At 42.2% G+C, this 57671-nt stretch carries 57 protein-coding genes and 2 pseudogenes (2 of these 59 running past the window's edge); 10 read left to right on the forward strand and 49 right to left on the reverse strand.

From position 1 onward, the window contains the following. The 5 genes from CSV64_RS02750 to mce all read right to left on the reverse strand — a co-directional run. Nucleotides 1-405: the start of a DNA polymerase IV gene (locus CSV64_RS02750; protein WP_099633519.1), read on the reverse strand. It extends 786 nt beyond the left edge of the window; only the first 405 of its 1191 coding nucleotides appear in the window; its start codon is at nucleotides 403-405; the stop codon falls past the left edge of the window. A gap of 108 nt (nucleotides 406-513) precedes the next feature. Next, complete coding sequence (locus CSV64_RS02755; RefSeq protein WP_099633520.1) at nucleotides 514-978, reverse strand: chemotaxis protein CheW; 465 nt, start codon at nucleotides 976-978, stop codon at nucleotides 514-516. A gap of 35 nt (nucleotides 979-1013) precedes the next feature. Further along, nucleotides 1014-2138: a M20/M25/M40 family metallo-hydrolase gene (locus tag CSV64_RS02760; protein WP_099633521.1), complete on the reverse strand. Its 1125-nt coding sequence runs from the start codon at nucleotides 2136-2138 to the stop codon at nucleotides 1014-1016. Between the two features lie 18 nt (nucleotides 2139-2156). Beyond that, complete coding sequence (locus CSV64_RS02765) at nucleotides 2157-3704, reverse strand: acyl-CoA carboxylase subunit beta (RefSeq protein ID WP_099633522.1); 1548 nt, start codon at nucleotides 3702-3704, stop codon at nucleotides 2157-2159. A 3-nt stretch (nucleotides 3705-3707) separates the two neighbouring features. Then, nucleotides 3708-4115 carry a methylmalonyl-CoA epimerase gene (mce, locus tag CSV64_RS02770; protein WP_099633523.1) on the reverse strand — a complete coding sequence of 136 codons (408 nt, stop codon included), beginning with the start codon at nucleotides 4113-4115 and terminating at the stop codon, nucleotides 3708-3710. A 123-nt stretch (nucleotides 4116-4238) separates the two neighbouring features. Between mce and prli42 the strand changes: the two genes are divergently transcribed. After that, complete coding sequence (gene prli42 / locus CSV64_RS16580; RefSeq protein ID WP_157129905.1) at nucleotides 4239-4334, forward strand: stressosome-associated protein Prli42; 96 nt, start codon at nucleotides 4239-4241, stop codon at nucleotides 4332-4334. Nucleotides 4335-4628: 294 nt separating this feature from the next. Here the strand turns inward: prli42 and CSV64_RS02775 are convergent, their stop codons facing one another. The 9 genes from CSV64_RS02775 to CSV64_RS02815 all read right to left on the reverse strand — a co-directional run bounded on the left by CSV64_RS02775 (nucleotide 4629) and on the right by CSV64_RS02815 (nucleotide 16591). After that, nucleotides 4629-5069 (reverse strand): BrxA/BrxB family bacilliredoxin, encoded by a 441-nt coding sequence (locus tag CSV64_RS02775; RefSeq protein WP_099633524.1) that lies wholly within the window; start codon nucleotides 5067-5069, stop codon nucleotides 4629-4631. 117 nt (nucleotides 5070-5186) lie between these two features. Beyond that, nucleotides 5187-6236, reverse strand: coding sequence for a methylmalonyl Co-A mutase-associated GTPase MeaB (gene meaB / locus CSV64_RS02780; protein WP_099633607.1), 1050 nt, complete (start codon nucleotides 6234-6236; stop codon nucleotides 5187-5189). Between the two features lie 32 nt (nucleotides 6237-6268). Next, a complete protein-coding gene (gene scpA / locus CSV64_RS02785; protein WP_099633525.1) occupies nucleotides 6269-8425 on the reverse strand; it encodes a methylmalonyl-CoA mutase in 2157 nt (718 codons plus the stop codon). Next, nucleotides 8418-10091 carry a methylmalonyl-CoA mutase family protein gene (locus CSV64_RS02790; protein WP_158233000.1) on the reverse strand — a complete coding sequence of 558 codons (1674 nt, stop codon included), beginning with the start codon at nucleotides 10089-10091 and terminating at the stop codon, nucleotides 8418-8420. The genes scpA and CSV64_RS02790 overlap by 8 nt, the downstream gene beginning before the upstream one ends. Before the next feature lie 533 nt (nucleotides 10092-10624). After that, a complete protein-coding gene (locus CSV64_RS02795; RefSeq protein ID WP_099633527.1) occupies nucleotides 10625-11947 on the reverse strand; it encodes a dihydrolipoamide acetyltransferase family protein in 1323 nt (440 codons plus the stop codon). Nucleotides 11948-11965: 18 nt separating this feature from the next. Further along, complete coding sequence (locus CSV64_RS02800) at nucleotides 11966-12949, reverse strand: alpha-ketoacid dehydrogenase subunit beta (RefSeq protein WP_099633528.1); 984 nt, start codon at nucleotides 12947-12949, stop codon at nucleotides 11966-11968. Next, a complete protein-coding gene (locus tag CSV64_RS02805) occupies nucleotides 12949-13953 on the reverse strand; it encodes a thiamine pyrophosphate-dependent dehydrogenase E1 component subunit alpha (RefSeq protein WP_099633529.1) in 1005 nt (334 codons plus the stop codon). The genes CSV64_RS02800 and CSV64_RS02805 overlap by 1 nt, the downstream gene beginning before the upstream one ends. Before the next feature lie 13 nt (nucleotides 13954-13966). Beyond that, nucleotides 13967-15394 carry a dihydrolipoyl dehydrogenase gene (gene lpdA / locus CSV64_RS02810; protein WP_099633530.1) on the reverse strand — a complete coding sequence of 476 codons (1428 nt, stop codon included), beginning with the start codon at nucleotides 15392-15394 and terminating at the stop codon, nucleotides 13967-13969. A 102-nt stretch (nucleotides 15395-15496) separates the two neighbouring features. After that, nucleotides 15497-16591, reverse strand: a complete 1095-nt coding sequence (locus CSV64_RS02815; RefSeq protein WP_099633531.1) for a Leu/Phe/Val dehydrogenase — start codon at nucleotides 16589-16591, stop codon at nucleotides 15497-15499. Between the two features lie 211 nt (nucleotides 16592-16802). Between CSV64_RS02815 and CSV64_RS02820 the strand changes: the two genes are divergently transcribed. Beyond that, nucleotides 16803-17045 (forward strand): DUF2627 domain-containing protein, encoded by a 243-nt coding sequence (locus CSV64_RS02820; RefSeq protein ID WP_099633532.1) that lies wholly within the window; start codon nucleotides 16803-16805, stop codon nucleotides 17043-17045. A gap of 15 nt (nucleotides 17046-17060) precedes the next feature. On the opposite strand, the gene CSV64_RS02825 is transcribed toward CSV64_RS02820, so the two are convergent. The 26 genes from CSV64_RS02825 to CSV64_RS02945 all read right to left on the reverse strand — a co-directional run bounded on the left by CSV64_RS02825 (nucleotide 17061) and on the right by CSV64_RS02945 (nucleotide 39625). Beyond that, nucleotides 17061-17780: a glycerophosphodiester phosphodiesterase gene (locus CSV64_RS02825; protein ID WP_099633533.1), complete on the reverse strand. Its 720-nt coding sequence runs from the start codon at nucleotides 17778-17780 to the stop codon at nucleotides 17061-17063. Next, nucleotides 17773-19326, reverse strand: a complete 1554-nt coding sequence (locus tag CSV64_RS02830; protein ID WP_099633534.1) for a flagellar assembly protein A — start codon at nucleotides 19324-19326, stop codon at nucleotides 17773-17775. The genes CSV64_RS02825 and CSV64_RS02830 overlap by 8 nt, the downstream gene beginning before the upstream one ends. 604 nt (nucleotides 19327-19930) lie before the next feature. Further along, nucleotides 19931-20725 carry a sporulation transcription factor Spo0A gene (gene spo0A / locus CSV64_RS02835; RefSeq protein ID WP_099633535.1) on the reverse strand — a complete coding sequence of 265 codons (795 nt, stop codon included), beginning with the start codon at nucleotides 20723-20725 and terminating at the stop codon, nucleotides 19931-19933. Nucleotides 20726-20953: 228 nt separating this feature from the next. Beyond that, nucleotides 20954-21907, reverse strand: coding sequence for a SpoIVB peptidase S55 domain-containing protein (locus tag CSV64_RS02840; protein WP_099633536.1), 954 nt, complete (start codon nucleotides 21905-21907; stop codon nucleotides 20954-20956). 110 nt (nucleotides 21908-22017) lie between these two features. Further along, entirely contained in the window at nucleotides 22018-23718 is a 1701-nt protein-coding gene (gene recN / locus CSV64_RS02845; RefSeq protein ID WP_099633537.1) for a DNA repair protein RecN, read from the reverse strand. A 17-nt stretch (nucleotides 23719-23735) separates the two neighbouring features. Further along, entirely contained in the window at nucleotides 23736-24185 is a 450-nt protein-coding gene (gene ahrC, locus CSV64_RS02850; RefSeq protein ID WP_099633538.1) for a transcriptional regulator AhrC/ArgR, read from the reverse strand. Nucleotides 24186-24262: 77 nt separating this feature from the next. Further along, complete coding sequence (locus CSV64_RS02855; protein ID WP_099633539.1) at nucleotides 24263-25084, reverse strand: TlyA family RNA methyltransferase; 822 nt, start codon at nucleotides 25082-25084, stop codon at nucleotides 24263-24265. After that, complete coding sequence (gene dxs / locus CSV64_RS02860) at nucleotides 25081-26979, reverse strand: 1-deoxy-D-xylulose-5-phosphate synthase (RefSeq protein ID WP_099633608.1); 1899 nt, start codon at nucleotides 26977-26979, stop codon at nucleotides 25081-25083. Before dxs ends, CSV64_RS02855 begins: the two co-directional genes overlap by 4 nt. 142 nt (nucleotides 26980-27121) lie before the next feature. Then, nucleotides 27122-28006 carry a polyprenyl synthetase family protein gene (locus CSV64_RS02865; RefSeq protein ID WP_099633540.1) on the reverse strand — a complete coding sequence of 295 codons (885 nt, stop codon included), beginning with the start codon at nucleotides 28004-28006 and terminating at the stop codon, nucleotides 27122-27124. Beyond that, complete coding sequence (locus CSV64_RS02870; RefSeq protein ID WP_099633541.1) at nucleotides 27999-28241, reverse strand: exodeoxyribonuclease VII small subunit; 243 nt, start codon at nucleotides 28239-28241, stop codon at nucleotides 27999-28001. The genes CSV64_RS02865 and CSV64_RS02870 overlap by 8 nt, the downstream gene beginning before the upstream one ends. Nucleotides 28242-28243: 2 nt before the next feature. Continuing rightward, complete coding sequence (gene xseA / locus CSV64_RS02875; RefSeq protein WP_099633542.1) at nucleotides 28244-29593, reverse strand: exodeoxyribonuclease VII large subunit; 1350 nt, start codon at nucleotides 29591-29593, stop codon at nucleotides 28244-28246. 63 nt (nucleotides 29594-29656) lie between these two features. After that, nucleotides 29657-30526, reverse strand: a complete 870-nt coding sequence (gene folD, locus CSV64_RS02880; RefSeq protein WP_099633543.1) for a bifunctional methylenetetrahydrofolate dehydrogenase/methenyltetrahydrofolate cyclohydrolase FolD — start codon at nucleotides 30524-30526, stop codon at nucleotides 29657-29659. A gap of 77 nt (nucleotides 30527-30603) precedes the next feature. Next, nucleotides 30604-30978 (reverse strand): transcription antitermination factor NusB, encoded by a 375-nt coding sequence (gene nusB, locus CSV64_RS02885; RefSeq protein ID WP_099633544.1) that lies wholly within the window; start codon nucleotides 30976-30978, stop codon nucleotides 30604-30606. Between the two features lie 525 nt (nucleotides 30979-31503). Further along, nucleotides 31504-31890, reverse strand: coding sequence for an Asp23/Gls24 family envelope stress response protein (locus tag CSV64_RS02890; protein WP_099633545.1), 387 nt, complete (start codon nucleotides 31888-31890; stop codon nucleotides 31504-31506). Nucleotides 31891-31906: 16 nt separating this feature from the next. Continuing rightward, nucleotides 31907-33253 carry an acetyl-CoA carboxylase biotin carboxylase subunit gene (accC, locus tag CSV64_RS02895; RefSeq protein ID WP_099633546.1) on the reverse strand — a complete coding sequence of 449 codons (1347 nt, stop codon included), beginning with the start codon at nucleotides 33251-33253 and terminating at the stop codon, nucleotides 31907-31909. Between the two features lie 13 nt (nucleotides 33254-33266). Beyond that, nucleotides 33267-33770: an acetyl-CoA carboxylase biotin carboxyl carrier protein gene (gene accB, locus CSV64_RS02900; protein ID WP_099633547.1), complete on the reverse strand. Its 504-nt coding sequence runs from the start codon at nucleotides 33768-33770 to the stop codon at nucleotides 33267-33269. 279 nt (nucleotides 33771-34049) lie between these two features. Further along, nucleotides 34050-34601, reverse strand: coding sequence for a SpoIIIAH-like family protein (locus tag CSV64_RS02905; RefSeq protein WP_099633548.1), 552 nt, complete (start codon nucleotides 34599-34601; stop codon nucleotides 34050-34052). Further along, nucleotides 34588-34983, reverse strand: a complete 396-nt coding sequence (locus CSV64_RS02910; RefSeq protein WP_099633549.1) for a hypothetical protein — start codon at nucleotides 34981-34983, stop codon at nucleotides 34588-34590. The genes CSV64_RS02905 and CSV64_RS02910 overlap by 14 nt, the downstream gene beginning before the upstream one ends. Nucleotides 34984-35073: 90 nt before the next feature. Beyond that, nucleotides 35074-35241 carry a hypothetical protein gene (locus tag CSV64_RS16585; RefSeq protein WP_158232130.1) on the reverse strand — a complete coding sequence of 56 codons (168 nt, stop codon included), beginning with the start codon at nucleotides 35239-35241 and terminating at the stop codon, nucleotides 35074-35076. A 9-nt stretch (nucleotides 35242-35250) separates the two neighbouring features. Further along, on the reverse strand, nucleotides 35251-36150 hold the full coding sequence (locus CSV64_RS02915; protein WP_158232129.1) for a stage III sporulation protein AE: 900 nt from the start codon (nucleotides 36148-36150) through the stop codon (nucleotides 35251-35253). Nucleotides 36151-36185: 35 nt separating this feature from the next. Continuing rightward, a complete protein-coding gene (locus CSV64_RS02920; RefSeq protein ID WP_099633551.1) occupies nucleotides 36186-36563 on the reverse strand; it encodes a stage III sporulation AC/AD family protein in 378 nt (125 codons plus the stop codon). Continuing rightward, entirely contained in the window at nucleotides 36564-36773 is a 210-nt protein-coding gene (locus CSV64_RS02925; RefSeq protein WP_099633552.1) for a stage III sporulation protein AC, read from the reverse strand. Nucleotides 36774-37045: 272 nt separating this feature from the next. Beyond that, entirely contained in the window at nucleotides 37046-37603 is a 558-nt protein-coding gene (gene efp, locus CSV64_RS02930) for an elongation factor P (RefSeq protein WP_099633553.1), read from the reverse strand. A 24-nt stretch (nucleotides 37604-37627) separates the two neighbouring features. Further along, entirely contained in the window at nucleotides 37628-38689 is a 1062-nt protein-coding gene (locus tag CSV64_RS02935) for a M24 family metallopeptidase (protein ID WP_199168403.1), read from the reverse strand. Beyond that, nucleotides 38683-39129 carry a type II 3-dehydroquinate dehydratase gene (gene aroQ, locus CSV64_RS02940; protein WP_099633555.1) on the reverse strand — a complete coding sequence of 149 codons (447 nt, stop codon included), beginning with the start codon at nucleotides 39127-39129 and terminating at the stop codon, nucleotides 38683-38685. Before aroQ ends, CSV64_RS02935 begins: the two co-directional genes overlap by 7 nt. A gap of 70 nt (nucleotides 39130-39199) precedes the next feature. Then, entirely contained in the window at nucleotides 39200-39625 is a 426-nt protein-coding gene (locus CSV64_RS02945; protein ID WP_099633556.1) for a hypothetical protein, read from the reverse strand. 122 nt (nucleotides 39626-39747) lie between these two features. On the opposite strand from CSV64_RS02945, the gene CSV64_RS02950 reads away from it, so the two are divergent. Continuing rightward, nucleotides 39748-40737, forward strand: coding sequence for a DUF1385 domain-containing protein (locus CSV64_RS02950; protein ID WP_099633557.1), 990 nt, complete (start codon nucleotides 39748-39750; stop codon nucleotides 40735-40737). Nucleotides 40738-40856: 119 nt separating this feature from the next. On the opposite strand, the gene CSV64_RS02955 is transcribed toward CSV64_RS02950, so the two are convergent. The 5 genes and pseudogenes from CSV64_RS02955 to CSV64_RS02975 form a co-directional block, all read right to left on the reverse strand. Further along, nucleotides 40857-42284, reverse strand: coding sequence for a carbon starvation CstA family protein (locus CSV64_RS02955; RefSeq protein WP_099633558.1), 1428 nt, complete (start codon nucleotides 42282-42284; stop codon nucleotides 40857-40859). Nucleotides 42285-42523: 239 nt separating this feature from the next. Next, nucleotides 42524-43642 (reverse strand): annotated as a pseudogene (locus CSV64_RS02960) (vitamin B12-dependent ribonucleotide reductase); the annotation flags it as partial. A gap of 58 nt (nucleotides 43643-43700) precedes the next feature. Then, entirely contained in the window at nucleotides 43701-44636 is a 936-nt protein-coding gene (locus CSV64_RS02965) for a restriction endonuclease (RefSeq protein WP_099633560.1), read from the reverse strand. A gap of 191 nt (nucleotides 44637-44827) precedes the next feature. Beyond that, a pseudogene (locus tag CSV64_RS02970) lies at nucleotides 44828-46273 on the reverse strand (vitamin B12-dependent ribonucleotide reductase); the annotation flags it as partial. A 164-nt stretch (nucleotides 46274-46437) separates the two neighbouring features. Continuing rightward, nucleotides 46438-47271 carry a lipoate--protein ligase family protein gene (locus tag CSV64_RS02975; RefSeq protein WP_099633562.1) on the reverse strand — a complete coding sequence of 278 codons (834 nt, stop codon included), beginning with the start codon at nucleotides 47269-47271 and terminating at the stop codon, nucleotides 46438-46440. Between the two features lie 130 nt (nucleotides 47272-47401). Between CSV64_RS02975 and CSV64_RS02980 the strand changes: the two genes are divergently transcribed. From CSV64_RS02980 to CSV64_RS02990, 3 genes are all read left to right on the forward strand, one after another. Next, entirely contained in the window at nucleotides 47402-47797 is a 396-nt protein-coding gene (locus CSV64_RS02980; RefSeq protein WP_099633563.1) for a rhodanese-like domain-containing protein, read from the forward strand. Nucleotides 47798-47857: 60 nt separating this feature from the next. Beyond that, nucleotides 47858-49123 carry an ATP-binding protein gene (locus CSV64_RS02985; RefSeq protein ID WP_099633564.1) on the forward strand — a complete coding sequence of 422 codons (1266 nt, stop codon included), beginning with the start codon at nucleotides 47858-47860 and terminating at the stop codon, nucleotides 49121-49123. A 398-nt stretch (nucleotides 49124-49521) separates the two neighbouring features. Beyond that, on the forward strand, nucleotides 49522-49689 hold the full coding sequence (locus CSV64_RS02990) for an aspartyl-phosphate phosphatase Spo0E family protein (protein ID WP_099633565.1): 168 nt from the start codon (nucleotides 49522-49524) through the stop codon (nucleotides 49687-49689). A gap of 158 nt (nucleotides 49690-49847) precedes the next feature. On the opposite strand, the gene CSV64_RS02995 is transcribed toward CSV64_RS02990, so the two are convergent. Beyond that, nucleotides 49848-50396 (reverse strand): DUF7010 family protein, encoded by a 549-nt coding sequence (locus CSV64_RS02995; RefSeq protein WP_099633566.1) that lies wholly within the window; start codon nucleotides 50394-50396, stop codon nucleotides 49848-49850. A 23-nt stretch (nucleotides 50397-50419) separates the two neighbouring features. Beyond that, a complete protein-coding gene (locus CSV64_RS03000; protein ID WP_099633567.1) occupies nucleotides 50420-50845 on the reverse strand; it encodes a DUF1801 domain-containing protein in 426 nt (141 codons plus the stop codon). 444 nt (nucleotides 50846-51289) lie between these two features. Here CSV64_RS03000 and queC point away from each other — a divergent pair, with 444 nt between their 5' ends. The 4 genes from queC (at nucleotide 51290) to CSV64_RS03020 (ending at nucleotide 55312) form a co-directional block, all read left to right on the forward strand. Beyond that, nucleotides 51290-51955: a 7-cyano-7-deazaguanine synthase QueC gene (gene queC, locus CSV64_RS03005; protein ID WP_099633568.1), complete on the forward strand. Its 666-nt coding sequence runs from the start codon at nucleotides 51290-51292 to the stop codon at nucleotides 51953-51955. Next, nucleotides 51955-52506, forward strand: coding sequence for a VUT family protein (locus CSV64_RS03010; RefSeq protein WP_099633609.1), 552 nt, complete (start codon nucleotides 51955-51957; stop codon nucleotides 52504-52506). Before queC ends, CSV64_RS03010 begins: the two co-directional genes overlap by 1 nt. 14 nt (nucleotides 52507-52520) lie before the next feature. Further along, nucleotides 52521-53009: a preQ(1) synthase gene (gene queF, locus CSV64_RS03015; RefSeq protein ID WP_099633569.1), complete on the forward strand. Its 489-nt coding sequence runs from the start codon at nucleotides 52521-52523 to the stop codon at nucleotides 53007-53009. A gap of 182 nt (nucleotides 53010-53191) precedes the next feature. Continuing rightward, nucleotides 53192-55312 (forward strand): catalase, encoded by a 2121-nt coding sequence (locus CSV64_RS03020; protein ID WP_099633570.1) that lies wholly within the window; start codon nucleotides 53192-53194, stop codon nucleotides 55310-55312. Between the two features lie 210 nt (nucleotides 55313-55522). Here CSV64_RS03020 and CSV64_RS03025 read toward each other — a convergent pair whose 3' ends face one another. Both CSV64_RS03025 and hisD read right to left on the reverse strand, forming a co-directional pair. After that, nucleotides 55523-56839: a GntP family permease gene (locus tag CSV64_RS03025; RefSeq protein ID WP_099633571.1), complete on the reverse strand. Its 1317-nt coding sequence runs from the start codon at nucleotides 56837-56839 to the stop codon at nucleotides 55523-55525. Nucleotides 56840-56880: 41 nt separating this feature from the next. Then, nucleotides 56881-57671, reverse strand: the 3' portion of a protein-coding gene (gene hisD / locus CSV64_RS03030; protein WP_099633572.1) for a histidinol dehydrogenase. 490 nt of this gene lie beyond the right edge of the window; only the last 791 of its 1281 coding nucleotides appear in the window; its start codon lies off the right edge, out of view — the gene reads right to left on this strand; the stop codon is at nucleotides 56881-56883.

Genomic DNA, 57671 nt, shown 5'->3' on the forward strand with positions numbered 1-57671 from the left:
CTGGATTTCCCGGGCTAAATCGTACGCACGTGTCAACCCGCCAATATCGGTCGTATCGATATACGCTTCATCAATTGAAACAGGTTCGACCCATTCCGTATAACTTCGCAAAATATCAAAAACAGAATCAGACATTTGCCGATATAGTTCATGCCGTGGTGGAACAATCGTTAATTTCGGACATAGTCGTTTAGCTTCTCCTACCGTCATAGTCGTGTAGACACCGAATGCCCTTGCCTCATATGAACAGGTTACGAGAATTCCTCTTCGTTCTTTCGGGTTGCCTGCGACTGCAAGAGGGATTCCTTTTAATTCAGGATTCGCAGCCTGTTCAACCGAGGCAAAGAAGCTGTTCATATCAAGATGCATAATGACCCGTGGATTAGCGATGATCAGATCCGTCATGTAAACACCTTTCTTTCCTCGGAAATAATTATGTAATAGGAAAAAGCGGCAAACCGACTTCAGTCTGCCACTCTTTCCATTTTATCAAATGTATGTTCTTTTTGCCTACTAATTTGATTGATGCTGTTCTTTCATATAACTGGATATTTCATCCATGCCATGGAGTGAATCCGCCATGATATTTGGATCGATGACAGTCACTACTCGGTCAACAAGATTCGCTACTGTTACGAAGTAAGGCGTTTTAGAATACGCTTTTAGTGCCGTAGACGTTAAGCGATCTTCTGGCAATTCGAGAATCTCCCTTGCGTCTAACACTAATAAACCGACTTCCAACTGATCTGTTTTCACAACCACTACATGGGATTCAATATCCCGAGGTGTTGCCTGATGATACAAAATCTGACTTAAATCCAGAATAGGCACGAGTTCGCCACGCGATTTCATCAGTCCGAGTAAGTATTTAGGAAGATGAGGAATTGGTGTGACGTACTCGAGTTTCTCGATGGATATCACCGATTCTACTGGTAGTGCATATTCTTCGTTGCCCGTCTGCACAATCACAGTTTGCATAGTTATACCTTCTTTCAGGCTCTTTGTTAAGACTGTTACACCGTGCGGATTGCTTGACCGACAATCTCAAGTATTAATTCCGTCAGCTTTTCCAACTCTTTCACCGGCATACGTTCGTTCTTCGTATGAATCTCTTCATAACCAACAGACAACGTCACAGTAGGAACTCCCATGCCGTTGAAGACGTTGCCGTCACTTCCTCCGCCACTCGTCATGATCTTCGGTTCACGTCCTACGTTGCGGATTGACTTCATCGCAACTTGCACGACTTCTTCGTCATCTCCGATTGAGAAACCAGGATACATAAGTTGTGTTGTAGTTTCGGCTTTACCACCTAAAGATTCAGAAGTCGTTGCAAATTTTTCTACCATCAAGTCTATTTGTTTTTTCATTTTATCCGGATTGATCGAACGAACTTCCGATAAAATGAAAGCCTCTTCACAAACGATATTCGTTGCTTTTCCACCTTCAAAACGACCAATATTTGCAGTCGTTTCTTCATCTATGCGGCCAAGTTTCATGCCTGCAATAGATTTAGCAGCGAGAGAAATAGCAGAAATTCCTTTTTCAGGAGCGACGCCAGCATGAGCTGTTTTTCCGTAGATCGTCGTCCATAATTTTGACTGATAAGGAGCCGCTGTAACAATACCGCCTACTTCTCCGTCGCTATCGATCGCAAAGCCATATTTCGCTTGTAAATAATCCGGATTCATCGCTTTTGCGCCTACTAATCCGCTTTCTTCACCAGCAGTAATTATAAACTGAATCGGACCGTGTGGCTTGTCTGACTCTTGGATCACTTTCGCCATCTCGAGTAGAGCAGCAATTCCCGCTTTATCGTCAGCACCTAAAATTGTTGTACCGTCACTGTAGACATAGCCGTCTTCTTTGACGATTGGCTGAATCGATTGTCCTGGAACGACCGTATCCATATGACATGTAAAGAAGATCGGATCCGCGTCAGCCACTGTACTCGGCAAGTTGGCAATTAAATTACCTGCACCGTGTCCTGTCTTTTCCGCTGTGTCGTCTTCCGTCACATCAAAGCCCAATTCCTGCAATTTCTTCGTAAGAATATCTGCAATATTTCGTTCGTTTTTAGTTTCAGAATCAATTTTTACTAACTCCAAGAATTCTTGAAGTAATCGTTGTGTATTCAAGATGTAAGACTCCTTTATTTATAGAGGTATGTTGCCGTGCTTTTTCTTCGGACGATCTTCGTGCTTATTGCGCATCATTTCAAGTCCTTGAAGCAACTTGATACGAGTTTCGCGTGGATCAATTACGTCATCTATCATGCCGTGTGAAGCTGCAACATATGGATTCGCAAACTTTTCACGGTATTCTTCGATTTTCGCTGCACGAGTTGCTTCCGGATCTTCACTTTTCGCAATATCGCGTGCGAAAATGATGTTCGCTGCACCTTCAGCACCCATAACAGCCACTTCTGCGTTTGGCCAAGCGAAGACTAAGTCTGCACCGATTGATTTAGAGTTCAGAGCAACATATGCGCCACCGAAAGCTTTACGCAAGATCAATGTGATTTTTGGTACAGTTGCTTCCGAATATGCATAGAGGATCTTCGCCCCGTGACGAATGATGCCACCATGCTCTTGCTTGATTCCAGGGAAGAAGCCTGTAACGTCTTCAAATGTAATCAATGGAATATTGAATGAGTCACATGTACGGATGAAACGTGCGATTTTATCAGATGAGTTAATGTCTAGTCCACCCGCCATTACTTTCGGCTGGTTACATACAAATCCTACTGTTTCACCTTTCATGCGCGCATAACCAACTACTGCGTTCTTTGCGAATTCAGGTTGGATTTCGAAGAATGAACCTTCATCCACTACTTGCTCCAACACTTTTCGTACGTCATATGGACGAATTGTTTCGTAAGGTACCGTATCCGCCAAATCTTCACGATAATCATCTTGCTCGTCGTATGGCTGAATCGGTGTTTTTTCTGTGTTGTTCTGTGGTAGATATGTTAAGAGATCGCGAGTTTTTTGCAATACTTCCTCTTCACTTGCGCCACGAAGATGTGCGTTACCACTGATCGTGTTATGAACTTTTGCTCCCCCCAAGTCTTCGGAAGTAATTTTCTCGCCTGTTACTGTTTCAATAACTTTTGGTCCCGTAATGAACATTTGGCTCGTTTTATCCGTCATAATCACGAAGTCTGTGATTGCTGGTGAATACACCGCGCCACCTGCACAAGGTCCGAGGATAACGGAAATTTGTGGAATCACTCCGGAATAGATTGCGTTACGGTAGAAAATCTCACCGTATCCATCAAGCGATAATACACCCTCTTGGATACGTGCGCCACCTGAATCGTTTAGACCGATGAATGGTGCACCGTTTTTCGCAGCCAAATCCATAACATTGGCAATTTTCATTGCGTGCATTTCACCTAAAGCTCCACCAAATACCGTGAAGTCTTGGGAGAATAAATAGATAGGACGACCGTGGATTTTACCGTAACCTGTTACGACACCGTCGCCAGGTCCTTCTAGCTTGTCCATGCCGAAATCACGTGTACGATGAACAACGAACGGATTCAACTCTACGAATGTACCTTCATCAAGTAGGATCTCAATACGTTCACGTGCAGTCAATTTACCTTTTTCGTGCTGCTTCATGATTCGCTCATCGCCGCCACCCAACTCGATTTCGCGCTTTTTGTCGTAAAGTTCATTAATTTTATCGTAAATGTTCATCTATTATTCCCCCTTAGTCTTTTCACATAATTCATAAAGCACACCATATGATGATTTCGGATGCAAGAAGGCAACTTCTGCTCCCCCAGCACCTGGTTTTGGTTCATCTGAAAGTAGTTGAACGCCTTTTTCTTCCAATTCCTTCATTCTTGAACGAATATCCGTTACACCGAAAGCGATATGGTGAACCCCTTCACCGCGTTTTTCAATAAACTTCGCAATGGGACTTGTCTCCGTCATTGGTTCAAGCAATTCGATCTTGACATTATGTGCATCAATGAACGCCACTTTAACCCCTTGGCTAGCGACTTCTTCAATAGCGATGACTGTCAAACCGAGTGTTTCTATGTAATAGTTAATGGATTCATCTATACTTTTTACAGCAATCCCTATATGATCTACCTTGTTCATAGCACATTCCCCTTTTAATACGATTCTACTATCCGAACATATAACAGCCATTCTAGTTGTGAAAATCCTTATTTCTGTTAAAATAGAAACAAACCAATTCCAACGCGTAAGGAGCTTTGCTGCATGAGTAATAAAAAAATTCAAAAAACAATTGTTTACTTGATGATTGTCGCCATGATTGCATCTACCATGTTCATGGGTCTCAGCATGTTCTTCTAATTCTTAATGACAGTTCGCATATTTTCATATGCGAACTGTTTTTTATTGCCTTCTAGCTACATGCGCCAGTCTCTCGGATCGCTTCGGTCCTGATTCAAAAGGCAAGTTCGTCCTTTTGCTTCAGGCCCTACAGCGTCTGTCGAGACTAGACGGCGCATTTCGCTTTAGTTTCATCTAGCTGCATGCGCCAGTCTCTCGGATCGCTTCGGTCCTGATTCAAAAGGCAAGTTCGTCCTTTTGCTTCAGGCCCTACAGCGTCTGTCGAGACTAGACGGCGCATTTCGCTTTAGTTTGTTACAGCTCTTCGCAGTGCTCTTCAAATTGTTCCTGAAGATTTACAACGACAGACATTGGGTCATGTCCTTCGATTTCAAAACGTCCTACTTCACCGATTAGTTTGCCGTCTTTTAGCAAAGCGAATGATGGAGAAGATGGGATGTGGTCTTCACCGAAGTGCATACGTGCTTGTGCAGTTGCTTCTTTGTCTTGTCCAGCGAATACTGTTACCAAGTGGTCAGGACGCTTGTCATAATGTACTGCGTGCGCAGCTGCTGGGCGAGCAATTCCGCCAGCACATCCACAAACCGAGTTCACCATTACTAACGTCGTACCCGGCTGCTTGAATGCTTCCTCTACGTCCTCAGGTGTTTGCAATTGCTTGTAGCCGCTCGCTTCCATTTCGGATCTCGCTTGGTTTGTCATATCGTTCATGTAAAAATCAAAGTTCATAGTCATTTTACAGGATCTCCTCTCTTATACCGTATAATTGTGATAGCCTATTCAGTTCCGCTGTGACACTTCCCTGATAATTAATTGACTATCCTCTTCAATCATAGCATATCCCTACACGAATTAAGAAGAAAACAATCGGTCAATTGCTCCGGTTACCGTTAAATGTCCGTCTAACAATTCTTCCTCAAGTGCCTTCACCTGCGTTTTTCGTCCTTGCTCCGAGAAAAATGAATCAATCAAGTGGTCTCGGATCATCGCATGGAACCAATCGCGTGTCTGGTGCTGACGTCTCGTGTCCCAATGATTCTTTTCTTTCATTTCTTTTTCGAATTCTAAAACCGTTTCCCATACCGCTTCCAAGCCGGTATTTTCTATAGAAGAAACCGGTTGTACTTTCGACGTCCACTCGGGTGAAGCAGGTTGGAGCATGTGCATGATACGTGTATATTCGCGCACCGTTTTTTTGACGAGCGGCTTATTGGCACCATCATTCTTATGCACGACAATACCGTCCGTCAGCTCCATGATCCCCTTTTTCATTCCTTGCAGTTCGTCTCCGGCCCCAGTCAACACAAGTAATAAGAAATAATCGACCATCCCACGGACAATCGTTTCACCTTGGCCAACCCCAACCGTTTCAATCAAAATGACATCATAGCCCGCGGCTTCGCAAAGTAGCATCGTTTCGCGCGATTTCTTATGCACGCCACCAAGTGTTCCCGCTGACGGAGAAGGACGGATAAAAGCATTCTTATGCCGTGCCAACTCCTCCATACGAGTCTTGTCACCTAAGATACTTCCGCCGGTCAGTGTAGAACTTGGATCAATCGCAAGTACCGCCACTTTATGGCCCATATCTGCAAGCATTAGACCGAACGCTTCGATAAATGTACTCTTCCCTGCACCGGGCACGCCTGTAATCCCAATCCGGATACAGTTACCCGTTTTCGGCAGAAGGCTAGTCAACACTTCCTGACCGACCTTCTTATCGCTAGGCTTCGTACTTTCTAGCAATGTAATACCGCGTGCCAAATACAAACGAGAGCCATTTTCTATTTCTTGCTGCAATACATCTAAATTTTTATGAGATGGATCTTTCTTAACAAAGCGTTTACGTGAAGAGGCAACAAATCCATCATGTGTGGATTCTATTCCGCGCATCACATGCATTGCTGATTCATCTCGTCCGTTTTGTTTTTCTGTCAATCCGTCACTTCCTCATAGCCGAGCTGTCGGTAAATCTCCTCAATGACTTTTTGTGCTGCCACTGGAATGACTGTACCCGGACCAAAGATTGCGGCTGCACCATTCTTGCGCAAGAAATCGTAATCCTGTGCTGGAATAACGCCACCTACTACGACTAAAATATCTTCACGATTGATTTTCTTCAGTTCTTCACGCAATGTCGGTACCAATGTTTTATGACCTGCTGCAAGCGAACTCACACCGATGACGTGCACATCATTTTCCGCCGCCTGCAAAGCTGTTTCTTCAGGTGTCTGGAATAAAGGACCGATATCGACATCGAATCCTAAGTCAGCGAACGACGACGCGATCACTTTCGCACCGCGGTCATGTCCGTCTTGGCCCATTTTCGCAACCAAAATACGTGGACGACGTCCTTCATTTTCTAGGAATTCATCCGTCATATCTTTTACTTCCTGAATTTCTTCTTCATTTGAGAAGTTTGCGCTATATACACCACTCACTGAACGGATCACCGCCTTATGTCTGCCGGATACGGATTCAATCGCATCCGATATTTCACCGATAGTTGCACGCGCTCTTGCAGCGTCAACTGCCAGTGCAAGTAAGTTCCCTTCCCCGCTTTTAGCCGCTTCCGTGATGGCCGTAAGAGCGGCTTGAACTACTTTTTCATCACGCTTGTCCTTCATATCGTTAATGCGGTCAATTTGCTTCTGTCGTACCATCGTATTATCGATATCGAGAATATCAATCGCATCTTCCGTATCGAGACGATATTTATTCACACCGACAATTGTTTCCGCTTTTGAATCAATTTTCGCCTGGCGCTTCGCTGCAGCTTCTTCAATCTTCATTTTCGGTAATCCAGTTTCAATCGCTTCCGCCATGCCACCAAGCGACTCAATTTCACCGATTAATTCCCATGCTTTCTCCATTAACTCTTCCGTTAATTTCTCCACATAGTACGAACCGCCCCAAGGATCAATCACTTTCGTCATCATCGTCTCTTCTTGCAAGAACAACTGCGTGTTACGTGCAATACGAGCCGAGAAGTCTGTCGGTAATGCGATTGCTTCATCCAATGCGTTCGTGTGCAGTGACTGCGTGTGACCCATGGATGATGCGTTAGCTTCGACCAATGTACGTGTGACGTTGTTGTATGGGTCTTGCTCCGTCAAACTCCAGCCTGACGTTTGAGAGTGTGTACGCAATGCAAGTGTCTTCGGATTCTTCGGTTCAAATGACTGCATCATCTGTGCCCAAATTTTGCGTGCTGCTCTCATTTTCGCTATTTCCATATAGTAGTTCATGCCGATTGCCCAGAAGAATGACAAACGCGGTGCGAATGAATCGATATCAATACCCGCCTTCAAACCGGTACGAACATATTCCAAGCCGTCTGCAAGTGTATACGCAAGCTCGATATCCGCTGTCGCTCCTGCTTCTTGCATATGGTAACCGGAGATCGAAATCGAGTTAAATTTCGGCATATTTTCAGATGTGTACGAGAAAATATCCGCAATGATCCGCATCGACATAGCCGGTGGGAAGATATACGTATTCCGTACCATATACTCTTTTAAAATATCGTTCTGAATCGTACCAGATAATTTCTCAGGACTTACACCAGACTCTTCAGCCGCTACGATATAAAATGCCATGATCGGCAATACCGCGCCGTTCATTGTCATCGATACCGACATTTGATCGAGTGGAATACCTGCGAATAAAATCTTCATATCTTCAATAGAATCAATCGCAACTCCCGCTTTACCTACGTCACCTGTTACACGTGGATGATCGGAGTCATAGCCACGGTGCGTCGCAAGGTCAAACGCAACAGAAAGTCCTTTTTGCCCCATCGCCAAGTTCCGACGGTAAAATGCGTTACTTTCTTCCGCTGTAGAAAATCCAGCATACTGACGAACGGTCCAAGGACGCGCTACATACATCGTCGGATACGGTCCGCGTGTGTTCGGTGCGATACCCGGGAAGTCTTTCAAGTGCTCAGTGTTTTCAATGTCTTTTGCTGTATAGACAGGCGCTACATTGATTCCTTCATTCGTTAAAAAATTCTCTTTTGATAATGCTTGTTGTGAGAGTTCATTGAGTGATTGCTCTATATTCACTTTACGGAAATCAGGTTTACTCAACGGAACGGCCTCCTTTAGTTTGCGTAATAATAGTATTCAGCTTTTCGATTTTATCCTGTCCTGCAAAAATGAAACCATTCAGTCCATTGGCAAGCCACTGATCTGCTGTTTCTGATGGGTATTTACCCGCTGTGTCAATTGGACAATCCCCTTTATACGAAGCCAAGAAGTTTGTTACAACTTCTTCTGTATCAGCAGCCGATGCACAAATTACTGCATAATCCGGCTGTTGCTCTTCGATCCAACTGAGCGCTTGATCATTTGACTCGAAAGAAGGACTCCACGTCGCTTCGATGCCACCAACTGCCAAGAATCCACTGACAAAATCTGCACGTGGTTTATAATCTTTCAACGCACCAAAGTTGAGTAATACAGTTTTCGGCAACTCCTCTTTTTGCTTAGAACGAATATGTTCAAAAGGCTCTGCCAATCGTTTCGATACCGTCACAGTAGATTCATTCGCATAATTCACATCCGTCAATTCCGCATAGACATTCGTACCGATCAACGTCTTCTTGCCCGTCGCCATTTCTTTCTGGCGCTGCGCATAAAGCTTGCTTAATTCACCAGACTGCAAGAAGGCCTGACAGCCACCATTTTCTTCAATCTCTAGGAACTTCGCCCATGATTTACGAATTAATTCAGTCGTCAACGATTCGATAAAGTATGAACCGCCTGCAGGATCAAGAACTTGATCAATATGCGTTTCTTCCTTCAGAATCAATTGAATATTTCGTGCGTAACGATTTGAGCTTGGCGACGTACCCGTCAATACATCATGCGGTAATACAGTCAGCCAATCCGCTCCACCTAAAATGGCTGCGAATGCCGCGTTGCCGCCACGTAATAAGTTTACATATGGATCAAGTTTTGAATATGAACGCAATGAAGTAATCCCTAGTAAAGGTACTTGCTTCGCGTTCTCTACGCCGTAGGCTTCATTGAATAGTTTCCACAACACGCGGAACGCACGGAATTTCGCGATTTCCATGAAGAAGTGTGTGTCAGATGCAAATCGTGCATAAAAGCCGTTTGCAAATTCTTCAAATGAAGAAGCGTCTTCCGCAAGTTCAGCTGCAATTGAAAGGGATAGCGCAAGTTCTGTTATGGCATCTGCCCCTTCATGATGCGCTGTCCATAAATCAGCACCCTTTGTGCGGACTCCTGGGAATCCTTCAGGTACTACCGGAACCGGACCGATGCAAATTCCTGTAACGTCTTTACGCTTCGCTTCTTCAATATACGTGAAAGCTTGTAATATCGGATCATCGCTCTGCACTTCAGTGAATACTATTGGATATTGCGTAATCAGTTCAGCCACTTGCTTGACGTCCTGTTCCACCCAAACTAAAGGCTTCAGGCCGTTGTAAGCGATTGCTTCATTGCCCCGTGCCAAAGATTCTTTCATCTGCTCTACAAACTGTTGACCGTTCGCTGCGCTAACAGGTTGTGCGACCGTCCAGCCGAATGCAGGTTTCGTGACACGTGAAACTTCCAACTGGTCCAAGTCTTCTTTCGTGTAAAGTGGATTGAGTTCAATGCCCTCAATCGTTTTCGTGTATAACGAATCAAAAGGCTTTCCTTTAAGTGATAAAACAGCCGCTTCTTTCCATTCAGTAAAATTGGGGGCTGTGAAAGTAAATGTTTTCATGTTATGTATAGGCATAATGGTGCTCCTTCCCCTTTTAAAAACCATTAATAGTTATAGTGTACCGTAGAGTACGTTATGAAGAAAGGGGAAAATCAGAAGTTTCCGTCTAATTTTATTATAATCATACAAATTGATGACTTTTTATGCGTTAACTATTGAATTAATTTAGTTTATGCGGTAGACCAAGGTGGCGTGGATCATTTAGTAGGTGGGATAGGAAAAACTAGTGAATACCATTTCGTTTGCGCTCATTAATTCGTGTAAGCGATCATACTTCCCCTGTAATCGCTCTTAACTTCCAACAAGCGCTCATACTTCATCCGTATCCGCTCTATATTCATCCCTAAGCACTCATAAATATTGGCTAGCCGCTCATTACGCCATTATTAACTCATTTGAACTTAGTCCACGTACAAACACAGAAAAATTCACAAACTACTACCAGTTAATGAGCTACATCCATCCACAATATGTTTCAATCCTAAACCCTCTCTCTTTATAAAAACCAAAAAGCAACCTCCAAAACCAAGTTTGGAGGTCGCCGAATCTTAATATAAAGAAGTCTTATCTTTAGCCATACTTTCCAACAACTCTTTCACACGTGCAAGGAAACGTCCACAAACGAGTCCGTCAAGCACACGGTGATCCAGTGATAGGCAAAGGTTGACCATATCACGTGCAGCCATCATGCCATTGTCCATAATAACTGGACGCTTGACGATCGACTCCACCTGCAAAATAGCAGCCTGCGGATAATTGATGATCCCCATTGACTGAATGGAACCAAATGAGCCCGTATTGTTGACAGTGAACGTACCACCTTGCATTTCTGTCGATTTGAGCTTGCCGTTACGTACTTTCCCTGCCAACTCATGAATTTCGCGACCAATACCTTTGATCGTCTTTTCATCTGTTTCTTTGATGACTGGGACGTATAGAGCATCGTCCGTCGCTACTGCAATCGAGATGTTGATGTCTTTTTTCATGACGATCGTATCGCCCGCCCACATCGAATTCATTTCCGGATATTCCTTCAAAGCTTGTGAAATCGCTTTGATAAAGAAGGCGAAGTATGTCAAATTGAATCCTTCTTTTTCTCTGAATTCTTTTTTCACACTATCACGCAATAACACGAGTTCTGTTACATCCACTTCTATCATCATCCATGCGTGCGGCGCCTCGGTTACAGAACGCACCATATTGCTCGCAATTGCGCGACGTACACTCGTTACCGGAATTTCGATATCCCCGTTTTCGAGTTTCACATTCGACGAGGCAGCTTGTTTAGGAGCCGACTGCTGATCCGAAGACGCCACTTGTTGTTGGGACTCTTCTTGAACAGCAACTTCTTGTGGCGCTTGTTGCGACTGTGCTCCGCCACTTTCAATGAATGCTTGAATGTCTTTACGTGTAATACGTCCTTCGCGTCCTGTGCCGCTTACTTGTGCCAAGTCTATGCCGTTTTCCTGAGATAGCTTCAACACAGCTGGAGAATATCTTCCTGCTGCCTTGCCACCCGTTGCAGGTTGTGGCTTTGCTTTAGGCGCGTCCTGTACTTCTTTCATAGCAGGCTTTTTTGCGGGTGTTTCAGGTTTAAGTGCTGAAACTTGTACTGGCTGTTGTGCGTCGCCTTCAATTTCAATCAAACAAACCGTTTCGCCCACTTCGACCGTATCGCCTTCTTTTGCGATGATTTCTTTGATCGTTCCTGAGAATGAAGAAGGAACTTCCGCTGTTACTTTATCAGTCGTCACTTCCGCAAGCGAATCATATTTCGCTACCGTATCTCCGGGAGCGACGAGCCATTTTTCGATAGTTCCTTCTGTTACACTTTCACCCAGTTTCGGCATAGTGATTTTTTCAATGCCCATTTCTTTACGCCTCCTTAGTTAAAATTCCGCTAAATCCCTTGCTGCCTTTTCGACCTTTTCAGGATTCATCATAAAGAACTTTTCCATAGAAGGGGCATATGGCATCGCAGGTACATCGGGGCCTGCTAATCGTTTGATTGGCGCATCCAATTCAAATAAACAATTTTCTGCAATGATAGCCGAAACTTCACTCATGATGCTGCCTTCTAGGTTATCTTCTGTTACTAATAGAACTTTGCCTGTTTTCGAAGCCGCTTCAATGATCGCTTCTTTATCTAACGGGTACACTGTACGTAAATCCAGTATATGGACAGAAATATCATCTTCTGCTAAACGTTCTGCAGCTTGAAGTGCGAAATGCACGCACAAGCCATACGTGATAATCGTTAGATCTTCTCCTTCACGCTTTACATCTGCTTTCCCGATCGGCAATACATAATCATCATCTGGAACTTCCCCTTTGATTAACCGATACGCTCGCTTATGCTCGAAGAATAGCACGGGATCTTCATCGCGCACTGCCGCTTTTAGCAAACCTTTCGCATCGTAAGGAGTAGATGGAATGACAATTTTCAAACCAGGTGTCGAAGCAAACATCGATTCCACTGACTGTGAATGATATAAAGCTCCGTGAACGCCACCACCAAAAGGAGCGCGAATGACGATTGGACAAGAGAAATCATTATTCGAACGATAACGAATTTTCGCCGCTTCTGAGACGATCTGATTCACCGCAGGCATAATAAAATCAGCAAACTGCATTTCAGCAATCGGACGCATACCATACATCGCAGCACCAATCGCCACACCCGCAATAGCAGACTCAGCTAATGGTGTATCTAGCGAACGGTATTCACCAAACTGATCGTATAGACCAGTTGTTGCTTTAAACACGCCGCCTTTACGGCCGACATCTTCTCCAAGTACGAATACTTGGTCGTCACGTTCCATTTCTTCTTTCATTGCCAGGTTGATCGCATCTATAAATGAACGAACGGCCATTATGCTTCGCCTCCCTTTTCTTCATAGACATAGCGCAGTGCATGTTCTGGCTTTGCATATTCGGCAAGCTCCGCATACTCTGTCGCTTCATCGACCTGCAGTTTCACTCGCTCTTCAATTTCTTCATACTTTTCATCCGTCAAGACGTTGACTTCTTTCAGATAATGAATGAATGACAATAACGGATCTTGTTTTCTTTCGTCCTCAAGCTCTTCTGCATCACGATATTGACGTTGATCATCATCCGATGAGTGTGCAGTCAGTCGATAACATACCGCTTCGACTAATGTCGGACCTTCTCCGTTTCTAGCACGGTCTGCCGCTTTTTTCACCACTTCATACACTGTCAGCGGATCTCTTCCGTCAACTGTGTAGCCTGGCATACCATAACCGATTGCACGATCAGAGACATTCTCACATGCCATTTGTTTCTCAAGAGGTACGGAGATTGCATATTTATTATTTTCCACCATAATCACTGTCGGTAATTTATGCACACCGGCAAAGTTCATGCCCTCATGGAAGTCTCCCTGATTGGAAGAACCTTCACCAAGAGTTACGAACGTGATGAAATCCTCTTTATTCATTTTAGCGGCGAGTGCAACACCGACAGCATGCGGTAATTGCGTTGTAACAGGTGAAGACCCTGTCAAAATACGATTTTTGCGCTGGCCAAAGTGACCTGGCATCTGCCGTCCACCGGAGTTCGGATCTTCCGCCTTGGCGAAAGCCGATAACATCAAATCTTTCGGCGTCATGCCGAAATGTAAGACAACTCCCATATCACGGTAATACGGTGCAATCCAGTCCTTTTCGTTATTCAGAGCGAATGAAGCTCCTACCTGCGCCGCCTCCTGTCCTTGACAAGAAATGACGAACGGGATTTTCCCTGCGCGGTTTAGCAACCACATTCTCTCGTCTAAACGACGTGCCATCAACATCGTCTCGTACATTTGCAACACATCTTCATCTGTCAAACCCAATTCAATATGCCGATTACTCATTCCACTTCCTCCTTTACATGTGAATGGCTAGCCCATCAACCGCTAATGCCGCTTCACTGAACGCTTCAGATAATGTTGGGTGAGGATGAATTGCCGAGGATATTTCCCAAGGAATTGCATTCATCACCATCGCCAAGCCCGCTTCAGAAATTAGATCCGTTACGTGCGAACCCATCATATGGACGCCGATAATATCATCCGTCTGCTGATCAACAATGATTTTCACGAATCCATCTGCATGACCGTTAACCAATGCTTTACCGTTTGCCTTGAACGGGAACTTGCCGATCTTCACATCAAACCCACGATCTTTCGCTTGTTGCTCTGTCACGCCGACTGCCGCAGTTTCCGGGTAGGAGTAGACACAACGTGGTACTAGATCGTAATCAATCGAATCCACCTGTTTTCCTGCTATATGTTCGATCGCATGCAATCCTTCATGTTCCGCCACATGCGCCAATTGAAGGCCACCAATCACGTCACCGATTGCATAAATATGATCATCTTTAGTTTGATAATGATTGTTCGTTTGAATCGAGCCCTTTTCGACTTGGATATCGGTGTTTTGTAAACCGATATCATCGATCACTGGAGCACGCCCTACAGACACTAGCATTTTCTCGCTCGTGATAGATTGTTCATCATTACCTAGCTTATAAGAAATTGTGACTTCACTGTCGTTTTTCTGCAACGACTCCGTCAGAATTTCAGCACCTAAGATGAACTTCACACCGCGCTTTTCGAGCGCTTTATGCATCGCGACAGCTACGTCACGATCTTCCGTTGCCAATATCTGATCCAGACGATCCATGACTGTTACATCGACACCAAAATCTACTAGCATAGAAGCCCACTCGATGCCGATCACACCGCCACCGATAATCGTTATAGAAGATGGAAGCGCATTCATTAATAGAGCTCCGTCGGATGTCATTACAGACTTTTCATCTACTTCGAGTCCAGGTAATGATCTTGGTTTTGATCCAGTAGCAATCACGAGATTTTTCAGAATCAATATTTCATTTTCATTACCGTTATCCATTTCCACGGAAATAGTTCCAGGCATCGGGGAGAATATGGAAGCTCCTAGTATCCTACCTGTCCCATGATAGACATCGATTTTACCTTTTTTCATCAATCCTTCTATGCCCGCATGCAATTGATCGACGATCTTACCTTTACGTTTTTGTACTTGTGAGAAATCCAATGAGACATCTCCCGTATTCACGCCAAATTCATTCGCTTCTTGACGTGTTACGCGATAGACTTCCGCACTTTTTAACATCGCTTTACTCGGGATACACCCGCTATGCAAACACGTACCGCCAAGTTTGGATTTTTCTACAATGGCTGTTGTTAAACCTAATTGAGCCGCGCGAATGGCTGCAACATAGCCGCCCGTTCCGCCACCTAATATCACTACGTCATATTCTTTACTCAACGTAAAGGACTCCCTTCGCTTACAGTATTCAAATAAATGTAGACAGGCGAGTGTAGCGGTGGACAGGTGCACCCTGCCTACCGCTATGACTCATCTACTAAATTATTTATTTGATATAATACTTTTTTCGTTGCGCAAGAATGTCGTTCTCGTTGCGCCAACTCTTGCAATACGTTCTTCTGCCAAACGATCAGCAGCCTGGTAGGATGGAATACCGTCTCGCTTTGAGATAGCAAATATCTTTAGGATCGTATCGTAAATACCTTCTACGCGCTTTAGTGCACGCTCTTTATTGTATCCAATCAATTCGTCGGCCACATTGATTACTCCGCCTGAGTTGATTACGTAGTCTGGAGCGTAAACAATTCCCATTTCATGCAAGCGATCACCGTGTTCTGGTTCCTTCAATTGGTTATTAGCAGAACCTGCAACAACTTTCACTTTCAGTTGTGGAATCGTTTCGTCATTGATTACCGCACCGAGAGCACATGGAGCGAAGATGTCCGCTTCTTGTGAGTAAATCGCGTCCGTCGCAACCGCTGTTGCTCCGAATGCCTCTACCGCACGCTGGACTGCTGCTTCATTGATATCCGTGACAATCAATTTTGCGCCTTCTTCATGCAAGTACTCGCAAAGTGTGTACGCAACATTTCCAACACCTTGAACCGCAATGGTTTTACCTTCAAGTGAATCATCGCCAAATGCTTCTTTCGCAGCGGCTTTCATTCCTTTGTAGATACCTAGTGCAGTAACCGGGGAAGGGTTTCCTGACGTGCCTTCTCCTGAAGAGATACCTGTAACAAAATTTGTTTCCAAATGGATTAAGTCCATATCGTATTCAGTAGTCCCAACGTCTTCCGCTGTTATATAGCGTCCGTTCAGCCCCTCTATGTAACGACCCAATGCGCGGAACAGTTCATCGTTCTTATCCGTTTTCGGATCTCCGATTATGACTGTCTTTCCGCCACCGAGATTCAAACCTGCTGCAGCGTTCTTGTATGTCATGCCTTTAGCCAGTCGCAATGCATCTTCAATCGCATTTTCCTCGCTAGCATACGTCCACATGCGCGCGCCACCAAGTGCCGGTCCAAGTGTCGTGTCGTGAATAGCAATAACCGCTTTCAATCCCGATGTCTTGTCATAACAAAGCACCAGTTGCTCATAGTCGTGATCTTCCATGTACGTAAACAATTCCATAAGTATCCCTCCAGGCTAGTAAAAGATTATAAAGATTCATGCGTATGGTACTGATTCTAAATTTCCTACGAAGAAAATGCAAATCTGACACATTTTGGCCATTAATTCCGCAAGAGTTTTGTAAACAATCTACCTATATCGTACATGATGGCAGAGTCCTTGACAATCCATGACCACACGGTAAAATTAAATAGGTGAGGGGTTGAATGATATGGTACGTCTTGTTGCGTTTATTGTACTGTTGATTCCAGGGATTGCAGCGGCTCTCGGAATAAAATTAATGCGAGATTCATTGTTCGGACATCTATTTCCGCCATTCCCATTCATTTGGATGCAATTTTTAGGCGGTTTCATACTATTCGCTGGAGGTCTTGGATTCTTTGCAGGCTTTTTATTACGCCGAGACCGCAGATCTGGACGAGCAGCTGACAGATTTAAAAAAGACTTAAAATAAAAGGGCCAAGGTGCATTACCTTGATCCTTTTATTTTTTTGCGTACACGCTTCGGATAATCTGTAATCCAGCCTGTCACTTCAGGTGTATTGGATATAAATGATTCCGCACCCGTTACCCCGTACATTCGTAATATCTTACCACTTTCAAGCAGATGACTCTTATACGGATCTTTCCATAATCGCTTATGAAAATGAAATGCATCGACATCATACGAATTAAGATTCTGCCAGTCTACTGATTTTTTTCTAAGCAATAAAGCCGTTTCCATGTCAGGATCCAGCGCTCTTACAAGACGCACCGTCTCATAATCGAATGAAGAGAGATGTACGTCTGTTAATGGTTCTACGTAATGCAAGATTTGCTCAAGTACAGCCGCTTGACCATACACCGTTTCCTTTAATTCGACATTAAGCGCCAAATTATGTTCAGAACAGAAAGTAACTACATCAAATAATAGAGGGATGGGATGGCCAAACATTCGCCTGTATCTGCCTTTCCCTATTTTTATTTCCTGCAGTTCCTGTGACGTCAATTGATCAATGCGCTGATCAATTCCAGCGAGGCGCAGTAATTCATTGTCGTGAATGACAACCAATTGTCCGTCGCTCGATTGTTGCACATCCAATTCGATTCCATCCGCACCTTTTTGTACAGCCCCTAAAAAAGCCCGCATCGTATTTTCAAAATAATTTCCAGATGCGCCACGATGTGCAAATATTTTACTGTCAGACATTTAATACTCCTTCGCTCGTTATTTCGAAAACACCTTTTGTTATACGACTCAACATGCTACTTTTACTGCCTATAACGATTTGGACACCAGGATGTGCTTCACGCGTGATGTCAATTTTAGGCGTACTAGCCACTTGCACAAGTTGCAGCTTATTTTTGATTGTCTGATCGAGTGATACAATTTCTTGCTGCTTTGCCTGCAATGTCTTTTCTAACATATCCAACTGAGTAGCAGGAAGATTCGCTTTAACACTCGCCATTTTATCGAGCGTCATCTCAAGTTTTTTCAGTTCTGCATGCTCCGCTTTGAGTTTTTCTGCAAGTCGTTGAATTTCTTCGAGCTCCATTTCTTTATTGACTCCTTTGACGATAAGTTTCGTCAAACGCTCATGGCTATTGCCGACCGACGCACATTCGATGGAAAACATTGCTTCTGCAACACCACCAATGATCCGACCTTTATGTTTATCAATAAAAATATGATCGCCGTATAATTCAGATCCAAGTGAATAGAGACCGATGTTCACTCGTTCCCCGTAGATCTTGCAGTTATTCGCATGCTTGACGAAGACGTTTTTCTTCGCCTTAATAATAGTTTCTCCTCCACCAAAGACACCGCCTTTAATATAGACGTCGCCATCTTCAGAGTAGATTTCCTTCGCGTTTGTAACGCCTTCTTTTCCTTCGATAGAAATATCCCCTGTCGCATTGACTGAGAAGCCAGCCGAAACCGTTCCCATTACACGCACGGAACCATCAAATGTAATCGATCCAGTTTTTGTACCCACATCATCCGGAATGATCAATTGCTTTCCTACACTGATTGCCCCATTCAGTTCTTCGAGTGCGCCGCCATGCAAGGCGCGTAAGATGATTTTGCCATCTTCCTCAAACTCCCCGACAGATTTCCGATCATAAACTAGTTTAATGTCCTCGCCTTTTTTCGCCGCTATCGGTTCACCAAAGACGTTATAGCCTTCAAATCCTTCTTGAGCAGGCGTCTTTTCACCCAGCCAATCATCTTTCACAATTGGCGTTACGAAATTCAACTCATAGTGATCAACTGAGCCATCATCGCGAAGAATGGGTTTACGATCCGGCATCTCAATATACTCGACCTGTGCACCTTCTCCTTGGACGGGTTCTTTGCCTACCGCAATAATGATCGGATTACTTGGAAGGTACGCTAAGCTAAACAGACTTTCTTTGTCGTAGTGCACGTCTCTTTGGTCCAGCATGTCTTCTGCCTGTTTCAGGAACTGCTCTTTATTTGCAAGAAACTCTTCGTTTGTTGCATGAATATACAATTCTACCTTCATTTTACTAGGTGATATATATACTTCACAAGGAGCGGAGTACGACCCAATATCATGTTGACCTACCGTTTGCAGAGCTTTCATCAGCTCCTTGAATGAATTCAGTTTCAATCTAGGAATATCAGAAGCCAGTGCGTCAAATGACTTAAGCGGATATCCTACTTTTTTAGTGTTCATGATAATTTTATTGTTTTCTTCTAGAAGTTCAAAATATTCATTTTCAACTAACAACGAAATCCCTCCCTCTTTATTTACTAGTATAGAAGATTGCAACGCACTAGAGGTAGCTCTTTTTGTGGTAACACCGCGTAAATAAGCATTTTCTCACAGGGTTCTCCGATTTTCTTATGCTACGAAATAAATACTGACTTTATCCCTACAATTTGTCTACTGCATAGTTTATGCATAAAACACAGCTGATTTTGTATGGAGGTATGAGTCGCAGAACGTTCGTGAAATTTTAGTTAACTATAAATTATTTTCAAAATCAAGCGAGGTCATTATGCGTAATGAGCGGCTAGATAAACTTTATGAGCGCTTAAACGTCAGTATAGAGCGGGTACGAATGAAGTATAAGCACTTTACAGAAGTTAAGAGCAGTTGCAGAGAAAGTATGATCACTTACACGAATTAATGAGCGCAAACGAATTGGCTTGCATTAAGTATTCACCTATCCAACTAAAAACGGAATAATCCTGCCCCTCCAGAACAAATCCAGCTAAACCGTAAATCCCCTAACGTATCCACCGTCATCCTTACCCGTCTACAAACGAAAACCAACTAATACACCCGATTAGTTGGTTTCCATAAACACTCTATCCTTTTGTCACTTCGATTAGCTCACCATATGCTCCAAACGGATTTTATCCGCAATCATTGCAATAAACTCGCTATTTGTCGGCTTACTCTTCAAATGATGCACTGTATAGCCGAACGTCTTCGAAATCAAATCGTAATTTCCACGGTTCCATGCCACTTCAATCGCATGACGAATTGCACGTTCCACACGGGATGGTGTCGTATTATACTTTTTCGCAATATCCGGGTACAGAATCTTCGTGACCGATCCAAGCAACTCTACATCACTATACACCATCTGAATTCCTTCGCGTAAAAACGCATAGCCTTTAATATGAGCTGGCACGCCGATTTCTTTAATCATCGACGTAATTGCCGTATCGAGTACTTTCTGAGTAACGACACCTGTCTGTTGGGCTGATTCCTGCACGACAAACGAAGGCATAGTATTTTTCGGTTTCCCAGCTGCTTTAAAGATTTGTCCGATCAAACGGTCGAATTCAAACGGCTTCAACATGAAGTACGAAGCACCAAGATTTGCAGCTTGTGACATGACGTTTTCCTGTCCGAAAGCCGTCAACATCATGATTTGCATATCCCCCATTTTATTCGTTTCATTCAGCGTCTCCAGTACCCCAATACCATCCAGATGCGGCATAATAATATCCAACAATAAAATATCCGGTCGCTCTTCTTCTAACATCGTTAAGCATACTTGCCCATTATTCGCTGTCCAAATTACTTCTATTTCGTCGTGCTTTTCAAAATAAGACATCATCGTTTTCACAAGTTCTTTATTATCGTCAGCAATTGCTACTTTCACATTTTCCATTACCCATTCCCCCTGATATAAAATCGGTCATCCATTTCTTTCTCCCGCTGTTTCTCTCCTATTATCGTAAGTCATCTAAATGGCAAATTCTACATTTACTTAAATTTTCACGCAAAATGATACTTCTGAACGATGCTTTCTACCTATTTCGACTTTATTCTCTTTTCTTTACATCGAACACATATACGAAAAAAAGCAGCCTGTGCATTTTAGGCACAGGCTACTTTTTCACTTCTCATTCGTTCTCATCGTTTTTAGGAACAGCGCGGCCCCTTTTTCCGGCTCGTCCACGAACATATGCGTAATAGCACCGACAAACTTACCATTTTGGATCACAGGACTCCCACTCATGCCTTGCAAGATCCCGCCTGTCTTGCTCAGCAGTTTCTGGTCAGTCAATAGGATGTGGAATTGTTCTTCTTCTATCTTCGTTATTTGGATGGTGAATTTCTCTACAGTCGAACCTTCTACCGTAGTGTAAATTTCTGCAGGGCCGATCATCAATTCAAACGGTTGCATAATTTCAAGGGGTTCAGCCAACACTTTATTATTAGCCTTTTTCCAATGACCAAATATTCCATAGACATTATTGATTTGAATATTTCCAAGCAAATTATTCTGATCAATAATGGAAGAAATTTTGTAACCCGGAATTCCTGGAGAGCTCTTCTTGATCTGGCTGATTTCAGATAAATAAATCGCGCCTTTTTCAAAAGACGGAGCAGACTGTAACGTACTATCAATAATCTGGTGCCCCAGCGCACCATACGTGCCACTTTCCGGGTCGACATACGTCAACGTCCCCGTACCTTCCGTTCGATCCTTCAGAAAGGGTGTGACGCGCTTAATGAGCGACCGATCTGCTTCAATGGTTTCGTTCTTCCCATTACGCAAAACGTCGAGTATCATCGTAGCGCTATCTTTTTGTAAAGCCCGTTCAAAATGAACAAGTTGCTTCGTATCCGTACCGTTCAATTGGCGAATTATATCGCCTTTTTTTAGCCATTCCTGCTGACTCACCTTGACGTCACTCGTGACATAAATCCCACTCAAATCCATTTGGATACCAATGGAGTCACCCATCGGTATGAGCGTTTCTTCATTTGCTAATGAAATTCCAGGCACTAGGCAGAGCATCAGGACGAGCGCTAAGAGCGTTTTGAAAGATTTATTCCATCCCATGTTTCACCTCCTCAACGAAAGATACCTTTGGTATGTCCTTTCGAAGAGAAAGTATGAAAGGGTAAAATAAACAGTGCCCATTCCTGGGGGAAACGTTATGATTTCAAGCTTTATTTACGGAATTCTTGTTTACGTTGATCGGCTAGAACCAAAAGTTCTTCAGCATGCTGAAGCGTCAATGTGGTAATTTCTGCACCAGAAAGCATACGAGATAATTCCTCGGTACGTTCTGTTTTCATCACATCATGAATCGCTGTAGTTGTTCGTCCATCATGCACTTCTTTTTTAATGAGATAATGATGATCTGCCATTGCAGCCACTTGCGGTAAATGCGAAATACATAACACTTGCGAATGACTGGAGATCATGGAAATTTTTTCCGCGATGGATTGCGCTACGCGTCCACTGACTCCGGTATCCACTTCATCAAAAATAATCGATGTGACACCTTGATGTTGAGAAAAAATTGTTTTCAACGCCAGCATCATTCGTGATAATTCGCCACCAGACGCCACTCGTACCAATGGTTTAAGCGGTTCGCCCAAGTTGGTTGAAATCGTAAATACTACTTCATCAAATCCATTAGCGTCAAATTGACGAGGTTGTTTTTGCTGAATTTGTACTTTAAATGTAGCTTTTTCCATATATAACTGTTTTAACTGCTCTTCAATCCCTTTTTCGAGAGACAGTGCCTCTTTTTTACGGATAATCGATAATTCATTCGCTTCTATTTCAAGATCTTCTACGTATTGTGCCAATAATTCTTGGTTTTGATGCAATCTTTCGTCACGATTGACAAGTTGATCGAGCGCATCAGCAATTTTATCTCGATAAATTAAAATATCTTCAAGTGATTTGCCATATTTTCGTTTCAACGTCAAAAATAATGCTAATCGATCTTCGACGAACTCCAATCGATCCGGCTGGAATTCCATACCATCGATCATCCTTTTTAAATCATGCGAAACATCTTGAAGCGCATAAAATGAAGAGTTAACCGTTTCAGACATCGTTTTAAGATCTTCATCAATTGAAGCAGCTTCTTCAAGATCACTCATTGAATTGCCAACCCAATCGAGTCCATGCGACTCTAAAGACAATGCTTCATAAGACGTATTCAAGCGATCAAATAGCCGATTAAAATGTTGGAGCTTTACGAGTTCAGACTCCAACTCCTCTTCTTCACCGATCATCAAATTCGCTGCATCGATTTCTTCTAATTGGAATTTGTATAAATCAATTTTCTGGGCAATTTGCTGTTCATCTTGTGTTTTAGCCGCAATGAGTTGCTGGAGTTTTTTATATTTATCATATAACTCGGTATATGTTGACATCGCACGTTCAATTGGCTCGCCAATAAAAAAATCTAGCAAATGAATATGACGTTTTTCATTCATTAATTCTTGGTTTTCATGCTGTCCGTGAATATCAATCAGCATAGCGCCAATCTCACGCAATATAGCAATTGTCACGAGTTTACCATTGACGCGACAAACAGATTTTCCACTGGCACTTATATCCCGGCGTAAAATCACAATACCTTCTTCGGTATCAATGCCAAATTCCGTCAACTTCTCCGTTACATTTTCAATATTTTTATCAATCGTGAAAAGTCCTTGAAGTTCAGCCTTTTTTGCACCATGGCGAATAAATTCCTGTGAGCCTCGTCCGCCAGCGAGCAGCTGGACAGCGTCAATAATAATGGACTTCCCAGCACCCGTTTCACCAGTCAGCACCGTTAGACCGTCGTCAAATGTGATTTCAAGTTGTTCAATAATAGCAAAGTTTTTAATCGAAAGTTCGCTTAACAAAGAAATCCTCACCTCGCTTATAGCATTGATAATAATTTATCTTTTACGTATTCTGTCTGAGATTCTTCACGACAAATGATCAAACATGTATCGTCGCCGCAAATCGTTCCTAGCATTTCATCCCAGTCCAAGTTATCGACAAGTGATCCAACCGCCTGCGCATTACCCGGAAGCGTTTTCAACATGATAAAATGACTGGCACTATCGATGCCCACAAACGCGTCTTCAAGCATACGCTTCAATTTCTCTTCCGTATTATAGCGATGGATAGGAGGTAGACTGTATTTATAATTGCCTGAAGGTGAAGGCACTTTAATCAAGTGCATTTCTTTAATATCACGTGAAACCGTAGCCTGTGTGACATCGGCACCCGCAGCTTTTAGACTTTCGACTAGCTGATCTTGCGTTTCTATTTCACGGTTCGTAATAATCTCTCTAATACGTAAATGTCGTTGTCCTTTATTCAATTTTATTCACTCCGATTCTGTTGAGTCCATAAACAAAATTATACTAATCATCTAAAAAACGCGCAACTCATTGCGCGTTATGTTAAATCATTATGTGCCTGTTTGATTAATTGCTTGAAATCTTCCGTTGTAAAATCGGTGACCGCGTCGTCTTCGGCTACTAAATAATACAAGAACTCAATATTGCCTTCTCCACCTGTGACAGGCGAGTACGTAGCACCTTTAACGGAAAATCCTTCCACCACTGCCATCGCAGCAATTTTTTCCAACACTTCTAGATGGATCGCTGGATCGCGGACAATTCCTTTTTTACCCACTTTATCTTTACCCGCTTCAAATTGAGGCTTCACTAGTGCCACCACTTGACCACCGGGTACGATAATGTTCTTTAGTGCAGGTAAAATCAATGATAATGAAATGAATGAAACGTCAATTGTAGCGACTTCCGGTAACCCTTCTGTAAACAAATCAACAGTCGCATGACGGAAATTCTGTCGCTCCATCACCGTTACTTGTTCGTGCTGACGGATTTTCCAAGCAAGTTGGTTATACCCAACATCCAGTGCGTAACAATGTTTCGCACCGTTTTGCAGTGCACAATCCGTGAAGCCACCCGTAGAAGCCCCAATATCAAGAACCATCTTTTCTTTCACAGAAATAGGAAAAGACTCTAACGCCTTTTCCAATTTCAAGCCACCACGACTTACGTATTTAATCGCAGGTCCTTTTACAGTTAACGGGGCATCAACCGCAATTTTCTCCCCTGCTTTTTCAATTCTTGCTGTATCAGAATAAACGAGTCCCGCCATGATGGATCGTTTCGCTTGTTCACGGGATTCTGTTAATCCACGCTCTACTAGCAATAAATCCACTCGCTCTTTTTTTATAGATGTACTCATACTTTCGCTCTTTCCGTTGCTTGTTGAATAGCCGCTGCTGTAACTTCAGCTACGTGATCGGGTGTCATATGGATTTCAACAAGTAATTTATCGACACTACCGTGTTCAACGAATTCATCTGGAATACCGATTCTTTCGAAGATCGTTCCCGTATGACCCACTTGTTCTGCATATTCCAACACGCCACTACCGAATCCTCCAGCAAGTACAGCTTCTTCGATTGTAATGATTGGTTTACCTTTAGCAAATAGCTCATCCAGTAAATCGGTATCCATTGGCTTAATGAAACGCGCATTGACAATCGCCACATTTTTACCTTGTAACTTCAATTGTTCAGCAGCCGAGAACGCCATTGGAATTGTCGTACCGAATGTTAAGATCGTTGCATCTTCACCTTCTTGCAACACTTCCCATGTACCAATTGGAATGGTATGAAGTTGTTCATCCATTGGAACACCATACCCATTGCCACGTGGAAAACGAAGTGCAATCGGACCTTCATCATAATCGATAGCTGTCTTCACCATATGTTGGCCTTCATTCTCATCTTTCGGCATCATAATGACCAAGTTCGGCAAATGTCGCAAGAATGCAATATCAAACACACCGTGATGTGTTTCTCCATCTGCTCCAACAAGTCCTGAACGGTCAATACCAATAAAGACATTAAGCTTCTGACGCGTAATATCATGCAACATTTGATCGTATGCACGTTGTAGGAATGTCGAATAAATCGCAAGGAATGGCTTCATTCCAGTAGCCGCAAGTCCCGCAGCCATAGTCGTCGCATGTTGTTCCGCAATCCCTACATCGAAAAATCGATCTGGGAATTCCGCTGCGAATGATTCAAGTTTCGACCCTACAGGCATAGCAGGCGTAATCGCGACAATACGTCGGTCTTCTCTCGCAAGCTTACGCACCGTTTCCGAAACTAAAGCACTCCAAGCAGGGCCGTTTACAGGGGATTTCACAAAATCTCCTGTTTCGATCTTATAAGGTCCCGTACCATGCCATGTACCAATTTTATCTAACTCGGCAGGGCTATAGCCTTTCCCTTTTTTCGTAATCACATGAAGTAATACCGGTCCTTCCATCTTCTTTGCGTATTGAAGAGAACGTTCCAATTCCACAAAGTCATGGCCGTCAATCGGTCCTAAATACGTGAATCCAAGCTCCTCAAAGAAGACCCCGTTCACTACTAAATATTTCAAACTGTCTTTCACACGTTCCGCCGCCGTTGCGACTCTACCGCCTACTGCTGGGATTTTACGCAATAAGAATTCCAGTTCGTCTTTCACGTTATTATACTTACCAGCCGTACGTAATTTCCCGAGAATCGAGTGCAAAGCGCCAACATTCGGTGCGATAGACATTTCATTGTCATTTAGAATAACCGTGAGATTTGTCTTCTCGTGTCCAATATGGTTCAAAGCTTCAAGTGCCATGCCGCCCGTTAATGCACCATCACCAATGATCGGGATGACAAAACTTTTTTCCTTTTTAATATCTCGTGCAACAGCCATTCCCATAGCCGCCGACAAAGATGTCGAACTATGGCCGGTTTCCCATACGTCATGTATGCTCTCCGCCATCTTCGGAAATCCGCTCAATCCTTTATATTTTCTAAGAGTATCAAACTCGCCAGCTCGGCCTGTGAGAATTTTATGGACATATGACTGATGTCCTACATCCCATAAAAATTTGTCGGTTGGACTGTCGAATATTTTATGCAACGCAATCGTTAATTCGACAACACCCAGGTTCGGTCCGATATGCCCGCCAGTTACCGATAAATTTTCAATTAGAAAATGACGAATATCTGCCGCCAGTGATTCCAACTGTTCTTTATCGAGCTCTTTTATAAAAGATGGATTGGTAATCTTTGTTAGATCCATCATGATCACACACCTTCATCAAGTAAGTAGGTCTTTCTATTCGTACGTTCGCACTATCTCTTGTTCAGTAGTCCAAGTAGTTGCTGTTTGTTTTCTACATTATAACAGTAACAACGTGCGACACAAATATAACGGTCCCAAATTACATATTTCGCTCAATAATGTAATCTGCTAACAACTGCAACATAGACTCCCCTAAGCCAATGGAGTGCAACGCATGTAAAGCTTCCTCATGACGTGCTTTTAATTGCTCGCGAGCCCCGTCTAACCCGAGCAATGAAGGGTACGTCGACTTTTCGCTTGAAGTATCGCTGTTTGCTGGTTTACCGAGTTGCTCGGTAGTTGCTGTTACATCCAAAATGTCGTCCTGGATTTGGAATGCCAACCCAATGTTTCGAGAAAATCGGCGAAGTTGCTCGCGCTGTTCATCAGTAGCCTGTGCTAGCACAGCACCCGCTTCAATACAGTATGAGAGTAATGCGCCCGTTTTATGAATATGGACTTCTTCCAATTCTGCTAGAGGCAATAATTGATGTTCACCTTTCATATCAAGGACTTGTCCCTTGACCATCCCTTGTGCACCCGAAGCTTTCGCCAGTAATCCAACGAGTTCAATCGCTGCTGCCGGTGGTGTTTCTCGAAGATCTGCGAGCGCTTGGAATGCCATTGCCTGCATCGCATCTCCAGAAAGCGTCGCCACATCTTCGCCGTACACTTTATGGTTAGTAGGTTTCCCTCTTCTAAAATCATCATCATCCATGCAAGGTAGATCGTCATGGATCAATGAATATGTATGTATCAATTCGACAGAAGACGCGACTTTTACTGCATCTGCCGAATCTTTTTTCATATCAAATAAAACGGCCATGACTAGCAACGGACGAATCCGTTTGCCGCCCGCTTCTACGGAATACATCATAGATTCGTGTAAAACGTCTGGAATATCAGACTTCGCCAGTTGGTTCGTCAATTCGCGTTCAATTTCAGGAATCATTTCATCGACAAACGCTTGTAATTTTTCATTCATTCGACTCACCTGCTGTTGGATCAAATGAGGATTCGTTACCCTCTTGATCAATCATACGAATCAATTGTTTCTCTGCATTCTGCAATTTCTTCTGACAATAGGCTGAAAGCTCCATCCCTTGTTTATACAACGTGATCGTATCATCCAAAGGCGCTTCTCCAGCCTCCAACTTCTGTACAATTTCTTCTAACTGGTGCATTGCCTGCTCGAATTGCATATTTTTATCTTCTGCCATCCTTACTCGACCTCCTTTGGAATGATTCCTTCTACTATAGTGGAAATAGATCCGTCTGCTAATTGAAGCGTTACTTGATCTCCGCTGGCTACATCGTTTATAGATTTAATCACTTCATGATCTTTATAACCGATTGAAAATCCTCTTTCCATTACTTGTAACGGGTTCAAGGCTTGCATCATGCGCATCAGTGCAACAAACTGTTGCTGACGCTGTTTAATCGTGTGTTCCGCAGCACGACTTAAACGCATTTCGAGTTGTTTCGTCTGTTGCTGTTCAAGCTGTATACGTCGAATCGGTGTGTAGTACTGAAAACCTGCATATAAACGATCGAAGTTCATCCGTTTTCCCTGAACGACTGCTTCACTGCTACGTTGCAAACGATCTTCAAGATTATCGAGCTTCTCGATGAACGGCCGATATAATCGTTCCGGATATTGCAGCGGATAGGCGGCTTGAGCCGTTTCTAAACGCTTATTCAACTGTTTAATTAAAGTCTGTACCGCTAAATAAATCGAGCGCTGTTGATTTTTTAGATGTTGGAATAATTGAAGCTGATCGGGCACCGCCATTTCTGCTGCTGCAGTTGGCGTCGGTGCACGTAAATCCGACACAAAGTCCGCTATTGTCGTATCGGTTTCATGTCCGACTGCACTGATGATCGGAATCCGGCTTGAGAAGATTGCACGTGCAACGTCTTCTTCATTAAATGCCCACAGATCTTCAATGGAACCCCCACCTCGGCCAACAATCAATACATCGACATTCGCCATTTCATTCGCTTGTTCAATCGCTTTGACAATCGAAGGAACAGCTGTACGACCTTGCACGAGAGCAGGAAACAGGTACATCTCCGCCATCGGAAAGCGTCGGTTAATTGTCGAATACATATCACGTAGCGCAGCACCTGATTCAGCTGTGATAAGGCCGATTCGTTGTGGTACTTGCGGAATAGGTTGCTTGAATCTTTCTTCAAACAATCCTTCTTGCTGAAGCTTCTTTTTCAACTGTTCAAAAGCTAGATACAGCGCCCCGATACCATCCGGCTCCATGGTTTGTACATAGAGTTGGTACGATCCTGCCGTTTCAAACACCGTCACATCGCCTGTGATCAGTACATTCATACCGTTTTCAGGTTTAAATTGAAGTGTGTTGGAACGAGAACGGAACATGGCCGCCTGAATTCTCGTCTTATCGTCTTTCAATGTAAAATAAATATGGCCAGACGGATGTAGCTTAACGTTCGACAATTCACCTTTTACATAGACGTTACGTAAATGTGGATCTGCGTCAAATTTACGTTTAACATATTTCGTTAGCGCTTGAACGGTTAAAAAAGTTAGATTGGACATGTTTCCGTCACCTGCCCTTTTATGTATAGAGAGGCGCTCATGAAGAGCGTCTCTCGTGTAGAATTACTTATTTTGCGTACGTGCTTTTAATTTATTCTCCGCACTTTCGACGGTGTTTTTCAATAGCATCGTAATCGTCATCGGACCTACTCCACCTGGTACCGGTGTAATAGCGCTCGCTTGCTTCTCCGCTGATTCATAATCAACATCTCCACATAGCTTACCGTTTTCATCACGGTTCATACCAACGTCAATAACCACTGCGCCTTCTTTAATGTAATCACCTGTAATGAATTTAGCCATACCGATGGCAACAATTAAAATATCCGCTTGTAACGTAAATTTCTTCAAATCTTCCGTGCGAGAGTGACAATACGTCACCGTTGCATCTTTTTGCAATAGAAGTTGTCCCATCGGTTTCCCAACGATATTACTTCTACCAATAATCACCGCGTGCTTGCCCGCGATCTCTACATTGGAACGCTCAAGCAGTTGCATAATGCCATATGGTGTACATGGCAAGAAAGTTTCTTGACCGATCAGCATTTTCCCTACATTCATCGGATGGAAACCATCGACATCTTTTTCGGGACTGATCGCGCGAATGACTTTGTTTTCATCAATATGCTTCGGCAACGGCAATTGCACCAAAATACCATCAATCGTATCGTCTTGGTTGAGTTTTTCCACTTCAGCCAACAGTTCTTCTTCTGACACGGTGTCGGGCAATTTAGTGAGCACAGATTTCATACCCGCTTCCTTGCTGGATTTCTCTTTATTTCTCACGTAAGTTTCAGATGCTGAATTTTCCCCAACTAAAATAACAGCCAGTCCAGGTTGAACCCCTTGTGCGACCAAAGAAGCGACTTCTTCTTTTAATTCGTTCCGGATTTCCTGCCCTATTGCTTTTCCATCAATTTTTTTACTAGACATGATTTTCCCACCAAACTTTTTTATTTGTACTGAAAGTTTATCGAGCTCAAGCTTGCTACTAGTAGTGACGGTTTCGGTTATTGGAATTTAGAAAGTACCCCATTAACAAAACGGCCTGACTTTTCGTCACCAAACGTCTTGCATAGCTCAATCGCTTCGTTCATGATGACTCGATTCGGAACTTCTTCATTATGAAGGAGTTCATAGACAGCCAATCGTAACACTGTTCTTTCGATCTTCGGCAATCTGTCGATGGTCCAGTTTTCCAATTTATTTGTGATTTCACTGTCGATTTCTGTCAAATGTTCCGCTGTACCTCGAACTAGTTGTTCGTAGAATGAATCCAGTGGTGTTTCCACGATATACCCTATCGCTTCGTCCACGTTCATCTCACTATTGTCCAGCTGAAACAGTGTTTGAATTGCTTTTTCACGTGCTTCTCGTCGTTTCATAATCGTTATCTCCTCTACCGCTCATCTTCAAAACCTAATGATATCACAAAACGCAGGAAAAGAACTAGTGGAATCAAGCGATTTTATGTCACCAGTTTTCATTTTTGGTCAAGATGTTCATAAATAGTTGAGTAAGGGATAGCTGATAACGATGGATGCACCGTTGATCAACATTTCAGATGGACACTTCCGGATGTGAATTCCCACTTACGACCAACGATTTGTTGGAGTTTTAAGTGTAAGTTGCGGATGAAGAGCGAGGACTGAAGTCAGTATCGCTCATTCATTCATCAAAGCGCTCATAGTTGATGCGTATCCGCTCTATCATCACCATCAACTGCTCTATCAGATTCCGCAACCGCTCATAACTTTGCGCCAACCGATCTATCATCGCTTGTAACCGCTCAATGCCCACCGACCCTCTATTAGTCTCACCATGTTTCTCCAACTCACACATCAAAAAAACTGAAGACAAACCTACTAGGAGGTCTGTCTTCAGTTATACTATCATTCACTAAGATTCGTTCAGTCCTCGAAATGAATGCCTGTTATGTGGACATTCACTTCATGTGTATGAAGCGAAGTCATATTCAAAATAGCTTGGCGAATTTCGTTTTGAATCTTCGCCGCAATCGTAGGGATGGAATGGCCATACTCGATAATGCAATACACATCGATTTTTAGTCCTTCGTCTGCCCATTCGGTTTTTACACCTTTTCCGTACATCACTTTACCCAACTTCTCCGCAACACCTGACGCGAAATTCCCTTGGGTAGCAATCACTCCACTTACTTCTGACGTGGCGATGCCAATGATGACTTCGAGTACTTCAGGTGCGAGCTGGACTCGTCCGAGTTCAGCATCTCCAGACGGTGTCATTCCGACAAACGAGGCATTTGTTTTATCAGCCATTACACTTCTCCTCCAATTATTTCATGACGTCGTACTTTTCTAAAAACTTTGTATCAAAATCGCCAGACTGGAATATTTCGTGATCCATTAAGTTCGCGTGGAAAGGAATCGTTGTATGGACGCCTTCAACTACGAACTCATCTAGTGCACGCTTCATCCGAGCGACCGCTTGCTCACGCGTATCCGCATGAACGATCAGCTTTGCGACCATTGAGTCGTAAAACGGTGGGATCGTATAGCCCGGGTACACTGCTGAGTCAACACGTACGCCAAAGCCGCCTGGAGGTAGATACATAGTTACTTTACCGGGTGATGGCATGAAATTCTTTTCAGGATTTTCTGCGTTGATCCGGCATTCAATAGACCAGCCATTGAATGTAATATCTTCTTGTTTAAACGCTAATTCTTCGCCTGAAGCTACTTTTAGCTGTTGTTGAATCAAATCGATTCCTGTGATCATTTCTGTTACAGGATGTTCCACTTGAATTCGTGTATTCATTTCCATGAAATAGAACTTTTGATTGATATGATCAAAAATAAATTCTACAGTACCTGCACCGCGATAGTTACAAGCTTTAGCCGCTTTAACAGCCGCTTCACCCATTTCCGCGCGTAGTTCAGGGCTCAACGCAGGAGATGGAGCTTCCTCGACAAGCTTTTGCATACGGCGTTGGATAGAACAGTCACGCTCACCTAAGTGAATCGCGTTGCCATATTTATCAGCCAATACTTGTACTTCTACGTGACGGAATACTTCGATATACTTCTCGATATAGACGCCTGGATTACCGAATGCCGCAGCCGCTTCTTTTTGTGTGATTTTAACGCCTTTAACTAGCTCGTCTTCATCACGTGCTACACGAATTCCTTTACCGCCACCACCGGCTGTTGCTTTGATGATCACGGGGAATCCAAGTTCATTCGCAATTTTGAGTGCATGGTCCGCGTCATCCACTATGCCATCAGAACCAGGAACGATCGGAACTCCTGCAGATGCCATTGTATTACGTGCAACATCTTTTGTACCCATTTTAGAAATAGCTTCCGCTGTAGGGCCGATAAATTCGATATTTACTTCTTCACAAAGTTCCGCGAAGCTCGCGTTCTCTGCAAGGAAACCATAACCAGGATGGATCCCGTCACAGTCAGTTGCTTTTGCCGCACTGATGACGTTTGAGAAATTCAAATAACTTTCAGTTGATAGACGCGGTCCGATACAAACTGATTCGTCTGCCAGTTGAACGTGTAGCGCTTCAGCATCAGCTTCAGAATAAACAGCTACTGTTTTAATACCCATTTCTTTACACGCACGAATAATCCGCACGGCAATTTCTCCACGATTTGCAATTAATACTTTTTTCATTAGATACTCCCCCTTAGTTTTCTCTAACAAGGAATAAAGGCTGTCCGTATTCCACAAGTTGACCGTCTTGCACTAAGATTTCAACGATTTCACCATTTACTTCTGATTCGATTTCGTTGAATAATTTCATTGCTTCTACGATACAAACGATGGATTCAGCTGTTACTTTATCACCTTTTTTAACGAATGCTTCTGCGTCAGGTGATGAAGCTTGATAGTATGTTCCAACCATAGGGGATGTGATTTTGTGTAGTGTTTCATCAGTTGCTACTTCAGCTGCCGGAGCTTCTGGTGCTACTGTTGGAGTAGGAGCTGCTACCGCTACAGGTGCTGCTGGAGCTTGAACTGGAGCAGGTGCTGCTTGTGGTGTTTGAGGTGCTTCTGTAACCGTTGTCACGGCTTGTCCGCCACTTTTCTCTAGTTTAATCTTCCCTCCATCTGATTCCAATGAGAACTTCTGGATGGATGATTGATCAATAAGCTTAATAATTTCTCGAATTTCTTGAATTTTCAACATATCTGATTCTCCTAACTAAATTTTCTTGCTATCGTATACTATGATAGTCGTTTTATTGTAAATTTGGAATAGCAAAGACACAAATTATTCTATTATTCTTGAAAAACACGCATTAGTTGCAAATTTTATGACAAATTATTCAAATAAACGCCAATGTGTTATCCGCAAGTATTATAAGGTTGACTAATACACGTGAAATACGACTTAAACCATACAGCTCTTAAATTTTTTAATTTTTCTATGTAAAAAAAGGAAGCCACTTGGACTTCCTTTCTGTCATTATTCTTTTGTCTCTGCAAAATCTACTTTAACTGTTTGCGCGCCATCCCAACTCGACATAACATACTGTGTAATTTCATCCGCCATTTTCGGTGAATGGCTTTCGTTTGATAATACTGTTACGTTGACTCGGTCACCATCTCCGCGTACAAATACTTCAGGGTAACCAAGAGCTGCAATTTGCATCTCCATTAACGCTTCTGTAGAACTTACTTTTCGTAAATCCGCAATTTCATTAAATATTTCATTTTTCTCTTCAGCGGAGAAATCAGAAGAAGTCATTTTCTCTGTCAACTGTTGCACTGTCTCGCTGCGTTCATTACGTACTTCCATACGCATATCCTGGAAAATATACGATTCAGCAAAGACCGGCTTCACTTCCTCCGACTTGCCTTCCTTTTCGAGTAGATTCGTTGCGTCCTTTGTTTCTTTCGTGAAGATCGCAATTCCGTCAAACGGCATTGGCGCTTCCTTCTTCACGTAGTAGATTGAAATCACTGCGACTAGACTGAGTAATGTTAAAAACCAAACTGTTCGTTTATTGGCTTTCATGTTGATTCCCCCTTTTCTTCATTTCCACGATGACGATACGATGTTCAGGCAATTGTAGGACGTTGGCTAGGAGTTGCGAAAGCCCGTTTCGTACAGCCGGATCTTCTGCCCCTTCCGCTACGACGAGTAAGCCTTGCAAAGGTGATTGGCTTTTCACAGCGGATGAAGCGGAGAAATAATTAGCTAACGGGCTTTCCTCTTCCTTTTCATCGTAATGAAAATACACCTTCACATTCCCTAGTCCTTCCATTTGTTCAAGTGTTTCTTCAAGTGTTGACAGCATGCGCTTCTCTTCTTTTTTCTGTTTCTCCCCTCCTACATTCGCCGTACTGGTGATGTATAAAACGCTAACCACCATAACCATCAAACCGATCATGATCAATCGGGGTTTCCCTGTGGGCTTTTCCAAGTTTCATCACCATCTCAACGTGAATTAACTAAAATGAATTCTACATTTGCATAATATGTAGCGTCACAGTAACTTATGACTTGCGAATTGTAGAATATATTGCAAGATCCATATTCCAATCGCCACTTTACACAAAGGAATCATCATTCTTTCCATCTCACGGCTCGCCAGCAACTGAATAATTAGCGCAAGGACTACCAAGTTTGCCAGCCCCACTAAAAATACTTCCATCCACTGACCTCATTTCCCGAGCGTCATCAGTTTAATGAACATCACAATGAAAATCGTTGTATAGATGAAAGCGAATGTCAGTAAAAATGAAATGGCGCATAACACAAACAATGTACGACCGATATCGTCCAATAAACCGCATACTTCCCTTTGCGAAAACGGTTCGATGATTGCTGCGGTCCATCTAAATAAAAAAGCAATACATAGAATCCTAACCGCCGGCAATAGCGCTATCGTCCAGATCGATACGAGCAGCCAAACACTCATGTAAGCCGTGGCGCCTGAAGAGTAACGGCCGATTGATCCGAGCGTATCCGTCAACAATGAACCAATGACAGGAATATTATTCTTGATCAGCTCTTTCAGTGGCTCATTCAAAGCTCCATTCATCGTCCAGGACAACGCACCACCTGCTGTGATGAAAATCGAATACGCTGCAACCATGGCAGAAACAAGCGCAAGCAATGACGTACGCAATAAATCTGCCATTTTCGTGAAAGCAATTTCCGGCACCAATCGCGTAAAGATATCGAACAACAGCGCCGTCAATAACACCGGCAACAGGAACTTGTCTGCAAAAACGACTGCTCCTTGCGCAAATAACAGCATAGCGGGTTGGAAATTCAAGACGCCGAACGTTGCACCGGAAGCCAAAATCATCGCGGCAATTAGCGGATACATACCAAGGAATAAAGAAGCTATCGTATGCGTGATAACTTGAATCTGCTCGAAACTTTCTCTAGCCGGTTCAATCAGCAACACTAAAATGAGGATGAGCAACAGAAACCTCGTCCACTTTTGAAACGCCGGAAGAAAGAAATCGACAAGTGAAGCAATGAGCAACATAATGAGCAACAAGAAAAATGGTCCGATAATACCTGCGATACTTTCCTGCAGAAAATTCAGCATAGATGTCTCGTCCATTCATTTTTGTTAGGATTCGTTCACCAGGGAATGAACGCGTGAATCGTCTCGATCAATTGCGTGATATACGGCAGCCACAATGTCATGATGACTACTTTCATAGTGGTCTGAAACAGCTGCCCGAATGCCCCGTACCCCTCATCTTTCATTTGAAGCGACAGAACCTCCGCTACATAATACAGACCTGCACTCACCACTAGCAGCGTCGCATAAGGCGACGGTAACTTTTCCGTCAGTGCTAACAACGTCGAACCGAATGGTACAAGGACCGTAAATAATACATATACCGTGACAAGTAAGAATAGCGCGGTATAGAGAATGGGATGCAGGGCGGGTGCAGCAAATGAAAGCAGAAGCAGCAAGAGATACACGACAAATAATTGAAAGAGAATCGCCATTTACATCGCCATGGATAGCCAGCTAAAGAATTCCGTGATCTCCGTGAAGAATATTCTGAGGAACATCAACAATTCGATCGAGATATACAGATAGGCTAAGAAAAATAGGAAAAACGAGAAATCCTTCTTGCCTGTTTGCTCGAAGAACACGTGAAGTACCCCAATCACCAATCCGACGCCGGCGATGCGCAATAAATCATTCAGTTCCATCCCGCTACGCCTCCTCCATAGTCCACTCTATGAAGTATGCTTGTTAGATATGCAAAAGTTTAAAAGTATAAGCGGCATTGTTGATTGAAAGAGATAAGGCGGAGTTTTTGTTGGGGTTGGGATTTGCGCTTCGGAGGGGATGCTTTCCTAGAGGGCTTGCAGTGAGCGAACCACTCACATTGAACTAATATTTATTAAAGATTTAGTTCTTGAACTCATTTCCACGCAAAAAAGGATGCCCCATTTCTGGGGCATCCTTGTTACGTATTTACTTACGCGCGGGAAACGTATTCCGCTTCTTCTGTATTGATGACCAACATATCTCCTTGGTTAACGAAGAATGGCACCTGTACGACAACGCCAGTTTCCATCTTAGCTGGCTTAGAACCGCCACTCGCTGTGTCACCTTTGATTCCAGGCTCTGTTTCAGCTACTTCAAGTGTAACTGTTACTGGCAAGTCAACTCCAAGTACTTCTTCTTTATACGTGATGACGTGAACTTCCATGTTTTCTTTCAAGAACTTTAGTTCATATTCAAGTTGCTTTTCAGAAAGTTCGATTTGCTCGTATGATTCATTATCCATGAATACGTGCATATCTCCGTCCGCATATAAATACTGCATTTTACGGTTGTCAATCTGTGCTCTTGCTACTTTTTCTCCCGCACGGAAAGTCTTTTCGTTCACGTTACCTGAGCGAAGATTACGCAGTTTCGAACGAACGAATGCTGCACCTTTACCTGGCTTTACGTGTTGGAAATCCATTACGCGCCAAATGTCACCATCAACTTCAATTGTTAATCCTGTACGAAATTCGTTTACTGAAATCATTCGTATTCCTCCATTTTTAACCGATTATAAAATAAGCAGTTCTTTAGTAGACTTTGTCAAACGTTCATTACCTGTTTCTGTGATCAGTATATCATCTTCGATCCGCACGCCGCCAATACCAGGAAGATAGATTCCCGGTTCCACTGTTACCGCCATATTCGGAACAAGCACCGTTTCTGAGCGGAACGATAAGGCCGGAGCTTCATGAACTTCCATACCAATCCCATGACCGGTTGAATGTCCGAATGCGTCTCCATATCCTTTGGACTTGATATAATCGCGTGTAATTGCGTCGGCTTCGATACCTGTCATGCCTGGCTTGATTTGTTCTACACCTAGTTCTTGAGCGCGTAACGTGACTTCATAAATTTCACGAAGTTTAGCAGAAGGCTCACCGATCGCAACAGTTCTCGTAATATCAGAGATATACCCATTATAGAGGGCACCGTAATCCATTGTAACTAAATCACCAGTCTCAATCACTTTATCAGATGCTACCCCATGTGGTAAAGCCCCTCTTTCACCAGAAGCGACAATTATGTCAAATGAGGAGGAAGTCGCGCCTTGTTTGCGCATGAAGAATTCCAATTCGTTGGCGATTTCTAACTCGGTTTTACCTGCTTGGATGACCGAACAAATATAGACGAAAGCCGCATCCGCAATCGCTGCCGCTTGCTTCAACACCTCGATTTCTTCTGGTGTCTTAATTATACGTAGTTTCTCTATTAGACCAGCAACCGGTACTAGTTTGGCTTGGACATGTTTGTTATACACTTCAAACTGGCCGTAGCTGAGATCTTCTTTTTCGAAGCCAAGTGTATCAATCTTCATTTCTTTCACTTGATTCGCGACTTCCTGAATCATTGTGCCCGTATGCTGGACAATGCGATAGCCTGAGAGTTGATCATTAGCTTGGGCTACATAACGGAAATCCGTAATAAATACTGCATCATCTTGCGAAACAATGGCAGTCCCCGCAGATCCCGTAAAGTTCGTCATATAGCGACGATTGTAAGGGTTTGTAATGACTACTGCATCGAGTTGCTGTTCTTTTAATAATTTTCTTAATTGCTCTATTTTCAAGATTGTCTCTCCTCTCGTTGTAACAAAAACGCTTGGAAGGCGAGATCGTAGCCCGCTGTTCCAAAACCGCAAATCTGTCCTGCCGCTACAGGCGCAATGACAGACGTGTGTCGGAACTCTTCGCGAGTATGTATATTGGAGATATGGACTTCAATTACCGGAACAGAAATAGAAGCGATGGCGTCACGAAGCGCAATGCTATAGTGTGTAAATGCACCTGGATTGAAGATGATGCCAGCAATTTCTCGGTCTCCTGCATCATGAATCTTATTGATAAGCTCGCCTTCTATATTGGATTGAAAACATGAAAGCGTAATATCCGATTCATTTGCTAGACGCTGAATACGACCTTCAATATCCGCAAGTGTTTCTGCCCCGTAAATATCTGGTTCTCTTTTGCCCAACCGGTTCAAATTTGGACCATTTAACAGTAACAGCTCCATTAAATCCCCTCCCACTCATTTTTCTTCCCTATTTTAGCACAATGAGTTAGCGGGACATACTAAAACTGTTCTAGCCTATTGTTTTTTTCATATAGACAGACGTCCCAATGACGAAACGGAAAATCATTGCAAACAGACAAGCAAACGGTATCGATATTTTCTTAATAAATTGTGTCATGGTTAAATCTGCTTTGACGTGGATCATCCATTCAATGAAGATAATGACAATGATTGTCACGATCAATGAAGAAAGAGTGGGCGGAATCTTACAAGTCAATCGCGCAATAAAGTACAGGATAAAGAATAGTAAAAAGCAAATGACACCTAATAACACCCACTTGAGCCAACCAGGAAAAGTCGTAAACATATGGAATTTTTTCGTCCAGCCGATTGGCGACCACTTGATAAATTTAAATACGTGTAGAAATTTCAGTGAAATGATAGATAGTACCGCAGCCATAATAGCTGTCCAAACATGTGTTGAAGTAATTTTCATGACAATACCTCCCATTCCAGTGTCGGGATAATTACACATTTTTAAACATCTCAATGGTGCATTTCCACTTTTTTTAGTACAATGGAAATATCGTTTCTTACGACAGAAAGCGTGGGTATGGTATGAGTCAACAGAAAACTCCTCCAGCATACGGAGGTCAAGCACTTATAGAAGGTGTAATGTTCGGTGGAAAGAAAGATACGGTGACAGCAATTCGCCGTAAAGATGATACGATCGAGTACTACCACGTACCGAGAGAATCACATCCTGTACGCACTAAATTAAAAAAGATTCCATTAATTCGTGGTATTGTCGCGTTAATTGAATCGGCTGGTAATGGTTCTAAGCATTTGACGTTTGCGAGTGATCGCTACGACGTGATGCCTGGTGAAGAAGAGGAACATGCCAAAGAAGAAGAAACGTCAAAGCTTGTGATGGTCCTTGGCGTGGCGGCAGTCGGAGTATTATCGTTTATCTTCGGTAAATTCGTCTTTACACTCGTTCCCGTTTTCTTAGCAGAGTTATTCCAATCTGTAGCACCTAGTAAAACGGCGCAAATTATGATCGAAAGCTTCTTTAAACTATTCTTGTTACTCATTTATATTGGATTAATTTCTATGACACCGCTAATCAAGCGGGTATTCCAATATCACGGTGCAGAGCATAAAGTCATCAATAACTATGAAAGTAATATGGAAATGACAGTAGAAAACGTACAATCACAATCTCGATTGCACTATCGCTGTGGGAGTAGTTTCATTTTGTTCACGGTCATTGTCGGGATGTTTATTTACTTCTTAGTTCCAACCGATCCACTTTGGTTGCGCGTTCTGAATCGGATCTTATTGATTCCGGTAGTGCTCGGCGTGTCCTTTGAAGTATTACAACTGACGAACGCAGTGCGCAACGTACCGGTTCTTCGTTATCTAGGCTACCCTGGACTTTGGTTACAATTACTAACAACAAAAGAGCCGGACGACAAGCAAGTAGAAGTTGCCATTGCTTCTTTCGAAAAATTACTGGAAGTGGAAGAACATGGAGTAGGTGTGTTGAATCCTCAAATGGCGGTAGAAACAGAAGAAACGAATGAGGCGAAACCTCTACTTTCATAAGATAAAACAAAAAGCCTCGAATGTGTTTTGTGCATATTCGAGGCTTTTACTATTTCACAAAAGTTTACACGCGAGTAAAAAGAGCCCTTAGCGCATGCTAAGGGCCCTTTCTATCTATTCTATTGTTCACTAACAATAACCGGGACTTGCTTCGATTGTATGACTTTCAGTACGTAATACACACCGATCGCACCTGATACTACAATCCCTGTGCCTACCGATACAGCATAGTCAAGATGTAAACCTTCGGGAGCATACATCCAGTACGTCACGACGACGGCGGTCATGAACATCGCAGGTATTCCCGCAATCCAATGTGCTCGTTTTTCTCTAATTAAGTAGGATGTCGCAGTCCAGAGCATGACGGCTGCTACTAATTGATTCGTACCGCCAACATAACGCCATAAGAAAGAATAATCGATGGTCGATAGATAGAACATCGGTACACCTAATAACAATGTCGTAGCAAGAATCACCCATTTTTTATTGGGATTCAACCACTTCGATGTTGCTTCAGTGAAAATCATACGCGCTGAACGAAGAGCGGTATCGCCCGTTGTAATCGGCAAAATGATAACACCTAAAATAGCTAACAGACCGCCGAACGAACCAAGCAATGTGCTCGAGATTTCATTCACTGCACCAGCTGGACCACCTGCAGCGAGAGCGCCTTGTAGTCCTGCCGTACCGCCAAAGAATGTCATACCAGCTGCAGCCCAAACCATCGCGATAATACCTTCAGCAATCATGGCGCCATAAAATACTTTCCGGCCCTCCGACTCTTTTTTCATCGTTCTGGAAACAATTGGACTTTGTGTACAGTGGAAACCAGAAATCGCTCCGCAAGAGATCGTCACCATCAGCAATGGCCAAATTGGTAATTCTCCAGGATGTAAGTTCTGCAAAGTTAAATTCGGAATTTTCTCTGGTCCAAATAATAATGCGCCACCGATTCCAACTGCCATAACAATCAAAACCACTCCAAACACGGGATATAAACGACCAATGATTTTATTAATCGGTAAAATAGCCGCTAACACGAAATAAGCAAATATAAGGATAAGTGACACAATAAATGAGAGCGGTGTAATGGATGAAATAAGTTGCGCTGGCCCAGCAGTAAAGGCAGCCGCCACAAGAACCATTAAAACAACTGAAATCACATTAATTAAACGTCTAGCGACATCACCTAAATACTCCCCTACGATTTTAGGAAATTGGGCACCACCGTGTTTTAGTGATAACATTCCAGAAAAGTAGTCATGGACAGCTCCTGCAAAAATACTACCGAACACAATCCAAATGAATGCAACAGGTCCATATAAAGCACCTGCAATCGCACCGAATATCGGGCCTAAACCTGCGATGTTCAGTAATTGAATCAACCAGCCTTTCCACCAGCTCATCGGCACGTAATCCATCCCATCAGCCTGTGTATAAGCGGGTGTTTTTCTTGCATCATCAATCACAAATGCCTTTTCAACCACTTTCGAATACGTCAGGTAACCAATAATTAACAAGACGATAGATGATAAAAATGTTAGCATGAAAACCCTTCCTTCTCGTCTTTTATGTATGTGTCTGATTAATTCATGAAAAATCAAACAATTTTTATTTAGTATATAGTAATTAGAAAATTATATCAACATAGACTTTTAGAATAATTCTATTTACTCTTACTATATCTATTTTATTTACTTTTAAGAGAACGAGATTATGAGTTTTGACCTATGGGTGCACAAACACCCCGAACGCAAGTGCATTCAGGGTGTTTGTTATTATTAAATTATAATCCACACTTCAATTGCGCTTGGCAATTCGTACATGTATTACATCCACCAATTTCTTCCACTGTACCTTGTCGGCAAACCGGGCATGTGTCGCCCACTTCTGAACCGATCGTGACGTTTGTAGAACGCAATGCTTGTATTGTATTGACAAGCACAACTTTCGGCTGTTCTGTCACTTCGACTACTTCTTCTGTATCCGGAATATTATCTTCCGCTTTCAGAGTCAGAACTTGTGCATCACGGCTACCGTCGACGTAAACTGTACCGCCTTTTGCTCCGCCTTTATACAATCTCTCATACACACTCTCAACTTGTTTCACAGTATAGCCGCGTGGTGCGTTAACCGTTTTAGAAATAGAGCTGTCGATCCAGCGCTGAATGATACATTGTACGTCCGCATGCGCTTCTGGTGCTAGTTCCATTGAAGAAATAAACCACTCAGGCAAGTTGTTCGGATCTGCATCAGGATTAGCCTGCAAATACTCTTCTACAATCGCCGCTTTTACTTCAATGAATTTACCTAGACGTCCGCTGCGGTAGTAAGTAAAGGAGAAATAAGGTTCTAACCCGGTACTAACCCCTACCATGGTTCCAGTGGATCCAGTCGGCGCAACTGTCAATAAGTGAGAATTTCTAATTCCATGTTCCACAATTGCTTCACGTATATCTTCCGGCATGCGCTTCATAAAGCCAGAATTAATGAAAGCATGACGTAATGCTTTCGTTTCCTCATCCGTTTTACCAATTAGGAACGGGAAGCTTCCTTTTTCTTTCGCCAATTCAATCGATTCGCGGTAAGCAGTTGTCGCAATCGCTTCAAATACTTCATCCACTAATTGATTTCCTTCAGGCGAGCCGTATTCTTTTTCACAGTAGATGTGAAGATCTGCAAGTCCCATAACACCTAGACCTACACGGCGTTCGCCAAGAGCTTGTACTTTATTTTCTTCAAGGAAGTACGGTGTAGCGTCGATGACGTTATCTTGCATACGTACACCAGTCCGTACCGTCTCTCTCAACTTTTCAAAGTTAACCGTCTTCGTATGTTTATCTGCCATCTCAGCAAGATTGACAGCAGCTAAATTACAGACAGAATAGGGTGCAAGTGGTTGTTCCAGTTGTTATCCTAAAGGCTTTTTATCCTCTAGTTCTTACAGTTGTCTTCCTGTAAGTTCAGCATACATTTTCACTACATAACTTTTTCATAAACCTTAGCAATTCTTTTCTTCCTTTATCTTCACCAAAAACAGCCTTTGAGATAACCCTCATATCTTTAACACCAAATCGAGAATAAATCTCGTCGGTTAAGGGTTTAATAGTCGAATTTATTTTATTAAAAGGCGTTAATAGTACAATTTCACTATTCTCATTAGTCCAATAAATTATATATTGCTTAATATTCCGATGTACAGTAGTTCTACTTTCAACATAAGCTTCAGTCGCTATGCGAATAGCCGATTGACCTGAGCAGTGTTGACAACAATAACTTTGCTTAGAAGTAACCATAACAATAAATTCATCGTAACATAAAGCGCAGTATCTTTTTTCGCGTTCAGTTTTAATTTTCCCTTTTTGAGATAAACCAGATTTACGTAATCCTTCAATCATCTTTTTCTTAGCAGGAGTATCTCCATTCCAAAGTTTCTTGGTATGCTCTCCTATCCTCTTTTTTGTTTCTTCACTATGCTTTAATCCATAATGAGCGTTCAAACTACCCGAAACACCTTTATGAATTGAAGTGTTATCTGAGTTAATCCAATGTTCGATGACTGAATTCAAAGATACTGGCATATCTTCATAAATTTTCAGTAACTCTTTATAAGAAAATAATTCTGTCGTTACTTGATACTGAACCGCAATATAATTCAACTTTTCCTTCGCCAATTCAATCTCTTTTTTATTTCGAGATTTAATTTCGACTATCTTCTCTAGTTTTCCATTTTTATCATAAAAGAGAAAATCTGGTTTATAAATCTTTCCATTCACTTCAAAAATCTGAGTTTCGAAGCTCCAAGAAATATTAAATTGATCAAGATAGACAGCATAGGCATACTCATAAGAGCTTCTTAAATAAAAACCTTTATAAAAACCTGCATATCCTCTGTTCAATTTTAATATCACCCTTTTTGAAAAGTAATTACACAGTGTTGCGGTCTCGTGCCTGGATTATAGTCTGATCAATATCGATCAGGATCACCAGGTATGCGTTGCCCCTGACTAAAAATTTACTTCTAGCCTTCGGTTCGGATTGGCATCTCAGCTTTCCCGCTTCATCCCGCAATTTTTAACGTGAGGCGAACTTCACCACACGGATTCGTTGCTACAACTTGCTGTCCGTACGCTTTCGCATTCGTATCGTCATTCGCATTATCAATAAAGAAAATGCCTGGTTCTGCTGAATACGTAGCACAGATATTAATTAAATCCCATAGTGCACGGGCTTTAATCGTACGATAGACACGAACTTCGTGACCTTGGCGTTCCCATTCACGTACGTCGCCAACTTCATGCCACTGTTCGTTATAATGCTTCATTTGTTCAGGTGAATAATTTTCGACTGCCGGGAAACGTAAATCATAATCCGCGTCTTCTTCCACCGCTTTCATGAAATCATCCGTTAAAGTAACAGAGATATTCGCTCCTGTCAGGAATTCCGGATTATGAACGGTGTACGTTCCGCCATCCTGAAGCTTCAGCTCAGCGTCACGGATAATCGCTGCGTTGAAGCCACCTTGACCTGGGATTTGTTTATAGTTTGTAATGCTTTGATACATTGCTTCTTCTTGTGCTGTCAGAGGTTTGAAATTTAATTTCTCATCTGCCAGCTTTTTAATCATTTCATCTTCTGTGTTTTCGATCAAATAGCGCAAAATTCGCGGATTCTGCATTTTGGAGATGATAAACTCATAAATGTCCGGGTGCCAGTTTGATAACATAATCATCTGTGCTCCACGTCTTGATCCGCCCTGCTCAACTAAATGAGTCAACTTCGCAATATCATCCAACCAGGAAACCGATCCAGATGACTTACCGTTGACACCGCGCGCCAATGTATTGCGTGGACGCAATGTCGAACCATTCGTTCCTACACCGCCACCACGACTCATGATCTCCATCACTTGCTTGCGGTGATCGGAAATCCCTTCACGGGAATCGGGGACAAACGGCATCACATAACAGTTAAAGAACGTGACATCCGTATCCGATCCTGCGCCATACAGCACACGACCAGCTGGAATGAAGTTCAATTCCTTCAACTGATCATAGAACATGTTATACGACTGCGTTCTTCTATCTTCCGTCTTTTCAACAGAAGCAAGTCCAGTCGCATTTCGTTTCGCAATCTGTTCGTAGAACACTTCCAGGGGCTTCTCCAACACATCAAGTGGACGTGTGATCACTCCTTTTTGCTGCTCGTCCATATCATCGATTGATGAACGATATTCTGGTTCGATCCAGATATCCGCTTTTCCGTTCGCTTGATCAAGTTTCATAATATAACCTAACCCACGAGCTGGGAACCTCGGATCCTCCCTCACTGTTAGAACGACAAAATCGCCTTCTTTCAGTGTCTTCTTTTCCATATCTTTAAATGAATACCGATCAATCATTACTAGACGAGATACTCCACTATGAGTTAGCTTCATATCCTCCGTAACGGGGTGAACTTGGGGGAACTTCGCAATATCCTCATTCAACTGTTGTTTATCGAGCATCGGTTCGCCTTGCTTCGACATCGTAACCATGTAACATCCTCCTCATAACGCTACAAACACTATATATAGTGTTTGTCTTATTAAATAATCTACTACATATTGAATATTATATCAATCGACATTTATTCTTCAAAAACAAAAAATCATTGATATCGCGACATTTCGACAAAAAAAATAAAACCAAAGTACCAATTTTATTTTTTGTAATTCCAGTCATCATTCGCATATTTCTCTTTCTCGATTTGACGAACTAAAGCGAGCTGTTCGGGCGTTAATTCTAGTGGTTCCAATGAAATATCGAGCGACGCTTCAAATCCTTTGGAAAAGGCTTGTTTGCATTCTTCCACTGAAATCTCTCGATCCGTCAATCGGTCAATCGCAATTGCACGATCCGGCAATGTTCTACGTACACGTTCTTTCAATGCGGGTGATGAATACGTGAAAATGGATGTTAATTTATCGACATCTAAGCTCATTAAAATGGCTCCATGTTGCAAAATCACGCCTTTTTGTCGCGTTTGCGCACTACCAGCAACTTTTTTACCTTCAACGACGAGCTCATACCAGCTCGGTGCATCAAAACACACACCACTCTTCGGGCTTCGTAATTGCTCTGTGACATCTTTATCTGGAATCGAGAACTCTGCCTGAAGTCCGAGATTACGGAACCCTTGCAGCAATCCACCAGAAATTACACGGTACGCTTCCGTCACCGTTTCCGGCATATCGGGATACTGCTCACTCACAATGACGCTGTAGGTAAGCTCATGTTCATGCAGGACGCCACGGCCCCCTGTTGGTCTTCGGACAAATCCGAGCCCCAATTCTTTTACTTTTTCCATATCGATATCTTTTTCAATACGCTGAAAGTACCCGATAGATAATGTAGCAGGTTCCCATTCATAAAAACGTAGAACCGGTCCGATTTCTCCTCGGCTATGTAAGTCAAGAAGCGCTTCATCGAGCGCCATATTGAAGGAAGGACTACATTTTCCAGAATCTACATAATGCCAAACGGCTTTTGTCATAATCTATTCTCCTTCACCTTTAATACTCCACCTATAGTATAGGAAATCGTCAATGAAAAAAACAATAACGCATTTCATTTTATCATTAGGATTGAACTGATGCCAGATAATCTTTATAATAGAGATATTGATGAAGGGGGAAGTTTTTTTGAGTTATTATATTTTGGGAGCAGCTGTGCTCGCGGTCATTTTGTATTTCGTCATCACATACATACGGGTCGGAAAAGCATTGACTACTTTAACACAAGAAGAGTTTATTAAAGGATATCGCAAAGCACAATTGATCGACGTGCGCGAACCAAAAGATTTCGATGCTGGACATATTTTAGGTGCACGTAATATTCCATTTACGCAGTTCTCACAGCGTTATAAGGAAATCCGCCCCGATAAACCCGTTTATCTTTATGACCAAAACACAAGCCGTACTGGTCGTGCTGCGTTGTTCTTGAAGAAAAAAGGGTGTACAGAAATCTACCAGCTACGCGGTGGATTTAAACAGTGGTCAGGTAAAATCAAAACAAAATAATCAGTGTAGATCCTCCTTTTTAAGGAGGATCTACTTATTTATAAGGAGAGTGTTTTATTCATGAAACCATCTTTTTTAATTCCTTTACAGTCAGCACAGTACGAGAAGCTGACACATTATCAATATTATGGCGTCATCATTGAAGCAATTCTAGACACACTTCAACAACGTTCACCAGCTGACTGGCAAATTATCCAAGTGGACGAATTTGCTTCTTACACAGAAACAATGCTTCCTGAGCTGATTCATCGTAAACAATTGGCTTACGAATCACTTAGTCATATTTACGCCACATTACCGACACAAAAGATCCAGCAAGACGAATCAGCTACTACATTTTCTCTGCAAGGTGCTGAAACAATCGATAATCAGTTACTTTTCTTTCCGGAACATCAAATCGCCATCGCGAACATCAGCTATTATGTCGCAACTGGCTCCACCTGGTCAGAACATACTGTATTCGCACCATCTGCTACCCATGTTAAAGATTTCATCGAAGTGCTAAATCAATTACAACGAGAAGCGATGAAAACGAATATTACGTACTTAGTGGATACTGAGGAAGGTATGGAAAAAAAGACATATGGCGCCGGCACTCAAATTGAGCGTAATGATGTCCTGCTAGATGAAAATTTGAAGAACGATCTATTTCGTTCTATTGATGAATTCTTTCGAGATGGCGGTGCATTCTTTAAAGAATACGGACTGCCCTATAAACGAGGAATCTTGTTGTATGGATCTCCTGGTAACGGCAAAACAACGCTCGTGCGCTCCATCACTGGCACAACCGACGCGCCTGTCGTCTACTGGCAAATCACGGAATTCACAGGAAGTCATTCGGTACAGGAAGTTTTCAATACAGTCGAACGCCTAGCACCAGCCATCCTCGTGATCGAAGATATCGACTCCATGCCAGAGCATATGAGAAGCACATTTTTGAACATCCTCGATGGCGTACATGTCCGTGATGGCTTATTCATCATCGGGACGACCAATTACCCTGAACGTATCGACCCGGCCCTAATAAATCGCGCAGGCCGCTTTGACAGCACATATGAAATCAAATCTCCGACACAAAAAGTCCGTAAGTTATATATTGAAAAACTGGACCGCAAAAAGATTTTGTCTACAAAGCAGGTTGAAGAAATCGCGAAGCAGACGAAAGGCCTTTCCGTATCACAGTTGAACGAATTATATATGTCGATTGCACTAACCTACCATTATGAGGCGACTATTCAATACGAAGAACGGATCCGCCAGTTGCAGAAGCAACATAGGCAAGCTACCCGGCATGACTGGGAGACCGATTCGACAATTGGTTATTAATCCGCAAAAAAGGTTGCCTTGAAAAACTTCAGGCAACCTTTTTCATATTTATATTTTTTTACCACGAGTCACTGATTCTGCTATTTGAATCGCACTGAACAGAATTCATTACGTATAAAGACTACAGTTATTTAGATCTTCACTAATTATTTATACCAGACATTTACACAGGAAATAACACTAGTGTCGAATGAAGGTATTTTTTTTCGCTTATTATAGTTAAATTATCAATTTTCATACACATTTCTGCCATAACTTAGAAACAATATTGAAGTCAGTCAAAATGCGACACACTTTTCATTCTCAGTTATATATGATAACTAGGTTGCTTCTCTACTAGCAAGAAGACCGCTACATGATTTGAAGCATAATATATATATTACGGAGGAATAGACTTGATGAAAACTGTCAAAAAAAACTTTTTGTTGTTAAGAATTGAAGTGAAAAGAATTATTATGTATAAGAAAGCCGCTTTCTTAGGATTTACACATCCAAGCGTTGTCAAAACCAGCCAGCGATTAGATACCTTATTGAACAGAGTGCAAAGTGCTTTTCATAACTATTGAAGTTGTATCTAAGGTATTGCTCATAGTTCTAAGTGAGAGACAGTTTCCGTTTGGGAACTGTCTTTTCGTATGATCCAATACTTGATTATGCAGTATAAGTTGCCTCTATGGATAAATATAGATTGTGTATTGGTTACTGTTTCGACCAACACAACACGTCATATACGCTTTACTAACTTTCTATAACTCATATTTAACGCCATGCTTAACATGAATAATAACCCCATCATAGAAAAAGGTATTAGCCATAGATTGTCTGTCGTTGTATACAAACCTAAAAACATCATGCCGACTGCAATTATTGGAGCCGCAATATAATAAGGTTTTGCATAATACAACCACCCATACGTGAAAAGGTGAGCTCCTGTAATGATAGCAAATATCATAATGGCGTCATGGGGACTTTTTAACATACTCCAAAAAAGAATCGGAAAATAGATAATCTGCGCCAAATTTAAATATAACGCTAGACTCCCTAAAGCATTAGTTTCAAATTTCCAATCAGCCTTTAATATATATGAAACACCAACTGAAAGAGGAAACATCAAACCAGTCGAAAAAAGCATCCATATATTTTTCTGAGCTATTTCAATTGACTGCATAAATATAATCGTAATGATTAACCAAATTATACTAGCAGAGAGAAGAAATGAGATCCCATTTCTCCCTTTGATCGATAAATCTTTTCTCATTTCATCAATCAACAATGAAATCTTCCACCTTTCCCGTTTTATTCTTGATTCGGATAGACTTCATTTATAAAGGCTGCAGATTGTTTGATTAATTTCTCTAATATGTCTATATCAATGTCATCTATTTTGTTGATGTATATACAAGACTTTCCCGATGTATATTTCCCGAAATCTTTTAGCAATTTCTCGCGCTGTTCAGTTTCGAGTGTTACGTATAAACTAATTTTTGCTTTTCGTGGTGAGAAGCCAACGATTGGCGCATCCCCTTCATGACCAGAATTGTATTTATAATGATATTTGCCAAATCCTATAATACTAGGGCCCCACATTTTAGCTTGATACCCTGTTGTTTCGGTAAAGATATCTACTAATTGAAATGCATCTTCACGCTTTTTTACTTGTTCAATGTTCTCTATGAATTCGATGACACTATGATCAGTTTCTTTAGTTTTTAATTCGTACATCATGTACACTCCATTCTACTAATTTTTTGTTACTGTATGCCTAGTACATCATAATTTCTACATCCTCACTTGCCCGCCGCCTCCAATACTGCCTACATACCTATTTCTTGTATCCTTCGCCAACCATGATCCCGTAAATGCCATTGCTCATCTCCGCTCAACTAATTATTGATTGCATCATTGGTATGGCATATTCAATTTATTGAAGAAGAATAGCAAAATCGTTCAGATGATGTCACAATCTTGCTGAAATGACTATAGCTTCATCTATAATCACATTTGATTAAAGATAACAGTAACTGTGAGAATTTTCAATCTGCTTGTGATTTATACAATTCAAGTGTATATTAAACTACTGATAATCATAAGTGTCTTAGGCGTAATCAGTCGGGATTCTACGATTATTACAGAGGGTTCGAAACCATCCCCTCTAAAAACAAAACTATGGAGGAATGTAGAGTGAGTAAAGCAGTTGTAGTATTTAGTGGTGGACAAGATTCTACCACTTGCCTGTTATGGGCAATGAAAGAATTCGACGAAGTAGAAACCGTCACGTTTTTGTATGGACAGCGACATAAGTTAGAAGTTGATTGTGCTACAAAAATCGCGGAAGACTTAGGTGTTAAACAAAAAATAGTTCAGATGGACATTCTCAATCAATTAACTTCGAACGCCTTGACTAGAAAAAACATGCCCATTGAAGCAGAAGAAGGAAATGTACCCAATACGTTTGTTGAGGGACGGAATCATATATTTCTTTCATTTGCAGCAATCTATGCAAAAACTGTTGGGGCACATGCAGTTATTACCGGTGTGAGCGAAACAGATTTCAGTGGTTATCCTGATTGTCGGGACGAGTTTATTCGTTCTTTAAATGAGACATTAAATTTAGCAATGGACTATCCTTTTGATTTGATCACGCCTTTAATGTGGAAAGACAAGGCGGAAGTTTGGGAAATGGCGGATCAAATGGGTCGGTTGGAATATATAAGAAAGAACACGTTAACTTGCTATAACGGTGTAATGGTAGATGGTTGCCAAGAATGCCCTGCATGCAAGCTAAGAAATGATGGACTGGCGAAATACTTACAAGGACAACACGTCTCATGATCCGAATTACGATTTATTTATTATCCATCATTCTTGCTAACGTAATTACAGCTCGATTTGCACCATTTGAACTTGGTCCACTAATTATTCCTTATGGTACCTTATTCATTGGATTAACACTTGTCATGAGAGATATGGTCCAAAATCGATTCGGTAGACATCAAACATACATTTTGATTGGAGTCGCCCTCTTATTATCAGCTCTTACAAGTTATTCTTTAGGGGATCAACTATGGGTCGTCTTTGCAAGTACACTTAGTTTCATTATTTCAGAAACAGCAGATACTGAAATTTACACGCGCTTTAAATTACCTTTTGTAAAAAGAGTATTATTCTCTGGTGCTGTAGCGGGGTTTTTAGACTCTAGTTTATTTGTCATCATCGGTATCAGTCCACTGGGTCTTAACTTTGTCCCATGGGAATTAGTTCCTTATGCCATACTTGGACAATGGGTAGCGAAAGTGTTAATGCAGTTAATTGTTGCAGGCGGTATTAGACAAGTTGTCATTAAACTAAATATATATGAACCTAATATTTCAGAAGTACATTAAAAGGAGAATGGAATATGCCCGAAAACGGTGTGAACAATCTTACATTACTCGGAAATCAAGAAACAAAATATAACTATGAATATGATCCAGACGTTTTAGAAACGTTTGAGAATCAACATCAAAGCAATGATTACTTTGTTAAATTTAATATTCCTGAATTTACAAGCCTTTGTCCAATCACTGGACAACCGGACTTTGCTACCATATACATATCATATATTCCTGATGTGAAAATGGTAGAAAGTAAATCATTAAAGCTCTATATGTTCAGTTTCAGAAACCATCCAGGTTTTCATGAAGATTGTGCAAATCTTATTATGAAAGACTTAATTAAATTAATGGAGCCAAGATATATAGAAGTGTGGGCCAAATTCACCCCGCGTGGTGGTATTTCTATAGATCCGTATTGCAATTACGGAAAACCTGGAACATACTTTGAACAAATGGCTAAGGAAAGACTATTTCAACATGATATATACCCAGAGAAGATAGATAATAGATAATTTTTACTGCCAGGCCCGATGACAATCCAGAATTGTCTTCGGGCCTGGCATTTTTTAAATCACTTTTACTTCAAGTGAGCTGGATACTATACGTCAGCTCCTAGTCTTTTCATTAGAACGTATGTAGCCTATTTCGCCACACATAAACCTTTGGGCTATTTAACAAAGCTTATACATACAGTATGGATGAGGAGTATCATATTAATCATAATTTTACTAGTAATGGAGGAGATTTCGTGAAAGACAAATCCACAAATGAAGCTAGCCGCAGAATCAAGAATCGAAAAAGTCAGCAATTGGATCAATTCAAGGTAGATAATAAAGGTAAATCGTTTACGACCAATCAAGGGGTTAAAGTGTCAAATGATGAAGAATCATTAAAAGCTGGCGTTCGTGGACCAACATTAATGGAAGGAATACACCTAAAAGAAAAACTAATGCACTTTGACCGAGAACGGATTCCTGAACGAGTCGTTCATGCCAGAGGATATGCAGCACACGGTGAGTTTGAGGTATATGAATCAATGAAAGACTATACTACAGCCGACTTTCTCCAAGTGCCGGGACAGAAAACACCTGTATTCACACGTTTTTCTAATGTGGCAGGAAATTTAGGATCTGTTGATACAGCAAGAGACGTCAGAGGTTTTGCGGTAAAGTTTTACACGGAAGAAGGAAACTATGATTTGGTAGGAAACAATCTACCTGTGTTTTTCATCCAGGATAGCATGAAGTTCCCCGATCTCGTTCACGCAGTCAAACCTGAACCCGATACAGATATGCCACAAGCCGCTTCTGCTCATGATACGTTTTGGGATTTCGTAGCAAACAATCAAGAATCTGCCCATATGGTGATGTGGCAAATGTCGGATCGCACCATTCCTAGAAGTTGGCGGATGATGGAAGGCTTTGGTGTGCATACATTCCGGTTTGTTAATAGTGAAGGTAAAGCTACTTTTGTAAAGTTTCATTGGAAGCCGATATTGGGCGTGCATTCCTTAGTCTGGGATGAAGCACAGAAAATCGCCGGAAAAAATGCAGACTTCCAACGCAGAGATCTATGGGATTGTATTGATAATGGATATTTTGCTGAATATGAATTTGGTGTGCAGATGATTGCAGAAGAAGATGAATTCATGTTTGACTTTGATATTCTTGACGCGACAAAACTGTGGCCAGAAGAAATCGTCCCAGTTAAAATCATTGGGAAAATGACGTTAAATCAAAACGTCACCAACGTCTTTTCTGAAACCGAGCAAGCCGCTTTCCATCCCGGTAATGTCGTACCAGGAATAGATTTCACTAATGACCCGCTTTTACAAGGGAGGCTTTTATCTTATCTCGATACCCAACTATATCGCCTCGGTGGACCCAACTTCACAGAAATTCCGATTAACCGTGCAGTTTGTCCATTCCATAACAATCAGCGAAACGGATTCAATCGTCAACGGATTGATGTTGGCAAAGTAAGTTATCATAAAAATTCCTTAGCTAACAATACCCCCTCCACTTCTACAGCAAAAGAAGGCGGATTCGTTCATTATGCTGAAAAAGTGGAAGGTCGAATTATTCAAGCCCGAAGCGAATCATTCAATGACCACTTTTCTCAAGCCCGACTTTTCTGGAATAGTATGTCACTACCAGAAAAACAACATATTATTAACGCGTTCAGCTTTGAAGTCGGAAAAGTAAATAGTATGAGTGTCAGGCAGCAAGTTGTCGATATGTTCGCACACGTCGATCAAGAAATGGCCACTCTCATCGCAAACAATGTAGGAGTGAATAAACCGACCGGTGAACAAGTCAATGTTACCGAATCGTCCCCTGCGCTGAGCCAGGAAAACACCCCTCGCTACCCATACAGTTTAAAAGTCGGCATTCTGATTGGCGATGGATTCGCTGATGAAGAAGTGAAGACAACAATTGAACATCTAGCGAAATACGGTGTATGGGCGTACACAATCGGTGAAAAACTAGGTACGGTAACAGGTAAGAATGGACTGGAGATTCATGTGAATGAAACGTTTTTGACTACTGCTCCCGTTTTATTCGATTCTCTTTATGTAGTAGGTGGTAAGGCAGCGAATCAACCGAAGTTCAATTCGGATAGCGTCTATTTTATCAATGAGGCGTTTAGACACTATAAACCGATTAGTGTTGCCAAAACCGGAAACACCCTTTTCACAGCGTCTGACGCAAAAAAAGGACCCGGTATTGTATTCGCTAAAAATAACCCCGCGTTTAACGACGACTTTGTACTCGCTATTACCCAACAACGATTTTGGGAACGAGATATTTACTAATTGTTCATAGCAAGAAGCGTCACTCTTCATATGAAGAGTGACGCTTCTTTATTTTCCAACTATACTCATAGTACTTTACGAAAGTCTTCGTGAAACGTTGTGAATAATCTTGCCACGCCTAGAAGACTGCGCTGCGCCCTACCTTCTTTTCATTACCTGGGAAATTTAAAGACCCAACAAACCATGTTTCAGCTCGTTGGGTCTTCATTATTATAGTCCAATTGAAAACAGAATAACCGCGACTGCTGCACCGAGTATAGGTACAACCACAGACAATGCGCCAAACGCCGGATACGCGTCTTTATGCGTTTCACCAGCAATGGATCGGATCGTCGTCACAACGTATCCTCCTTGAGGAAGTGAATCCAATGAGCCTGAAGAGATGGATACCGTTCTATGCAACGCTTCAGGATCTACGCCTAGATCTAAGTAGTGTGGAGCCAATAATGGTAAGGCAATCGCTTGTCCACCTGACGATGATCCCGTCAATCCAGCAATGACCGCTACCGCAAGCGCTCCACCAATTAATGGGCTTCCCGGAATATCTGTCATGACATTTACTGCAGCATCAAAAGCCGGTGTCGCCTTAACTACTCCCCCAAAACCAACGACTGCAGCTGTATTGGCGATGGCGATCACTGCACCCATCGCACCTTCCCCTACTGCATGACCAAAGTTTTGGAAGTACTTTTTATTCAAAATAAATGTGGCCAATATACCGCCACTTAAGGAAATAATTAATGCAGAGGTTCCAAGATAGTTATGTAACAGCAATGTAATTCCAAGAACTACAACTAATGGAATCATACTCAGTATCGGGTTCGGTAGAGATCTTTGCATATCTACTTCCTTATCTGTATCCCTTGCAACAAACCTCTCCCCTTTAGCGACAGCTTTTGAAATCATTCGTTTCAGCCACCAATAGCCGAACAAGAACATGAAGAGTGCTACGAAAATACTGACTTCCCACCCTGCATACGGACTCGTTCCAAGAAACTCAATTGGAATCCAGTTTTGAATTTCAGGTGATCCTGCTGACGTCATCGTAAATGTGGTAGAACCAAATGCTAGTGCAGCCGGAATGAATCTTCTTGGCAAGTCGGCTTGTTTGAAGAGACTTAACGCCATCGGATATACCGAGAATGCTACAACAAACAAACTTACACCGCCATATGTTAACACTGCACAAGCAATGACGACCGCTAAGGCTGCTCTTTTCATACCAATTTTACTGACAATCCATTTTGAAATACTATCGGCGCCACCACTGTCTTCCATAACTTTACCGAATATCGCACCCGTTAAAAACATTAAATACCACGAGGCGATAAATCCTGTAAATCCACCCATATAGTTCGTTAAGAAGTTGACCGCGCCTTCTTCTACTAACTGTGGGAAAAGCGGGATGCCATTCATAATTGCGATAAACAATGCGGTTATTGGTGCCGCAATGAGAAGGTTCATCCCTTTCATTGTTAAAAATATTAAGATCGCAAGTCCCGCAAAAAGGCCGATCATTCCTAACATAGTCATTCCTCCTAATTACCTTGCTCCTTTAAAAACCAGTTTTATTTTTTGCCATATCGATCTACACGAAGTTGTGCTTGTCTAGCATGTCCTTCAAAGTTTTCTAATAAGCAAAGTCTTGCTGCGTATTCGCCGATATAGGCTGAAGCTTCTGGTGTTGTAATCTTCTGATAGGTAACTGTTTTGATGAATTTACCAACCCATAATCCACCTGTGTAACGAGCTGCCCCTTTAGTCGGCAATGTATGGTTTGTACCAATTACTTTATCTCCGTATGCTACATTCGTCTCTGGTCCCAAAAACAGGCAACCGTAGTTCGTCATATTCTCGAGGAAGTAATCGGGATTCTCTGTTAAAATCTCTACATGTTCAAATGCTAAGCGATCCGCTTCAATCCGTGCTTCTTCAATCGAATCCACGACTACTATTTGACCATAATCTTCCCAAGATACACTAGCTACATCTGCGGTTGGAAGAGTTTCCAACTGACGCGCAATTTCCTTAATCGTTTCGTGTGCAAGCTCTTCCGAAGTCGTAATCAACGCGCCAGGAGACGTCGGTCCATGTTCACCTTGACCAAGAAGATCAATCGCAATCATTTCTGCATCCGCTGTATGATCTGCTACAACTAATGTTTCTGTTGGCCCTGCAAATAAATCAATTCCTACACGACCGTATAATTGACGTTTCGCTTCGGCAACAAATGCATTACCAGGTCCAACAATCATATCGACAGATTCAATGGTTTCTGTTCCGATAGCCATCGCCCCCATCGCTTGAATGCCGCCAAGTAAATAAATTTCGTCTGCTCCTGCTAAATACATGGCCGCAA

Origin of the sequence: Sporosarcina sp. P32b, assembly GCF_002743335.1 — a bacterium.
Lineage (GTDB): Bacteria > Bacillota > Bacilli > Bacillales_A > Planococcaceae > Sporosarcina.

Excerpts from the sequence above, each read along its gene's own strand:
- CSV64_RS02975 (WP_099633562.1), bottom strand. The coding sequence starts at position 47,271 with ATGACAAAAGCCGTTTGGCATTATGTAGATTCTGGAAAATGTAGTCCT.
- accB (WP_099633547.1), bottom strand. The coding sequence starts at position 33,770 with ATGTTGAAAATTCAAGAAATTCGAGAAATTATTAAGCTTATTGATCAA.
- folD (WP_099633543.1), bottom strand. The coding sequence starts at position 30,526 with ATGTCTAGTAAAAAAATTGATGGAAAAGCAATAGGGCAGGAAATCCGG.
- CSV64_RS16585 (WP_158232130.1), bottom strand. The coding sequence starts at position 35,241 with ATGGAAGTATTTTTAGTGGGGCTGGCAAACTTGGTAGTCCTTGCGCTA.
- CSV64_RS02870 (WP_099633541.1), bottom strand. The coding sequence starts at position 28,241 with ATGGCAGAAGATAAAAATATGCAATTCGAGCAGGCAATGCACCAGTTA.
- CSV64_RS02755 (WP_099633520.1), bottom strand. The coding sequence starts at position 978 with ATGCAAACTGTGATTGTGCAGACGGGCAACGAAGAATATGCACTACCA.
- CSV64_RS02915 (WP_158232129.1), bottom strand. The coding sequence starts at position 36,150 with ATGCTGAATTTTCTGCAGGAAAGTATCGCAGGTATTATCGGACCATTT.
- efp (WP_099633553.1), bottom strand. The coding sequence starts at position 37,603 with ATGATTTCAGTAAACGAATTTCGTACAGGATTAACAATTGAAGTTGAT.
- dxs (WP_099633608.1), bottom strand. The coding sequence starts at position 26,979 with ATGGATCTAACAAAGATTACCAATCCATCTTTTATAAAAGAGCTCGAT.
- CSV64_RS02945 (WP_099633556.1), bottom strand. The coding sequence starts at position 39,625 with ATGAAAATTACTTCAACACATGTTTGGACAGCTATTATGGCTGCGGTA.
- CSV64_RS02840 (WP_099633536.1), bottom strand. The coding sequence starts at position 21,907 with ATGGGATGGAATAAATCTTTCAAAACGCTCTTAGCGCTCGTCCTGATG.
- CSV64_RS02905 (WP_099633548.1), bottom strand. The coding sequence starts at position 34,601 with ATGAAAGCCAATAAACGAACAGTTTGGTTTTTAACATTACTCAGTCTA.
- queF (WP_099633569.1), top strand. The coding sequence starts at position 52,521 with ATGCCCGAAAACGGTGTGAACAATCTTACATTACTCGGAAATCAAGAA.
- CSV64_RS02825 (WP_099633533.1), bottom strand. The coding sequence starts at position 17,780 with ATGTCTGACAGTAAAATATTTGCACATCGTGGCGCATCTGGAAATTAT.
- meaB (WP_099633607.1), bottom strand. The coding sequence starts at position 6,236 with ATGCATGTGATGCGCGGAATAGAATCCACACATGATGGATTTGTTGCC.
- nusB (WP_099633544.1), bottom strand. The coding sequence starts at position 30,978 with ATGAAACGACGAGAAGCACGTGAAAAAGCAATTCAAACACTGTTTCAG.
- CSV64_RS02890 (WP_099633545.1), bottom strand. The coding sequence starts at position 31,890 with ATGGCTGATAAAACAAATGCCTCGTTTGTCGGAATGACACCGTCTGGA.
- queC (WP_099633568.1), top strand. The coding sequence starts at position 51,290 with ATGGAGGAATGTAGAGTGAGTAAAGCAGTTGTAGTATTTAGTGGTGGA.
- CSV64_RS03000 (WP_099633567.1), bottom strand. The coding sequence starts at position 50,845 with ATGTACGAATTAAAAACTAAAGAAACTGATCATAGTGTCATCGAATTC.
- prli42 (WP_157129905.1), top strand. The coding sequence starts at position 4,239 with ATGAGTAATAAAAAAATTCAAAAAACAATTGTTTACTTGATGATTGTC.
- CSV64_RS02790 (WP_158233000.1), bottom strand. The coding sequence starts at position 10,091 with ATGCCTATACATAACATGAAAACATTTACTTTCACAGCCCCCAATTTT.
- CSV64_RS02765 (WP_099633522.1), bottom strand. The coding sequence starts at position 3,704 with ATGAACATTTACGATAAAATTAATGAACTTTACGACAAAAAGCGCGAA.
- CSV64_RS03025 (WP_099633571.1), bottom strand. The coding sequence starts at position 56,839 with ATGTTAGGAATGATCGGCCTTTTTGCGGGACTTGCGATCTTAATATTT.
- CSV64_RS02815 (WP_099633531.1), bottom strand. The coding sequence starts at position 16,591 with ATGGAATTGTTTACGTACATGGAAGATCACGACTATGAGCAACTGGTG.
- CSV64_RS02990 (WP_099633565.1), top strand. The coding sequence starts at position 49,522 with ATGAAAACTGTCAAAAAAAACTTTTTGTTGTTAAGAATTGAAGTGAAA.
- CSV64_RS02820 (WP_099633532.1), top strand. The coding sequence starts at position 16,803 with ATGGTACGTCTTGTTGCGTTTATTGTACTGTTGATTCCAGGGATTGCA.
- spo0A (WP_099633535.1), bottom strand. The coding sequence starts at position 20,725 with ATGGAAAATGTGAAAGTAGCAATTGCTGACGATAATAAAGAACTTGTG.
- CSV64_RS02865 (WP_099633540.1), bottom strand. The coding sequence starts at position 28,006 with ATGAATGAAAAATTACAAGCGTTTGTCGATGAAATGATTCCTGAAATT.
- accC (WP_099633546.1), bottom strand. The coding sequence starts at position 33,253 with ATGAAAAAAGTATTAATTGCAAATCGTGGAGAAATTGCCGTGCGGATT.
- CSV64_RS02955 (WP_099633558.1), bottom strand. The coding sequence starts at position 42,284 with ATGCTAACATTTTTATCATCTATCGTCTTGTTAATTATTGGTTACCTG.
- CSV64_RS02805 (WP_099633529.1), bottom strand. The coding sequence starts at position 13,953 with ATGAGTAATCGGCATATTGAATTGGGTTTGACAGATGAAGATGTGTTG.
- CSV64_RS02920 (WP_099633551.1), bottom strand. The coding sequence starts at position 36,563 with ATGGCGATTCTCTTTCAATTATTTGTCGTGTATCTCTTGCTGCTTCTG.
- CSV64_RS02985 (WP_099633564.1), top strand. The coding sequence starts at position 47,858 with ATGAAACCATCTTTTTTAATTCCTTTACAGTCAGCACAGTACGAGAAG.
- mce (WP_099633523.1), bottom strand. The coding sequence starts at position 4,115 with ATGAACAAGGTAGATCATATAGGGATTGCTGTAAAAAGTATAGATGAA.
- CSV64_RS02980 (WP_099633563.1), top strand. The coding sequence starts at position 47,402 with ATGAAGGGGGAAGTTTTTTTGAGTTATTATATTTTGGGAGCAGCTGTG.
- CSV64_RS03020 (WP_099633570.1), top strand. The coding sequence starts at position 53,192 with ATGGATGAGGAGTATCATATTAATCATAATTTTACTAGTAATGGAGGA.
- CSV64_RS02800 (WP_099633528.1), bottom strand. The coding sequence starts at position 12,949 with ATGGCCGTTCGTTCATTTATAGATGCGATCAACCTGGCAATGAAAGAA.
- CSV64_RS02855 (WP_099633539.1), bottom strand. The coding sequence starts at position 25,084 with ATGAGTACATCTATAAAAAAAGAGCGAGTGGATTTATTGCTAGTAGAG.
- CSV64_RS02775 (WP_099633524.1), bottom strand. The coding sequence starts at position 5,069 with ATGACTATGAACTTTGATTTTTACATGAACGATATGACAAACCAAGCG.
- CSV64_RS02925 (WP_099633552.1), bottom strand. The coding sequence starts at position 36,773 with ATGGAACTGAATGATTTATTGCGCATCGCCGGCGTCGGATTGGTGATT.
- xseA (WP_099633542.1), bottom strand. The coding sequence starts at position 29,593 with ATGTCCAATCTAACTTTTTTAACCGTTCAAGCGCTAACGAAATATGTT.
- aroQ (WP_099633555.1), bottom strand. The coding sequence starts at position 39,129 with ATGGAGCTGTTACTGTTAAATGGTCCAAATTTGAACCGGTTGGGCAAA.
- CSV64_RS02795 (WP_099633527.1), bottom strand. The coding sequence starts at position 11,947 with ATGGGCATTGAAAAAATCACTATGCCGAAACTGGGTGAAAGTGTAACA.
- CSV64_RS02950 (WP_099633557.1), top strand. The coding sequence starts at position 39,748 with ATGAGTCAACAGAAAACTCCTCCAGCATACGGAGGTCAAGCACTTATA.